55 protein-coding genes (2 of these 55 only partly in view) are annotated in these 55,610 nt (G+C 72.4%); 30 read left to right on the top strand and 25 right to left on the bottom strand.

Going from position 1 to position 55,610, the window contains the following annotated elements; genetic code table 11:
- Positions 1 to 628, bottom strand: partial view of a pentapeptide repeat-containing protein gene (locus tag KIK05_RS29215; protein WP_214414079.1) — the 5' portion only. 425 nt of this gene lie to the left of the window's left edge; 628 of the gene's 1,053 nt are visible here — the first part of the coding sequence; the start codon lies at positions 626 to 628; the stop codon falls past the left edge of the window.
- 328 nt (positions 629 to 956) lie between these two features.
- Between KIK05_RS29215 and KIK05_RS29210 the strand changes: the two genes are divergently transcribed.
- On the top strand, positions 957 to 3,305 hold the full coding sequence (locus tag KIK05_RS29210; RefSeq protein ID WP_214414078.1) for an ATP-binding protein: 2,349 nt from the start codon (positions 957 to 959) through the stop codon (positions 3,303 to 3,305).
- A gap of 118 nt (positions 3,306 to 3,423) precedes the next feature.
- Here KIK05_RS29210 and crcB read toward each other — a convergent pair whose 3' ends face one another.
- From crcB to KIK05_RS29190, 4 genes are all read right to left on the bottom strand, one after another.
- On the bottom strand, positions 3,424 to 3,786 hold the full coding sequence (gene crcB / locus KIK05_RS29205; protein WP_214414168.1) for a fluoride efflux transporter CrcB: 363 nt from the start codon (positions 3,784 to 3,786) through the stop codon (positions 3,424 to 3,426).
- 2 nt (positions 3,787 to 3,788) lie between these two features.
- Positions 3,789 to 4,145, bottom strand: a complete 357-nt coding sequence (locus tag KIK05_RS29200; RefSeq protein WP_214414077.1) for a DUF190 domain-containing protein — start codon at positions 4,143 to 4,145, stop codon at positions 3,789 to 3,791.
- Positions 4,142 to 4,630: a fluoride efflux transporter FluC gene (locus KIK05_RS29195; RefSeq protein ID WP_214414076.1), complete on the bottom strand. Its 489-nt coding sequence runs from the start codon at positions 4,628 to 4,630 to the stop codon at positions 4,142 to 4,144. The genes KIK05_RS29200 and KIK05_RS29195 overlap by 4 nt, the downstream gene beginning before the upstream one ends.
- 349 nt (positions 4,631 to 4,979) lie before the next feature.
- Complete coding sequence (locus KIK05_RS29190; RefSeq protein WP_214414075.1) at positions 4,980 to 5,219, bottom strand: hypothetical protein; 240 nt, start codon at positions 5,217 to 5,219, stop codon at positions 4,980 to 4,982.
- 202 nt (positions 5,220 to 5,421) lie between these two features.
- On the opposite strand from KIK05_RS29190, the gene KIK05_RS29185 reads away from it, so the two are divergent.
- The 8 genes from KIK05_RS29185 to KIK05_RS29150 all read left to right on the top strand — a co-directional run bounded on the left by KIK05_RS29185 (position 5,422) and on the right by KIK05_RS29150 (position 12,444).
- Positions 5,422 to 5,601, top strand: coding sequence for a ribbon-helix-helix domain-containing protein (locus KIK05_RS29185; protein WP_214414074.1), 180 nt, complete (start codon positions 5,422 to 5,424; stop codon positions 5,599 to 5,601).
- 1 nt (position 5,602) lies between these two features.
- Complete coding sequence (locus tag KIK05_RS29180; protein ID WP_214414073.1) at positions 5,603 to 5,947, top strand: VOC family protein; 345 nt, start codon at positions 5,603 to 5,605, stop codon at positions 5,945 to 5,947.
- A 40-nt stretch (positions 5,948 to 5,987) separates the two neighbouring features.
- Entirely contained in the window at positions 5,988 to 7,604 is a 1,617-nt protein-coding gene (locus KIK05_RS29175; protein ID WP_214414072.1) for a DHA2 family efflux MFS transporter permease subunit, read from the top strand.
- A gap of 235 nt (positions 7,605 to 7,839) precedes the next feature.
- Positions 7,840 to 8,481, top strand: coding sequence for an ArsR/SmtB family transcription factor (locus KIK05_RS29170; RefSeq protein WP_214414071.1), 642 nt, complete (start codon positions 7,840 to 7,842; stop codon positions 8,479 to 8,481).
- A 1-nt stretch (position 8,482) separates the two neighbouring features.
- Complete coding sequence (locus tag KIK05_RS29165; RefSeq protein ID WP_214414070.1) at positions 8,483 to 9,220, top strand: SRPBCC family protein; 738 nt, start codon at positions 8,483 to 8,485, stop codon at positions 9,218 to 9,220.
- Positions 9,221 to 9,256: 36 nt separating this feature from the next.
- The gene (locus tag KIK05_RS29160; protein WP_214414069.1) at positions 9,257 to 10,840 is read left to right on the top strand and encodes an MFS transporter; all 1,584 of its coding nucleotides are present in this window, start codon (positions 9,257 to 9,259) and stop codon (positions 10,838 to 10,840) included.
- Between the two features lie 144 nt (positions 10,841 to 10,984).
- On the top strand, positions 10,985 to 11,536 hold the full coding sequence (locus tag KIK05_RS29155) for a cysteine hydrolase family protein (protein WP_214414068.1): 552 nt from the start codon (positions 10,985 to 10,987) through the stop codon (positions 11,534 to 11,536).
- On the top strand, positions 11,533 to 12,444 hold the full coding sequence (locus KIK05_RS29150) for a GlxA family transcriptional regulator (protein ID WP_214414067.1): 912 nt from the start codon (positions 11,533 to 11,535) through the stop codon (positions 12,442 to 12,444). Before KIK05_RS29155 ends, KIK05_RS29150 begins: the two co-directional genes overlap by 4 nt.
- A 67-nt stretch (positions 12,445 to 12,511) precedes the next feature.
- Here KIK05_RS29150 and KIK05_RS29145 read toward each other — a convergent pair whose 3' ends face one another.
- Positions 12,512 to 13,387: an alpha/beta fold hydrolase gene (locus tag KIK05_RS29145; protein ID WP_214414066.1), complete on the bottom strand. Its 876-nt coding sequence runs from the start codon at positions 13,385 to 13,387 to the stop codon at positions 12,512 to 12,514.
- A 184-nt stretch (positions 13,388 to 13,571) separates the two neighbouring features.
- Between KIK05_RS29145 and KIK05_RS29140 the strand changes: the two genes are divergently transcribed.
- Positions 13,572 to 14,027: a pyridoxamine 5'-phosphate oxidase family protein gene (locus tag KIK05_RS29140; protein ID WP_214414065.1), complete on the top strand. Its 456-nt coding sequence runs from the start codon at positions 13,572 to 13,574 to the stop codon at positions 14,025 to 14,027.
- Positions 14,028 to 14,099: 72 nt separating this feature from the next.
- Here KIK05_RS29140 and sigJ read toward each other — a convergent pair whose 3' ends face one another.
- Both sigJ and KIK05_RS29130 read right to left on the bottom strand, forming a co-directional pair.
- Positions 14,100 to 15,032, bottom strand: a complete 933-nt coding sequence (gene sigJ, locus KIK05_RS29135) for an RNA polymerase sigma factor SigJ (protein WP_214414064.1) — start codon at positions 15,030 to 15,032, stop codon at positions 14,100 to 14,102.
- A 138-nt stretch (positions 15,033 to 15,170) separates the two neighbouring features.
- A complete protein-coding gene (locus KIK05_RS29130; RefSeq protein WP_214414063.1) occupies positions 15,171 to 15,749 on the bottom strand; it encodes a TOPRIM nucleotidyl transferase/hydrolase domain-containing protein in 579 nt (192 codons plus the stop codon).
- A 244-nt stretch (positions 15,750 to 15,993) separates the two neighbouring features.
- On the opposite strand from KIK05_RS29130, the gene KIK05_RS48345 reads away from it, so the two are divergent.
- From KIK05_RS48345 to KIK05_RS29105, 5 genes are all read left to right on the top strand, one after another.
- A complete protein-coding gene (locus tag KIK05_RS48345) occupies positions 15,994 to 16,869 on the top strand; it encodes a glycosyltransferase family 2 protein (RefSeq protein WP_214414062.1) in 876 nt (291 codons plus the stop codon).
- A 120-nt stretch (positions 16,870 to 16,989) separates the two neighbouring features.
- Entirely contained in the window at positions 16,990 to 17,412 is a 423-nt protein-coding gene (panD, locus tag KIK05_RS29120; RefSeq protein WP_214414061.1) for an aspartate 1-decarboxylase, read from the top strand.
- A gap of 147 nt (positions 17,413 to 17,559) precedes the next feature.
- Entirely contained in the window at positions 17,560 to 18,141 is a 582-nt protein-coding gene (locus tag KIK05_RS29115; RefSeq protein WP_308250166.1) for an RNA polymerase sigma factor, read from the top strand.
- A 49-nt stretch (positions 18,142 to 18,190) separates the two neighbouring features.
- The gene (locus tag KIK05_RS29110) at positions 18,191 to 18,670 is read left to right on the top strand and encodes a peroxiredoxin family protein (protein ID WP_214414060.1); all 480 of its coding nucleotides are present in this window, start codon (positions 18,191 to 18,193) and stop codon (positions 18,668 to 18,670) included.
- Positions 18,671 to 18,815: 145 nt separating this feature from the next.
- The gene (locus tag KIK05_RS29105; RefSeq protein ID WP_214414059.1) at positions 18,816 to 19,523 is read left to right on the top strand and encodes an RraA family protein; all 708 of its coding nucleotides are present in this window, start codon (positions 18,816 to 18,818) and stop codon (positions 19,521 to 19,523) included.
- Between the two features lie 91 nt (positions 19,524 to 19,614).
- Here the strand turns inward: KIK05_RS29105 and KIK05_RS29100 are convergent, their stop codons facing one another.
- The 3 genes from KIK05_RS29100 to KIK05_RS29090 all read right to left on the bottom strand — a co-directional run bounded on the left by KIK05_RS29100 (position 19,615) and on the right by KIK05_RS29090 (position 22,484).
- Positions 19,615 to 20,364 (bottom strand): SRPBCC family protein, encoded by a 750-nt coding sequence (locus tag KIK05_RS29100; RefSeq protein WP_214414058.1) that lies wholly within the window; start codon positions 20,362 to 20,364, stop codon positions 19,615 to 19,617.
- Between the two features lies 1 nt (position 20,365).
- Positions 20,366 to 20,989: an ArsR/SmtB family transcription factor gene (locus tag KIK05_RS29095; protein ID WP_214414057.1), complete on the bottom strand. Its 624-nt coding sequence runs from the start codon at positions 20,987 to 20,989 to the stop codon at positions 20,366 to 20,368.
- 130 nt (positions 20,990 to 21,119) lie between these two features.
- The gene (locus KIK05_RS29090; RefSeq protein ID WP_214414056.1) at positions 21,120 to 22,484 is read right to left on the bottom strand and encodes an L-serine ammonia-lyase; all 1,365 of its coding nucleotides are present in this window, start codon (positions 22,482 to 22,484) and stop codon (positions 21,120 to 21,122) included.
- A 229-nt stretch (positions 22,485 to 22,713) separates the two neighbouring features.
- On the opposite strand from KIK05_RS29090, the gene KIK05_RS29085 reads away from it, so the two are divergent.
- The 4 genes from KIK05_RS29085 (at position 22,714) to KIK05_RS29070 (ending at position 27,102) form a co-directional block, all read left to right on the top strand.
- Positions 22,714 to 23,886, top strand: a complete 1,173-nt coding sequence (locus KIK05_RS29085; protein WP_214414055.1) for a S8 family peptidase — start codon at positions 22,714 to 22,716, stop codon at positions 23,884 to 23,886.
- A gap of 20 nt (positions 23,887 to 23,906) precedes the next feature.
- On the top strand, positions 23,907 to 24,800 hold the full coding sequence (locus tag KIK05_RS29080; protein WP_214414054.1) for an alkaline phosphatase family protein: 894 nt from the start codon (positions 23,907 to 23,909) through the stop codon (positions 24,798 to 24,800).
- A 65-nt stretch (positions 24,801 to 24,865) separates the two neighbouring features.
- Positions 24,866 to 26,107 carry an MFS transporter gene (locus KIK05_RS29075; protein WP_214414053.1) on the top strand — a complete coding sequence of 414 codons (1,242 nt, stop codon included), beginning with the start codon at positions 24,866 to 24,868 and terminating at the stop codon, positions 26,105 to 26,107.
- A complete protein-coding gene (locus tag KIK05_RS29070; RefSeq protein WP_214414052.1) occupies positions 26,104 to 27,102 on the top strand; it encodes a TolB family protein in 999 nt (332 codons plus the stop codon). The genes KIK05_RS29075 and KIK05_RS29070 overlap by 4 nt, the downstream gene beginning before the upstream one ends.
- On the opposite strand, the gene KIK05_RS29065 is transcribed toward KIK05_RS29070, so the two are convergent.
- Positions 27,082 to 28,065, bottom strand: coding sequence for a helix-turn-helix transcriptional regulator (locus KIK05_RS29065; RefSeq protein WP_214414051.1), 984 nt, complete (start codon positions 28,063 to 28,065; stop codon positions 27,082 to 27,084). The two genes, KIK05_RS29070 and KIK05_RS29065, sit on opposite strands and share 21 nt — an antisense overlap.
- Before the next feature lie 168 nt (positions 28,066 to 28,233).
- Positions 28,234 to 28,497 carry a hypothetical protein gene (locus KIK05_RS29060; protein ID WP_214414050.1) on the bottom strand — a complete coding sequence of 88 codons (264 nt, stop codon included), beginning with the start codon at positions 28,495 to 28,497 and terminating at the stop codon, positions 28,234 to 28,236.
- Between the two features lie 507 nt (positions 28,498 to 29,004).
- Here KIK05_RS29060 and KIK05_RS29055 point away from each other — a divergent pair.
- Positions 29,005 to 30,213 (top strand): WD40 repeat domain-containing protein, encoded by a 1,209-nt coding sequence (locus KIK05_RS29055; protein ID WP_214414049.1) that lies wholly within the window; start codon positions 29,005 to 29,007, stop codon positions 30,211 to 30,213.
- Positions 30,214 to 30,277: 64 nt separating this feature from the next.
- Here the strand turns inward: KIK05_RS29055 and KIK05_RS29050 are convergent, their stop codons facing one another.
- Complete coding sequence (locus tag KIK05_RS29050) at positions 30,278 to 30,694, bottom strand: hypothetical protein (RefSeq protein ID WP_214414048.1); 417 nt, start codon at positions 30,692 to 30,694, stop codon at positions 30,278 to 30,280.
- Between the two features lie 209 nt (positions 30,695 to 30,903).
- Here KIK05_RS29050 and KIK05_RS29045 point away from each other — a divergent pair, with 209 nt between their 5' ends.
- Both KIK05_RS29045 and KIK05_RS29040 read left to right on the top strand, forming a co-directional pair.
- Complete coding sequence (locus KIK05_RS29045) at positions 30,904 to 32,100, top strand: MFS transporter (protein ID WP_308250165.1); 1,197 nt, start codon at positions 30,904 to 30,906, stop codon at positions 32,098 to 32,100.
- A gap of 53 nt (positions 32,101 to 32,153) precedes the next feature.
- Positions 32,154 to 32,633, top strand: coding sequence for a nucleoside deaminase (locus tag KIK05_RS29040; RefSeq protein WP_214414165.1), 480 nt, complete (start codon positions 32,154 to 32,156; stop codon positions 32,631 to 32,633).
- Between the two features lie 79 nt (positions 32,634 to 32,712).
- Here the strand turns inward: KIK05_RS29040 and KIK05_RS29035 are convergent, their stop codons facing one another.
- Positions 32,713 to 33,552 (bottom strand): alpha/beta fold hydrolase, encoded by an 840-nt coding sequence (locus tag KIK05_RS29035; protein WP_214414047.1) that lies wholly within the window; start codon positions 33,550 to 33,552, stop codon positions 32,713 to 32,715.
- A gap of 109 nt (positions 33,553 to 33,661) precedes the next feature.
- On the opposite strand from KIK05_RS29035, the gene KIK05_RS29030 reads away from it, so the two are divergent.
- On the top strand, positions 33,662 to 35,002 hold the full coding sequence (locus KIK05_RS29030; RefSeq protein WP_214414046.1) for an aminotransferase-like domain-containing protein: 1,341 nt from the start codon (positions 33,662 to 33,664) through the stop codon (positions 35,000 to 35,002).
- Between the two features lie 85 nt (positions 35,003 to 35,087).
- Entirely contained in the window at positions 35,088 to 35,804 is a 717-nt protein-coding gene (locus KIK05_RS29025; protein ID WP_214414045.1) for a VIT1/CCC1 transporter family protein, read from the top strand.
- A gap of 22 nt (positions 35,805 to 35,826) precedes the next feature.
- On the opposite strand, the gene KIK05_RS29020 is transcribed toward KIK05_RS29025, so the two are convergent.
- Positions 35,827 to 36,552 carry a TetR/AcrR family transcriptional regulator gene (locus KIK05_RS29020; protein WP_214414044.1) on the bottom strand — a complete coding sequence of 242 codons (726 nt, stop codon included), beginning with the start codon at positions 36,550 to 36,552 and terminating at the stop codon, positions 35,827 to 35,829.
- Between the two features lie 95 nt (positions 36,553 to 36,647).
- Here KIK05_RS29020 and KIK05_RS29015 point away from each other — a divergent pair, with 95 nt between their 5' ends.
- Positions 36,648 to 38,324 (top strand): FAD-dependent monooxygenase, encoded by a 1,677-nt coding sequence (locus KIK05_RS29015; protein ID WP_214414043.1) that lies wholly within the window; start codon positions 36,648 to 36,650, stop codon positions 38,322 to 38,324.
- A 57-nt stretch (positions 38,325 to 38,381) separates the two neighbouring features.
- On the opposite strand, the gene KIK05_RS29010 is transcribed toward KIK05_RS29015, so the two are convergent.
- Positions 38,382 to 39,287: a helix-turn-helix domain-containing protein gene (locus KIK05_RS29010; protein WP_214414042.1), complete on the bottom strand. Its 906-nt coding sequence runs from the start codon at positions 39,285 to 39,287 to the stop codon at positions 38,382 to 38,384.
- Positions 39,284 to 40,048, bottom strand: a complete 765-nt coding sequence (locus KIK05_RS29005) for a phytanoyl-CoA dioxygenase family protein (protein WP_214414041.1) — start codon at positions 40,046 to 40,048, stop codon at positions 39,284 to 39,286. Before KIK05_RS29005 ends, KIK05_RS29010 begins: the two co-directional genes overlap by 4 nt.
- Positions 40,049 to 40,282: 234 nt before the next feature.
- Between KIK05_RS29005 and KIK05_RS29000 the strand changes: the two genes are divergently transcribed.
- A complete protein-coding gene (locus tag KIK05_RS29000; RefSeq protein ID WP_250563637.1) occupies positions 40,283 to 40,774 on the top strand; it encodes a cold shock domain-containing protein in 492 nt (163 codons plus the stop codon).
- Here KIK05_RS29000 and KIK05_RS28995 read toward each other — a convergent pair.
- From KIK05_RS28995 to KIK05_RS28980, 4 genes are all read right to left on the bottom strand, one after another.
- Entirely contained in the window at positions 40,668 to 43,661 is a 2,994-nt protein-coding gene (locus KIK05_RS28995; RefSeq protein ID WP_214414040.1) for an alpha-mannosidase, read from the bottom strand. The genes KIK05_RS29000 and KIK05_RS28995 overlap by 107 nt on opposite strands.
- Positions 43,662 to 43,757: 96 nt before the next feature.
- The gene (locus tag KIK05_RS28990) at positions 43,758 to 44,672 is read right to left on the bottom strand and encodes a carbohydrate ABC transporter permease (RefSeq protein ID WP_214414039.1); all 915 of its coding nucleotides are present in this window, start codon (positions 44,670 to 44,672) and stop codon (positions 43,758 to 43,760) included.
- 1 nt (position 44,673) lies between these two features.
- Complete coding sequence (locus KIK05_RS28985; RefSeq protein ID WP_214414038.1) at positions 44,674 to 45,549, bottom strand: carbohydrate ABC transporter permease; 876 nt, start codon at positions 45,547 to 45,549, stop codon at positions 44,674 to 44,676.
- A gap of 32 nt (positions 45,550 to 45,581) precedes the next feature.
- Complete coding sequence (locus KIK05_RS28980) at positions 45,582 to 46,880, bottom strand: ABC transporter substrate-binding protein (RefSeq protein ID WP_214414037.1); 1,299 nt, start codon at positions 46,878 to 46,880, stop codon at positions 45,582 to 45,584.
- 162 nt (positions 46,881 to 47,042) lie between these two features.
- Between KIK05_RS28980 and KIK05_RS28975 the strand changes: the two genes are divergently transcribed.
- Together KIK05_RS28975 and KIK05_RS28970 are read left to right on the top strand one after the other, a co-directional pair.
- Positions 47,043 to 48,086: a LacI family DNA-binding transcriptional regulator gene (locus KIK05_RS28975; protein WP_214414036.1), complete on the top strand. Its 1,044-nt coding sequence runs from the start codon at positions 47,043 to 47,045 to the stop codon at positions 48,084 to 48,086.
- Between the two features lie 184 nt (positions 48,087 to 48,270).
- Positions 48,271 to 49,872 carry an alpha-amylase family glycosyl hydrolase gene (locus KIK05_RS28970; protein ID WP_214414035.1) on the top strand — a complete coding sequence of 534 codons (1,602 nt, stop codon included), beginning with the start codon at positions 48,271 to 48,273 and terminating at the stop codon, positions 49,870 to 49,872.
- A 101-nt stretch (positions 49,873 to 49,973) separates the two neighbouring features.
- Here KIK05_RS28970 and KIK05_RS28965 read toward each other — a convergent pair whose 3' ends face one another.
- Positions 49,974 to 51,701, bottom strand: coding sequence for a cholesterol oxidase substrate-binding domain-containing protein (locus tag KIK05_RS28965; RefSeq protein ID WP_214414034.1), 1,728 nt, complete (start codon positions 51,699 to 51,701; stop codon positions 49,974 to 49,976).
- A gap of 94 nt (positions 51,702 to 51,795) precedes the next feature.
- Entirely contained in the window at positions 51,796 to 52,365 is a 570-nt protein-coding gene (locus tag KIK05_RS49080) for a CGNR zinc finger domain-containing protein (RefSeq protein WP_214414033.1), read from the bottom strand.
- Between the two features lie 100 nt (positions 52,366 to 52,465).
- On the opposite strand from KIK05_RS49080, the gene KIK05_RS28955 reads away from it, so the two are divergent.
- Positions 52,466 to 53,686, top strand: coding sequence for an MFS transporter (locus KIK05_RS28955; RefSeq protein WP_214414032.1), 1,221 nt, complete (start codon positions 52,466 to 52,468; stop codon positions 53,684 to 53,686).
- Positions 53,687 to 53,735: 49 nt separating this feature from the next.
- On the top strand, positions 53,736 to 54,635 hold the full coding sequence (locus KIK05_RS28950) for a glycoside hydrolase family protein (RefSeq protein WP_308250164.1): 900 nt from the start codon (positions 53,736 to 53,738) through the stop codon (positions 54,633 to 54,635).
- Between the two features lie 22 nt (positions 54,636 to 54,657).
- On the opposite strand, the gene KIK05_RS28945 is transcribed toward KIK05_RS28950, so the two are convergent.
- Positions 54,658 to 55,610, bottom strand: the 3' portion of a protein-coding gene (locus KIK05_RS28945; protein ID WP_214414031.1) for a sulfotransferase family protein. It continues 37 nt past the right edge of the window; the window shows 953 of its 990 coding nt (coding positions 38–990); its start codon lies off the right edge, out of view; its stop codon occupies positions 54,658 to 54,660.

Genomic DNA, 55,610 nt, shown 5'->3' with positions numbered 1-55,610 from the left:
CCGCATAAGCCAGGTCGGTCCCGTTCAGATAGGCCCCGCGCAGGTTCGCCCGGGTCAGGTCGGCGATGCCGAGGTTCAGGCCGCTCAGCTCCGCGCCGGGCGCACGGATACGGGCCAGGTCGCAGCCGCAGACCCAGTGGTGTCCGAGCTCGGTGTTCGGCGCGTCGTAGACGCTGCCGAGCACGGTGAGGGCCAGCTGCACGTCGGTGGCCGGCCGGGCCTCCGGCATCGATTCGTGCTCGCGCACGTATGCGGCCATGACGTCGACGGTCGTCACACGATCTCTCTGAGAGTCCTGCGCCAGGCGCCGCAGCGTTCGGATCGCGTCGAGGCGGACCTCGATCCGCCCGGAACCGAGCCGCCCCACGACCTGGGTGTACGTGTCGCCGCTCTCCCCTTCCTGCGAGGTCTCGACGGACCTGGCGTCGGCGTAGATCAGGCCGCCGGCGGCCAGCAGCGCTCCGAGGACGATGCCCCAGGTGCCCATCCGCCGAAGAGGCGTCCCTCGTCCGGTGACGGGCGGGTCGAACGATCCCTCAGGCGGGCGGGCCTGGTTCGGGGTGAGCGGACGCAGGCCGGGGAGGCACCGGATCAGGGCCCGCCGCAGACGCGCTCGCCGTGAGGTCACAGCATCCATTCGACCTGAAGGTGAGTGCCGGATGTAAGCCTTTCGACGGAACTGTCACTTCGGTGAGTCGCCGGACGCCTGGGCCCGCGAAAGGAGCGGCGGCCGTGACCCAACTCGCGGGCAGCGCCCGGCCACCCGGCGGATCACCACGTCAGGAGCAAGCGGCGGTCAAGGTACGGGCGCCGGTGCGCCAGGCGACACCCAAGACTTGCCGCGGGTCCTTGACCGTGCTCGTCCGGCATGACGACCACGGCTTACCCTGGGGGCGACGACGGGGATGCGGGGGACGCGGCCTGGGCCGGTACCGGCCGCGTCGCGGAAGGCGCCGATGACAGGGGTGACCGCCGGCACCTTCGGGGAGTGGTCCAAGGGCGGGCTGCCGGCCGAGGTGACGAGTTTCGTGGGGCGTCGGCACGAAGTGGCCGAGGTCAAACAGCTGCTGTCGGCCTCCAGGGCGGTCACGCTGACCGGCGTGGGCGGTGTCGGCAAGACACGCCTGGCGGTGCGGGCCGGCCAGGAGGTGCGCCGGGCGTTCCGCGACGGGGTGTGGCTGGTGGAGCTGGCCGAGCTGGAGGGCCCCGCCATGCTCGCCCAAGCCGTGGCCGAGGCACTGAAGATCCGCGACCACACCGGTGACACTCCGATGCTGGTGCTGACCGGCCACCTGCGTGACAAGCAGGCCCTGCTGATCCTGGACAACTGCGAGCACCTGATCGCCGAGTGCGCGGTGCTGGCCGACACGCTGCTGCGGGCCGCGCCGGATCTGCGGGTGCTGGCCACCAGCCGGCAGGCACTGGGCATCGCCGGCGAGCAGGTGCTGGCGGTGGCGCCACTGCCGTTGCCGGGCCGGGAGGAGCCACCGCCGCTGGAGACGCTGGTGCAGCAGGACGCGGTGCGGCTGTTCACCGAGCGCGCTCGCGCGGTCCTGCCGGCCTTCACCGTCTCGGAGGACAACCGCGAGGTCGTCACCCGGATCCTGCGCCTGCTGGACGGGCTGCCGCTCGGGATCGAGCTGGCGGCCGTGCGGCTGCGGGCGCTGTCGGCCGAGCAGCTGCTCGACCGGCTCGACGACGGTTTCCGCCTGCTGACCGGCGGGTCGAGAGCGGCGCTGCCCCGGCATCAGACGCTGCGGGCGCTGATCGACTGGAGCTACGCGCTGTGTTCGGGCGGAGAACGCCTGCTGTGGGAACGGGCCTCGGTGTTCGCGGGGGGTTTCGACCTGGAGGCGGCGGAGGCGGTGTGCGGCGGGGACGGTCTGGCCGTGCGGGACGTCGTCGACCAGGTGATCGGCTTGGTGGACAAGTCCGTGCTGATCAGGGAAGACCATCAGGGAGGCGTCCGCTACCGGATGCTGGAGACGCTGCGGCAGTACGGCCGTGAACGGCTCGCCGACTCCGGCTGCGAGGCCGGCCTGCAGCGACGGCACCGCACGTATTACCGCGACCTGGCCGAGCGGGCCAGGGCGGAGCTGTTCGGTCCTGGCCAGGTGGCGTGGTTCACCCGGCTCCAGCGCGAGCACGCCAACCTGCGCGCCGCCCTGGACAGCTGGCTGAGCACGCCGGGCGAGACCCACGCGGGCCTGAGCATGGCCGGCGATCTGGTGTACCACTGGATCACCAGTTACTACCTGGCCGAGGGTCGCGGCTGGCTGGAGCGGGCGCTGGCGGCGGACACCGAGCCCAGCGGGGTACGCGCCCGGGCCCTGTGGGCGTGCGGCTGGCTGGCGATCATTCAGGCCGACGTCACGGCCGCCACCGCCCTGCTGGAGGAGGGCCGGCGGCTCGGCGAGCGGTTGGGTGACGAGTCGGTCCTGGCCTATGTGGCGCTGTTCTCCGGAATGGTCGCCATGTACGAGGGGCGGACGGAGGCCGCGATCGAGCTGTACGAAGACGCCGTCGCCGGCCACCGGCAGAGCGGTGACCTGGTCGGGACGGCGTTGACGCTCATCCGGCTGACGTTCGCCTATTCGTTCCTGGGGAACTCCTCGCGCGCCATGGCCGTGGGTGAGGAGTGCCTGGCCACCTGCGAGGCCTACGGGGAGGGCTGGGCGAAGGCGTACACGTTGATGGCGCTGGGCGTGCAGGTGTGGCGGCAGGGGGACCTGGAGCGGGCGACGGAGCTGGAGAAGCAGTCCTTGACCTTCACCCGGGCGCTCGGCGACCTGCTGGGAGCGGGCATCACCATCGAGGTGCTGGCCTGGATCGCCGCCGGTCAGGGGCTGCATCAGCGGGCCGCTCGGCTGCTGGGCGTGCTGGAGACGACGTGGAGCTCGGTCGGGGCCCCGCTGTCGGGTTTCGGGCACCTGGCCCGCTACCACGACGAGTGCGAGAAGGCCATGCGCGAGGCGCTGGGCGAGGCGGCGTTCGAGACGGCGGTACGGCAAGGGGCGCGAATGCCGCAGGAGGAGGCGCTGGCCTACGCACTGCAGGAGGAGAGGCCCAGGCAGGCGGTCAAGGAGGCGGCGGCGCCGTTGACGCGCCGGGAGAAGGAGATCGCCGAGCTGGTCGCGCAGGGCAAGACGAACAAGGAGATCGCGGCCTCGCTGGTGATCGCGCAGCGGACGGCGGAAGGGCACATCGAGCACATCCTGACCAAGCTCGGGTTCACCTCCCGCGTGCAGATCGCGATGTGGGTGGGCGAGCGGGCGCGTGCCGACGGGCGCGAAGAGCCCCGGTGACCCTTGGCTTCTCACCCCGCCGGCGCTTCACCGCGGTGCCAGGCCGCCGACCCGCCCTACCGGCGGACGGCGGTGCGCGATCTCGGCACCGTCCCCGGCGGTCCGCGGGCCGGACGGGTCAGGCGGTGACGGCCTGGGCCACCAGGAGTCCCGCCAGTCCGGCGCCGAGCCCGGCCACCAGGCTCGCGACGACGTTGGCCAGGGCGTAGAAGCGGCTGCCGTCCTGGACCAGGCGCAACGTCTCGTAGCTGAAGGTGGAGTAGGTGGTCAGCGCGCCGCAGAAACCGGTGCCGAGCACCGCCGACCACTGCGTGCCGGCGGGCAGGCCCGTCAGCACGCCGAGCGCGAACGACCCGGCCAGGTTGACCGTCAAGGTGCCCCAGGGGAACACCGAGTCGTGCCGGGACTGCACCAGGCGGCCGGTCAGGTAGCGCAGCGGCGCGCCGATCGCCGCGCCCAGGGCCACCAGCAGCACCATCATCATCATGGGGTGTCCGCCGGCCCGGCCGCGCGGCCCACGTAGCGGATCACCTCGACCTCGTCCAGGATGACCAGCCCTTCGCCGATCAGCTCGTCCAGCTGAGGCAGGAAGGCGCGGATCCTGTCCTCGGTGTCGACGACGATGACGACCACCGGCAGATCCTGCGACAGTGACAGGATCCGGGTGGTGTGGATGCGGCTGGAGGCGCCGTAGCCCTCGACGCCGCGCAGCACCGAGGCCCCGGCCAGACCGGCCGCGTGCGCCCGGCGCACGATCTCGTGGTACAGGGGGCGGTGATGCCACTGGTCGCTCTCGCCGACGAAGACGCTCAGCCGCAACGCGGGCCCGTGCAGTTTCACCGCCGCCTCCGTCCCTCGCGCCGGCGCCGGGCCAGCACCTGATCGGTCGCCACCGTGCCCACCCACACGGCCGTCAGGGCGGCGACCAGGGTGGCGGCCAGGTAGGCCAGGGCCACGCCGGGCGCGCCCGCACGCATCGCGGTGTGGATCTCGATGATGTGGGTGGAGAAGGTGGTGTAACCGCCCAGCACCCCTACCCCCCAGAACGGGCGTATCAGCCGCCGGCCCGCCCACACCTGGTCGAGCAGGGTCATGAGCACGCCGATCAGCAGGCACCCGGACACGTTGGTCAGGAACGTCGACCATGGGAAGCCGGCCGGGGCGTGCGGCAGCGCGACCGAGATCCCGTAACGGGCCAGCGCCCCGCAGACACCTCCGGCGGCGATCGCCCCCAGCACCGGCAGCGGGCTGGGCCGCGTCTCGGCCCGGTCGACGGGAGCACGGACATCGACGTCAGAGTCGACCGGCCTCAGCGGCTCCGGCACACGATCCTCCTACCAGGATGGCGACATCACATCTGGTAGGGACCGTTGGCGACACATCGTCGCGGTTTCCCCCGCCTCGCGGGGGCGGCGGGCCCCACCGCCGCGGGCCTCGCCGTTCGGCCGAGAACCCATTGCCCACTTTAGCGGCTGTCGCGCGGAGCGGCATCCTCCCCATGGGGAGTGCCCCAGGGCCTCGAGAGCCGGTCGCGACCGCAGGACCGGCCTCGACGTCGCCGCTCCGGCCCGCGGCCGGCCGCGACGACGCCAAGCTCACCCGGGGCGCGATCGAGTACGGCGTCCATCTCCTGCGCGCCCGCTCAGCGCGCGGAACACCTGACCGCGCCCGGGGCTACTTCCTCAGCCAGAGCATGTAGTACGGGCTGTCCCAGCGGCAGTCGTACTCCTTGTACCCGTCCATGACGAGCTTCGTGGTCCCCGCGGAGACGCAGTTCTGCAGCGTCCGGTAGGCCTTGTACGGGGCCCACCCCGAAGCCGTGGCGCTGGCCGGGGTGGCGGCGCCGAGGGCACCGGCGGCGAGGGCGCCGGCCATGGCGAGCGTCACTCCGAACCGTGCGGCCTTGTGTCGCAAGACATCGTCCTTCCTCGATGGACGGCGCGAACGCCGCCGTGTGGATGATCACCACGCTAGCGCTAGTTGATCTCCAAAGAGGGGCATTTGTCGATCTTGCCGGAAAGGTCGAGGCGGACGGCATCGGCGGCGTTCGCGACGGGTCCGTGGATGCGGTGGCACGTCTAGGTTGTTAGCGAGCTAGCATGCTAGCATCAGCCGCATGAGTGGTGCCGAGGTCAAGCAGTTCAACGTGTACCTGCCGGTAGAGCTGATCAGGCAGGTCAAGCATCACGCCATCGAGACGGGCATGTCCCTGTCGGCGTTGGTCGCCGAGGCGTTGCGCGCCTACCTCGACGACGCCCAGGAGCAGCGACAGCACTCTTCAGAAAAGGAGTCATGACATGGCGACCGAAGGAATCGAGGCGGTGTTCCTGGAGACCCGCAACTGGGGGAAGGCCGCGAAGTTCTTCCAGGCGCTGGGGTTCGAACTGGAGATCTCCGCCGGTGACGGCTCCGGCGTGTTCCGCAACGGCGAGGGGCCTTACCTCGTCGTCGCCGAGGTCCCCGAGGATCGAGAGCCCGGCGTGCAGGTCGCGCTGAGGGTGCCCGACGCGGACCGGTTCCACGCCGATCCCGCCGTCGAGGTGGTCACGCCGTTCGAGGAGACCCACTACGGGACTCGGGAGATGACCGTCCGGGACCCCGACGGACGGCTGTGGAGCCTCCAGGCCCCCGCCAAGGGCTGACACCCGCCTCGCGGAGGCGGGGCAAGACGGAGGGATACCGATGAACAGATGGCGCGGCGACCCCTGGGCCGTACTGCTGACGCTCAGCCTGGGGTTCTTCATGACACTGCTGGACCTGACGGCCGTCAATGTCGCCGTTCCCAGCATGATCGGCACCCTGCGCGCGTCGCTGGACGAGGTGCTGTGGGTGATCAATGTCTACATCCTCGTCCTCGCCGCGCTGCTGATCACGTCCGGGCGGCTGGGCGATGTGCGCGGGCCACGCGCCATGTTCGCCGGGGGCGTCGCGCTGTTCACGGTGGCGTCCGTGCTGTGCGGCCTGTCGCAGGATCCGGCCCAGCTCATCGCCGCCCGAGCCGTGCAGGGGCTCGGCGCGGCGGCGCTGACGCCGCAGACGATGACGATCATCATCGGCACGTTCCCCGCCCGGCGCCGGGGGACGGCGCTCGGCGTCTGGGGAGCGGTCGCGGGCGTGGCCACGATCGCCGGGCCCACCCTCGGCGGGCTCCTGGTCAGCACGGCCGGCTGGCGCTGGATCTTCTTCGTCAACGTCCCGATCGGCGCGATCGTGCTCGTGATGGCCTTCACGCTCGTGCCCGACATCAGGTACGGCACCCGCCGCAAGCTCGACACCACGGGCGTCGTACTGGTCACGGCGACGCTGGTGTGCCTGACCTTCGCGCTCACCGAGGGCGAGCGGTACGACTGGAACGCCGGGATCTGGGCTCTGCTGGGCGGCGCCGTGCTGCTGCTGGTGATGTTCCTGACCCACGAGGCCGGACGGCAGCACGGCGAACCGCTGCTGCCCTTCGTGCTGTTCCGCGACCGGAACTACGCGGTCATGAGCTTCGTGTCCGCGACCGTCCAGGTCGGGATGATCGGCCTGTTCCTGCCCGTGATGATCTATCTGCAGTCGGTGCTGGGCTTCAGCGCGCTGGAAGCCGGGCTGGTGATGGCGCCGGCGATGGTGATATCGGCGATCCTGTCGCCGGTCGCGGGCCGGGCGGCGGATCGGCTCGGCGGCACGTACATCCTGATGGGCGGCCTGACCCTGTTCGCGGCCGGCATGGCCTGGCTCGCCCTGGTCGTCGATGTCGGCCGCGCATGGTGGGAGTTCCAGCCGGCCCTGATCGTGGCCGGGGCCGGTATCGGCTGCGTGTTCGGCCCGATGGTCACGGTCGCGATGTACAACGTGGCACCGGCGATGGCCGGAGCCGCCTCCGGCGTGCTGAACACGATCCGGCAGATCGGCACGGTCGTCGGCAGCGCCGCGGTCGGCGCCGTGCTGCAGAACCGCCTGGCCGCCTCGCTTCACGACGAGGCGGCCAGGCGGGCGGCCGACCTTCCGGCCGCCGTCCGCGGCCCGTTCGTGGCCGGCTTCGACGAGGCCGCCAATGGCGGCCTGGACGTCGGGGCCGGGCAGGCCGCCGCGGCGTTCCGGCCGCCGCCGGGGACGCAGGCGAGCCTCGCCCACCACATCCAGCAGGTGGCGGCGTCCACGTTCGAGCACGGGGTCGTCCACGCGATGCGGCCGACCCTGGCGCTTCCCATCGCCGTGATCGCGGTCGGCGCCGTCGCGTGCCTGCCGGTGCGGCGCCGGGGGGCCGGCACCCCGCGCGACGCCCCGGATGTCGCCGGCGTCGGCACCTCGGCCTAGCAGGTGCGAGGCTCCCGGTGCCACCGGATGATCGCCTGAGGTACGAGTCGCCGGTGTGAGCCACGACGTCGCCCGTGCCGGCCGCTGCGGCCGAGGGCCGTATCAGGCCTGAGTATCCGGACGCGTCCAGGTCAGGGCCGCCCTTCGGGGCGGCCCTGACCTTTCTCGTTCCGGCCGAGCCACCGAAAAGTCGAATCGTCTTGACAATAAAAGTGTTCGGTGAAAGTGTTGAGGCATGTTCGAAGTGGCGGTGATCGAGGACCCGGCGGCGGCCGAGGTCTCGCTGGACCCGGTGCGGGCCCGGCTGCTGGCCGAGCTGGCCCGGCCCTCTTCGGCCGCGACGCTGGCGGCCAGGATGGGCCTGCCCCGGCAGAAGGTGAACTACCACCTCAGGGCCCTGGAGCGGCATGGGCTCGTCGAGCTCGTCGAGGAGCGCCGCAAGGGCAACGTCAACGAGCGGGTGATGCGCGCGACGGCCGCGTCGTACGTCATCTCCCCGCTCGCGCTGGCCCCTGTGGCGCCCGACCCGTCCCGCTCGCCCGACCGGGTGTCGGCGCGCTGGCTGCTCGCCCTCGCGTCCCGGCTGGTGCGCGACGTCGGCGAGCTGGTCAACGCCGCGGCCAAGGCCCGCAGGAAGGCGGCGACGTTCGCCGTCGACGGCCGGGTGCGCTTCGCCACCGCCGCCGACCGCGCCGCCTTCGCCCAAGCTCTCGCCGACGCGCTGACGGCGCTGGTCGGCGAGTACCACGACGAGACCGCGGAGGGCGGGCGCGAGCACCGGGTGATCGTCGCCCTGCACCCCTGCGCGGCCGACCGGACCGACGACACGACAAGGGCCGGCGCCGACGCCGCCGGCACCGAGACCAAGGAGTTCTGACATGGCGCACGAGTTCGAACTGCGCAAGCAGGTCACGCTGGAGGCCACCCCCGAGCAGGTCTGGGAGGCCATCGCGACCGGTCCCGGCCTGGACTCCTGGTTCATGGGGCGCAACGAGATCGAGCCCGGCGTGGGCGGCACCACCCGCCAATACTTCGGGGACTTCCCGGTGGAGGCCACCGTCACCGCGTGGGAGCCGGCCGAGCGGTTCGCCTTCCGCGGCGCCGAGGGCCCCGACGGCACGTTCATGGCCTTCGAGTTCCTCGTCGAGGGGCGCGACCAGGGCAGCACCGTGCTGCGGCTGGTGCAGAGCGGCGTCCTCGGCGACGACTGGGAGGCGGAGTACGACGCGCTGCGGCGCGGCTGGGACCTGTACCTGCACACCCTCGGCCAGTACCTCGCCCACTTCCCCGGCCGGCACGCCAAGGTCGTCTTCGCCGCCCGGCCGGACGCCGGCGGCGGCGAGCCGGCGTGGGACGTCCTCTCGCGCGGGCTCGGCCTGACCGGCCCCGTCGAGCGCGGCGACCGGGTCCGGCTCACCCCCGAAGGCCTCGACCCGATCGACGGTGTCGCCGACTACGTCGCCCCCGGCTTCCTCGGGGTGCGCACCGGCGACGCGCTGTACCGCTTCATCCTCGGGATGGGCGACACCCTGGTCGCCGGGCACCACATCTTCGCCGGCGCCGCCCCCGAGGACACCGAGCAGGCCTGGCAGACCTGGCTCGCCAAGCTCGCCTGACGCGACCCGCCCACGGACACACGAAGGAAACCTGCGATGAACGCCTTTCCCGAAAACGCCCCGCGGGCCGGACGCCGCGAATGGATCGGGCTGGCCGTGCTGGCCCTGCCCACGCTGCTGACCTCGCTCGACATCAGCGTGCTCTACCTGGCGCTCCCCCACCTCAGCGCCGGCCTGCACGCCGACAGCACCCAGCAGCTGTGGATCCTCGACATCTACTCGTTCATGCTGGCCGGCTTCCTGGTCACCATGGGGACCCTCGGCGACCGCATCGGACGGCGCAAGCTCCTGCTCGTCGGCGCGGCGACGTTCGGCGTCGCGTCGGTGCTCGCCGCCTACTCCAACAGCCCGCAGATGCTCATCGCCGCCCGCGCGCTGCTCGGCGTCGCCGGCGCCACGCTGATGCCCTCGACCATGGCCCTGATCCGCAACATGTTCAAGGACCCCAAGCAGATGGGCACGGCCATCGGGGTGTGGTTCGCCTGCTTCATGGGCGGCGCGACGGTCGGCCCGCTGGTGGGCGGCCTGCTGCTGGAGCGCTTCTGGTGGGGGTCGGCGTTCCTGCTGGGCGTCCCGGTCATGGTGCTGCTGCTGGCCGTCGGCCCGCGGCTGCTGCCGGAGTACCGCGACCCCGGCGCGGGCCGGCTCGACCTGGTCAGCGTCGCCCTCTCCCTGGCCGCCATCCTGCCGGCCATCTACGGCCTGAAGGAGATGGCCCGCGGCGGCCTCCACGCGCTGCCCGTCGCCGCCCTGGCCGTGGGAATCGCCGTCGGCGTGGTGTTCGCGCTGCGCCAGCGCAGGCTGACCAGCCCGCTGCTCGACCTGCGGCTGTTCGCCGGCCGGTCCTTCAGCGCCGGGATGGGCATCGGGCTCCTCGCCGGGATCGTCATGGCGGGCACCACCCTGCTGTCCAGCCTGTACCTGCAGACCGTGCAGGGGCTGTCGCCGATGAACGCCGGGCTGTGGCTGCTGCCGCAGAACGTCGCGATGGTCGCCGGGTCGATGTCCGCCCCGGCCCTGGCCCGCAAGGTCCGTCCCGTGTACGTCATCGCGGCCGGCCTGGTGATCGCCGGCGTGGGCCTGGTGCTGCACACCCAGGTCGCCGCCGTCGGCGGGCTGCCGCTCCTGGTCGCCGGCCTGGTGCTCACGTCCTTCGGCATCGCGTTCCCGATGTCGCTCACCATGAACCTCGTCATGGCCTCGGTCGCGCCGGAGAAGGCCGGGTCGGCCGCCTCCATCTCCGAGACCAGCGGAGAGTTCGGCGTCGCCCTGGGTGTGGCCGCGCTCGGCAGCCTCGGCACCTTCGTCTACCGCACCCGGCTCGCCGGCGACCTGCCCGCCGGCGTGCCGGGCGAGGCCGCACGGACCGCGGGGCAGAGCATCACCGCCGCCCTCGCCGAGGCGCAGCACCTCACCGGCCAGGTCGGCGCCGACCTCGTCGAAGGCGCCCGCGCCGCCTTCACCAGTGGCCTGAACGTCGTCGCCGCCGTCGGTGCCACGATCTTCATCGGCCTCGCGGTCATGTCGCTGGTCGTCCTCCGCGACCGGACGCCGCGGCCCGCGTCGGACGAGCAGCCCGTGCCGTCCGGCACGGAGGCCGTCCTGGCGATCGCCGACTGACCTCCTCCCCCGCATACCGGAGCCGGGGTGGCCGCGGAAGACCCGCCGCCACCCCGGCTCCCTCCATGTCCTGACCGGATCGTTCCGGTGCCGGGCCGGATCAGGTCTGACGTCGCGGTGTCTCGCCTGGTCATACTGGGTGGCGTGAAGAGAGCGCTGATCGTGATCGATGTCCAGGAATCCTTCCGAGCCCGTCCCCTCTGGGACGAGATCCACAACCCGAAGATCGCCGAGCCGGTGAACCGGCTGGTCCGCCTGGCGCGGGACAACGGTGACCTGGTGGTGTGGGTGCTGCACACCGAGCCCGGCAGCGGTGACGTGTTCGACCCGGCCCTCGGGCACGTCCGGCTGCTGGACGAGCTGGAGCGGCCCGAGCCGGGCGAGCCGACGGTGTACAAGACCTCCCACAACGCCTTCACCACCACCAACCTGCAGCAGTTGCTGACCGAGGCGGGGGTGCGCGAGCTGCTGGTATGCGGCATCCGCACCGAGCAGTGTGTGGAGACCACCACCAGGGTCGGCAGCGACCTCGGCTACCGCGTCGTCTTCGTCACCGACGCCACCACGACGAACCCGATCGGCACGCTCAGCGCGGAGGCGATCATCGAGCGCACCGAGGCCGTGCTCCGCGACCGGTTCGCCCGGATCGCCACGGTGGCCGAGCTGGAGGCGGAACAGGGAGCATCCGAGGGGTGACCCACGTCCTGTTCGTCCTGCTGCCCGGGGTCCACCTGCTCGACCTGGCCGGACCGGCGCAGGTCTTCAGCACCGCCGCCGGCCTCGGGCAGACCTACCGGCTCGGCTACTTCGCCGAGCGCGAGCAGGTGCCGACCGCCCAGGGCGTGACGCTCAACGCGCAGCTCACCTGGCCCGAGCTCGGTCCCGATGACCTCGTGCTGGTGCCCGGCTGGCGGGCGCCGGTGCTGCGCGGCGGCCCGGAGCTGAGCCCGGCGTCGCTGGAGCTGCTGCGCGCGCACCACGCCGCCGGGGGCACCGTCGCCAGCGTGTGCGCCGGCGCGGACGCGCTGGGGCAGGCGGGACTGCTGGACGGCCGCCGGTGCACCACCCACCACGAGCTGCAGGACGAGCTCGCGCGACGCCATCCCCGGGCGACGGTGGTACGGGACGTGCTGTTCACCACCGACGACCGGGTGGTCACCTCGGCCGGCATCGCCAGCGGCATCGACCTGGCGCTGCACCTGCTGGCCGTCCGGCACGGCCCGGCCCTGGCCGCCCAGGTGGCGCGCGGCATGGTCGTCTACGCCCGCCGCAACGGCGACGAGCCGCAGGCCAGCGCCATGCTGCGGCACCGCTCCCACCTCGACGACACCGTGCACCGCGTCCAGGACCTCATCGACGCGCGGTTCGCCGAGCCGCTGCCACTGGCGTACCTGGCCGGGCGCGCCGGCGTCAGCGAGCGCACGCTGACGCGCCTGTTCAGCCGGGCCACCGGCGGGCTGACCCCCCTGCGCTACCAGCAGACGCTGCGGGTGGAGCGCGCCGAGCACCTGATCGGCCACGGCGCGATGGTGGAGGCCGCGGCGCGGGAGGTGGGCTTCGAGGACGCCCGGATGCTGCGCCGCCTGCGCTCCCGCGCGTGGTGACCTCGACCGGCGGGGCCTCGCCGAGCGGCCCGGCGGCCGAGGCGGGCGACGAGCCTCGCCCGTGCGATCAGCTGATCAACTTGCGGATCGCCGCCGCGACGGCATCGGGCTGCGCCTCCGGCAGGAAGTGCCCGCCCGGCAGCACCTCGGTGCGGACGTCGGAGGCCCAGCCCCGCCACACGGCCGCCGGGTCGAACGGCAGCACCATGTCACCGGGGTCTTGCCAGATCGCCAGCGTCGGCACCTTGATCTGCCGGCCGGCCCGCCGATCGTCGCCGTCGTGGGCGGCGTCGACGAAGGCACTGGCGCGGTAGTCCTGGCAGACGGCGTGGATCGCCTCCGGGCGGCGGGCCGCGGCCAGATACGCCTCGCGCACCTCCGCCTCGAAGGTGCCCGGGCCGGCCCACGTGTCGAGGAAGTGCCCGAAGAAGGTGTCGGGGTCAGCGCCGATCATGCGCTCGGGCAGGTCGCCGGGCTGCGCCAGGAAGTACAGGTGGAACCCGAAGACGCCTCCCACCCCCGTCAACGACTCCCACATGTCCACGGTGGGAATGACGTCGATCACGCCGAGGCGGTCGACGGCCTCCGGATGGTCCAGCGCGGCGCGGAAGGCGACCAGGGCTCCGCGGTCATGGCCGACCAGGCTGAAACGCTCGTAGCCGAGCCGGCGCATCAACGCCACCATGGTCGCGGCGGTGACGCGCTTGGCGTACCGCTCGTGGCCGCCGTCCGGCCCGGCGCTGGCCCCGTAGCCGGGCAGGTCCGGGCATATGACGTGGAAGCGGTCCGTCAGGGCGGGGGCGACGTGCCGCCACGCGAGATGGGTCTGCGGGAACCCGTGCAGCAACAGCAACGGTGCCCCCTCACCTCCCGAGGCCACATGGACGTCAAGGCCATCTATCCGGACAACCTGCTCATCGAAACCAGGGATCTTCGCGGTCATCCCGCCAGGCTGTCATACGCCCCCGACAATTTCGGAAGCCGCCGCCGGCTCCTTGTCCGTGGCGCTTTTCCGTGGTGGTTTCCGTGGCCGGCACGGAGGCGGCCCGCACCCCGGCCGCGAGAGGCTGTCCGCAGTGATCAGGCCCGCCCCGGGCCGATCGTGACCGACGACCACAGGAGTGACCATGACCGGCACCGACCCCCGCTCCCGCGCCCAGCGTCGTCACGACACCGAGCACCGGCTCACCCACGACGTCGACCTCTGGGTGGCCAGCGCCTCGGCGGACGGCACGCCGTACCTGGTGCCGCTGTCGTTCGACTGGGACGGCGAGGCGCTGCTGGTGTCCACCCCGGCCGACAGCCCGACCGGCAGGAACCTGGCCGCCACCCGGACCGTGCGGCTGGGGCTCGGCCTCACCCGGGACGTCACCATGATCGAGGGGGACGTCGAGGTCCTCGAGATCGGCGCGCTGCCACGGGAACAGGGCGACCGGTTCGCCGAGCGCACCGGCTTCGACCCGCGCGCGCTGACCACGCCGTACCGCTGGTTCCGCGTCACCCCGCGCCGCGTCCAGGCGTGGCGCGAGGTGAACGAACTGCCGGACCGCGAGCTGATGGCCGACGGCCGCTGGCTGGTCTGACGCTCCGGCCGAATGCAGCACGGAGCCGCCCCGGGCATCTCGCCCACGGCGGCTCTTCCGGCGGCACGGCCGTCAGCCCGTCCACGGCCGGAGTTTGTCGGGGTTGCGCACGGCCCACAGGTGCTTGATCCGATCGCCCGCGACGTCGACCGCCATCACCAGCACGGTGACACCGTCCTGCTGGGCCACCAGACCGGGCTGGCCGTTGACCGTACGCTCCAGGATCACAAGGTCGGGCGCCAGGTCGATGATCCCGACCATGTAACGCGCGATCTGCTCGCCGCCTTCGATGGGGTGGAGCACGGCGCTGACCAGGCCGCCGCCGTCGGCGATCCCGGTGGCGTCGGGGGCGAGCAGGCCGATGAGAGCCTCGATGTCCTTGGCCTCCCATGCCTGCCTGAAGTCCCTGACGACGCTCGCCCGCCGGACCGCCGGAGCCGCGGCGGCCTGCGAGGCGCGGACGCGGCGGCGGGCCGAGGTGGCCAGCTGGCGGCAGGCCGCCGGCGTACGGCCGACGATCTCGGCGACTTCGGCGAAGGGGTAGCGGAAGACGTCGTGCAGGACGAACGCGACCCGCTCGGCCGGGGTCATCGAGTCCAGCACGACCAGAAAGGCCATGGTGATCGACTCGTCGAGGGTGACCCGGTCGGCCGGGTCGGCCGTGATCTCGTCCGGCCCGCCACCGACCCACTCTCTACGATCGGGCAGCGGCTCGGGGATCCACTCCCCCACGTAGTGCTCCCGCCGGGCCCGCGCCGAGCCGAGCAGGTCCAGGCAGACGCGACTGGCGACCTTCGTCAGCCAGGCGGCGGGAGACTCGATGGCCTCCTGCTGCCGCGGCGACATGGCGTACCAGCGGGTGTACGTCTCCTGGACGGCGTCCTCGGCCTCGGCCAGCGAGCCGAGGAGCCGGTAGGCGAGATTGATCAGCTGACGCCGCTCGCTCACGATCACGCTCAGCTCCGGATCGAGCCGGCCGTCCCCGGGCCCGGATGGGGTGGTCATGGTGCCCCCGACCTTCCTTTGGTGCATCTGCTCTCACCAGAACGACGAGACAGCTCGGCGGAATGTGAGGCCGGCATCTTCGTCCGTCGTCACCACTGGTCCCGCCTGCGGATCCGCCTCAGCCGGCGACGACGGGGATCACCGTCTGCGACTGCCCAGCAGGTGGGCCAGCAGCATGTCCAGCGGCCGGGGCACACGATCGAGGTCGAGCGCCGCGACGAGCAGGCCGGAGTAGCGGAGCTTGCGGCCGCCGCCCGATCCCATGAACCGGCGGAGCTGGTCGTGGGTGGTGCCCCCGCGCCATGCGGGCTGCTTCTGCAGGGTGCGGAACGAGCCGAGCTCACCCTCGGAGTCGACGACGCGCTCGACCGTGTCGGTACCGAGGGCGCGGATCAGCTCGTCCTCCAGGTCGGCGACGCACACGAAGAACCCGAGCGCCTCCAGATCGCCTCTGCCGAGATCGGACCCGAGGCCTGCGCGCTCGAGCCCCCTCCGGAAGTGGCCTTCCTCGCCGGCGTCGCACAGACCGGTGAGCCGGAGATCGCGACCGGCGGGGCCGTACCTGCCGATGTACGTCCCGATGTTCGTGGCGCCGCCCATCGCCACAAGGGAGATGCCTTCGGCCGCCAGGTTCCGGCCACGGCGCTCGGCCAGCGCCTCGAGGGCCGCCTTGTCGCTGGCCCCCTCGACCAGGACCACGGTGTGCGTGTCGTTCACGAGCCCAGCCTCGCACCGGAACCGGAGAGGTTCATCCCGTTTTACGCGCTGACGGTGGTACCCCGGCCATGGCGTGGAGGACGGCGGCCGCCGCTCGGATGCGAGTGTCGCGGTCCTTTCCCTGAGCCTCCACGCCCGCGCTGGCTAGAGTGGCCCGGTTACGACCGGGAGAACGGCGCCTGACGAGGCGATGCCCGGCAGGTGACACCGCTCCCGCCCGCCGACCGCCCGACCCGGAGACATGATGACCCCGACCGTGGACGTGGTGGTCCTCACCATGAACGATCGGCCCGCCCCGTTCCGCGAGGCGATGGCGTCCCTGCTCGCCCAGCGGGACGTCCGGCTACGCGTGGTCATCGTGGGCAACGGCGTCGAACCGGACCACGTGCCCGAGGGCGTGCGCACGGTGACGCTGCCCTTCAACACCGGCATCCCCCAGGGCCGCAACGTCGGCGCGGACGCCCTCGCCGGGCCCGACGCCGGCGAGTTCCTGTTCTTCCTCGACAACGACGCCGTACTCCCCTCCCCCGACACCCTCGCCCGCCTCGTCGCCCAGGCCCGCCGTCACCCCGAGGCCGCCTACGTCCAGCCGCGCATCGCCGACCCCGACACCGGCATCACCATGCGCCGCTGGGTGCCGCGCCTGCGCGCCGGCGACCCCGACCGGCCCGGCACCATCACCGTCATGGCCGAGGGCGTCGTCCTGGTCCGCCGCGCCGACTACCAGGCCGCCGGCGGCTGGCCCGGCCACTTCTTCCTCTTCCACGAGGGCATCGATCTGAGCTGGAAACTGTGGGACCTGGGCCGCACCGGCTGGTACGCGCCCGGCATCGTCATCCATCACCCGGCCACCTCACCCACCCGGCACGCCCAGTACTACCGGCTGGTCGCCCGCAACCGCGTCTGGCTCGCCTACCGGCGCCTGCCCGCCCCGTTGATCCCCATCTACCTGGCCACCTGGACGCTGGTCAGCGTCGCCCGCATCCGGCGCCGTGACCACCTCGCCGTCTGGGGCGCCGGTCTGCGCGAAGGCCTCGCCGGAGGGCACGGGGAGCGGCGGCCGATGTCCTGGGCGACGGTACTGCGGCTGACCGCCGCCGGCCGCCCGCCGATCATCTGAGCGGCCCCGGCCTCTCGCCGCCGCCCCGTCGCAGGGGGAAGGCGCGCGATCACGTACCATCGGAGCCGCCGGACCGGAGCCGACGCGCCCGGTACCACGCCGACGACCAGTGAGGAATCCATGTTCCGTACGCTGATGAAGTCCAAGATCCACCGCGCCACCGTCACCCATGCGGACCTGCACTACGTGGGATCCGTGACGATAGCCGGCGACCTGATGGCCGCGGCCGATCTGGTGGCGGGCGAGAAGGTGGACATCGTCGACATCGACAACGGCAACCGCCTGTCCACCTACGTCATCGAGGGGCCGGCCGGCTCCGGCGTCATCGGAATCAACGGCGCGGCCGCCAGGCTGGTCAGCGTCGGGGACCTGGTCATCATCATCGCCTACGCCCTGGTGGCCGAGGAGGAGCTCGGCCGGCTGCGTCCCCGGGTCGTCTTCGTCGACCGGGACAACAAGATCGTTAGGACCGGCGATGATCCGGCGGAGGCACCCGAGGGGACCGATCTCGTCCGTGGTGACCTCGCGGACCTGGGACAGTGAGAATCTGATCGCGGTGAATCCTTTCGCGGTGCCGGGCCCTCTTATGAGGTGAAGGCACACTGGGGAAGGAGACGCGCATGGGTCACGTCGTGATGCCGGCGGTGCGGCAGCCGCACTTCAGGACCTCGTTCCGCCGAGCTCGAGGGCGTGGACGTGGCTGACCGCTCCTGGGCGAGCACGCAGCTCATCAAGGCCGCGCAGGCCGGTGACCAGGAGTCGATCACCGCGGTGCTCTACGGCGCCCACTCGCACGTGCGGCGCTTCGCGGAGCATCTCTGCGCGTCCCCGCAGGATGCCGAGGACGCCGCGCAGGAAGCGCTGATCATCCTCTACCGGAAGATCGGCTCCCTGCGCGCCACCGGGGCGCTGGCCTCATGGATGTTCCGGATCGTGCGGAACGAGTGCCTGCGCCGCGCGCGAGTGCTGTTCGAGCACCACGAGGAGGCCGAGACCGGCCTGGCGACGTCGGCCGAGGACGAGGCCATCCGGCGCCTGGAAGCCGAACTCGTCGCGCGGGCGATCCAGGAGTTGCCGGACGTCCAGCGCAGAGTGTTGATCATGCGGGACGTCCTGGGGCATCCGGGGCGGAGCGTCGCCGAGACGCTCGGCCTGAGCAACGCCGCGATGAAGTCCCAGCTCCACCGGGCCCGCAACAGGCTCCGGCTGAGCCTGGACGGCATGACCGGCCCCGCCGACGACCCGCGTCGCCCCGGACCCGCCGCCGCCTGACCTGTGTGACCCGGAACCCCACCACCCGAGTTCGAAGGGAAGCTTCGCCATGCTCCAGACCGGATCGCCCGCGCCCGACGTGGTACTCGAGGACACCGACGGCCGAGCCGTCCGCCTGTCCGACTACCAGGGCGAACATGCCGTTCTGATCTATTTCATGCGGTCGACGTCGTGCCCGGTCTGCAACAGGCACGTCCAGGACCTCGTCCGGCGCCGTGACGAGTTCGAGGCCGGCGGCGTCCAGGTGCTCGTCGCGGTTCCCGAGGACCGCCAGGAAGCGGCCGCGTGGAAGGCCAGGCGCGGGATCCCGCTCCCCGTCCTCGTGGGCCGCCGGGGCACCCCGCACGAGATGATCGGCCTGAGCAGGAAGGTCTTCGGCTCGATGCAGCAGTCGGGCAGCGTCCTCATCGATTCGCGGGGCGTCGTCCGCCACGCCCACGGCGCGACCATGCCCACCGGCGGCTACGACAAGAAGGGGATCATCGCGGCCGTCCAGGGTCTCGGCAGGCCGGGCCGATCGGTTCGGTGAAGCCCCGGGCCTGCGTGAGGGGCCGGGCCGCACTCGCGGCCGGAGGGGCGGCCGTGATCCGGTCGCCGACCGCCCCGGCAAGATTGCCGCCCGTTCCCGGAGGTGGCAGCCTCGGGGGCGGACGACAACTGTGAGGAGGAGCGGTATGGATCACGGGGAGCTCGGGAAGCGGTTCGCGGCGCTGACCACCGCCCATCTGGCCGACGCCTGCATCCGCGCCGGCGTCCCGGTGCGGTGCGCGCCGGCGCTGCTGCACGCCGTGGTGCCCGGCGACCGCCTGGCCGGACGCGCCTGTCCCGCCCGGCACGCCGGCAGCGTCGACGTCTTCCTGGAGGCCTTCGAAGGGGCCGCGCCCGGCGATGTGCTGGTCGTCGACAACGGCGGCCGGCTCGACGAGGCGTGCGTCGGCGACCTGGTCGTCCTGGAGGCGCGGGCGGCGGGGCTGGCGGGCGTCGTGGTGTGGGGGCTGCACCGCGACACCGCCGACATCCGGGCCATCGGGCTGCCGGTCTTCAGCCTCGGGGCGATCCCGACCGGTCCCCTGCGTCTGGACCCTCAGGCGGACGACGCGCTCGACTCCGCGAGCGTGGGACCGTGGTCGGTCAGCCGCGACGACCTGGTGCTGGGGGACGACGACGGGGTGCTGTTCGTCCCGGCCGGCCGCGCCGGGGAGCTCTTCACGCTGGCGGAGAGGATCCGCGACACCGAGCGGCGTCAGGCCGAGCGGATCCGTACCGGCACCACCCTGCGCGACCAGGTCGGGTTCGCCGCCTACCTGGAGCAGCGCCGGCAGAGGCCTTCCCTGACCTTCCGGGAGCATCTGCGCACGGTCGGCGGCGCCATCGAGGAGTGACCGGGAGGACGCCGGCCGCCGAGCCGGCCGGCGTCCTCCCGGGGATCCCCCTCGTGCGGAGGGACGCCCGGGATCGGCGGCGCCGTGACGGTCAGGCGAAGGCGGTGGCGAGCCAGGACTTCCAGGCCTGCTCGATGGCCTCGCCGTCGGGGTCGGGCAGGAAGCTGTGCTGCTCGACGACGATGGTGTCGCGGTAGCCGTGCATGAACGTCAGCAGCGCGTCACCGGTGCACACGCTCGGGATGCTGGGGTAGGCGGTGCCCTCGACCACGCCCCGCGCCTCCGGCAGCCCGGGGACGGCCAGCCGTACGGGCGTGCCGGGGGTGACCTCGCCGGTCACGCCGAGAGCGCTCTTGAACGTCTCCCACACCCGCTCGTGGTCGGGCACCTGCGGGCCGGGGATCAGGGTGTTGAACGTCGAGGTGCGCCCGGGGAAGTGCTTGAGGTAGGCGGCGAGCTTCTGGAGGTACATGCCGTCGCCCTTCTTCAGGGCGTCGTACTGGGCCTCCCAGTCGTCGCCGAGGAAGCCGCTGTGCACCAGCCGCAGCACCGCGCTGCCGCCGTCGCGTCCCTCGATGAGGTAGTCGAAGGCCATGAACGTGCCGTCGGGGCCGGGGTCGCTCTGGTAGGAGAACCGCTTGCCCGGCTCCCAGGACGTCACGGTGGCGGTCTCGGTGTGGCCCATCATGCTGTGGCGCAGCGCGCCGCCCGCGCCGGGCTCGACCTCGTTGCGTCCCATGAACCAGGAGTCGATGCCGGGGCCGGTGGAGATGGCCTCCCAGATCTGCTCGGGCGTGGCGTCGAGCGCGATCTCCTCGCGCACCTCGAATTCGTGCCGCATATCACAACTCCTTCGTCGCGATCTCGGTCGCGCTGGTCTCGATGGGCTTGGTGACGCTGGGATGGACGGCGACGACGATGCGGTGCGGACGCCCGCCCTCGGCCTTCTCGTCATGGTATTTGCCGACCAGCGCCGTGACCGTGTTCGCGAGCTCCTCGGCGAAGGCCGCGCGGTCGGCGGCCGAGGCGAACCGGATCTCACCGTCGATCGCGAAGGTCGCCACCGGCTTGCGGGCCTTGGCCGCGCCGGTGATCAGGGCGCCCACGTCGCGTACGAGCCGGGCGGCCACGGCGAGCAGCCAGCGGGCCGACAACTGGTCGGGGGAGCGCGACGGATCGGGCTGCACCGCCGCGAGCGCGACGGGCGAGATGACGTACGACGCCGCCGTCGCCCGCATGACGCGCTCGGTGACGTTGCCCTTGCGGCGCTCCTCCACCAGCTCGACCAGGCCGTACCGCTCCAGGGCCTTGAGGTGGTAGTTCACCTTCTGCCGGGGCAGCCCGACCTTGGCGGCCAGCATCGTGGCCGATCCGGGCTCCGAAAGTTCCGACAGCAGCCGGGCCCGTATCGGGTCCAGCGAGACCTCGGCCGCCGCCGGGTCCTCGATCACCGCCACATCCAGCATGGCGCAAGACTCTCAGCGACAATATTCTTCGTCAAGGCGAGAGGAATCGTCGGCACGGCGTGCCCGGCCGGGCCCGTTCAGACCGTCCCGCCCGAGATGGGCCGTCGAGCCCGCACCGCCCGGGGAGCGGTCAGCATTCGACGACGTTCACGGCCAGGCCGCCCCTGCCGGTCTCCTTGTACTTGTCGAGCATGTCCCGGCCGGTGTCGCGCATCGTGGCGATGGCCTGGTCGAGCGAGACGACGTGGCGGCCGTCGCCGTGCAGGGCGATGCGGGCGGCCGTGACGGCCTTCACCGCGGCGACCGCGTTGCGTTCGATGCACGGGATCTGCACCAGGCCGCCGATCGGATCGCAGGTCAGGCCGAGGTTGTGCTCGATGCCGATCTCGGCGGCGCTCTCGACCTGGTCCGGTGTGCCGCCGAGGACCTCGGCCAGCCCGGCGGCGGCCATGGCGCAGGCCGAGCCGACCTCGCCCTGGCAGCCCACTTCGGCGCCGGAGATGGAGGCGTTCAGCTTGAACAGGACGCCGACGGCTCCGGCGGTCAGCAGGAACCGGACCACGCCGAGTGGTCCGGCGCCGGGGACGAAACTGTTGTAGCCGTGCAGCACGGCGGGGATGATCCCGGCGGCGCCGTTGGTGGGGGCGGTGACGATGCGGCCGCCCGCGGCGTTCTCCTCGTTGACGGCCAGGGCGTACAGCGACACCCAGTCCATGGGGCTGGACGGCCCGAGGCCGCTCTCGCTGCGCAGCCTGCCGTACATGTAACGGGCGCGGCGCCGCACTCGTAGCCTGCCGGGCAGCACGCCTTCGTGGGTGAGGCCGCGCCGGACACAGTGGCGCATGACCTGCCACAGGCCGATGAGGCCGTCGCGGATCTGGGTCTCCCCTCGCCCCAGGGCCTTCTCGTTCTCCATCATCACCGCCGAGACGGGCAGGCCCGTCTCGCGGCAGTGGGCGAGCAGCTGCGCGGCGGTGGTGAAGGGGTACGGCAGGGCGGGCGGGGTCGGTTCGCGTCCCACGGTGTCCTCGTCGAGGACGAAGCCGCCGCCGATGGAGTAGTAGACCTTCGAGCGCAGTTCCCGTCCGTCGTGGCCGGAGGCGGTGAAGCGCATGCCGTTCGGGTGGCGCGGGAGGCGGGACGTGCCGTCGAAGACCAGGTCTTCGCCGACGACGAACGGGATCGTCCTCCGGCCGCACAGGTCGACGGTTCCGGAGGCGCGCATCTTCGCCAGCCGGGCCTCGACGGTGTCGATCTCGACCGTTTCGGGGTGTTCGCCGGTGAGGCCGAGCAGGACGGCCTTGTCGCTGTCGTGGCCTCTGCCGGTGAGGCCGAGCGATCCGTGCAGGGTGACCTGGACCCCGGCGACCCGTTCCAGCAGGCCGTCGGTGGCGAGGTCGCGGACGAAGGTGCCGGCGGCGGTCATGGGCCCGGCGGTGTGGGAACTGGAGGGGCCGATGCTCACTTTGAACAGGTCGAAGACGCTGATGGTCACGGATGCTCCGGTGGTTCATGGACAGGATGACGGGTCCTACGTGTAGCCACGACCGGCCGGTGGTGGTGGCGTCGCCGCGCTAGTGGCGCAACCTGGCCATCCCCCTGCGGCGCGGGCCGGAGGCCCGCAGGCGGTGTCGCCTGGTCGCCAATGGCGGCGGTGTGACTCGGCCCGGGCGCGGCGGCGGTTAGCTCTAGGCACTCCATCCCCCCGATCAGCTGGAGCGCCCATGTCACATTCCCTGCCGGCCGTGCTCGCGGCCGGCGCACTGGCGGCCCTGTCCTCGCTCGTCCCCCTCACGGGGGCTTCCGCGGAGCCCGTGACCGGCCACGTCGTCGAGGTGCGGGACCCGATTCCCGGCCGCTACATCGTGGTGCTGAAGGACGGCACGACGATGACCCGTCCCTCTGATCTCGCCGCTCGCTACGGCGGCAGGGTCCGTCACGCCTACACCTCGGCCCTGAAGGGGTACGCGGCGGAGATGACGGCCGCCGAGGCGGGCCGGCTCGCCGCCGATCCGCGGGTCGCGTTCGTCGAGCAGGACAGCGAGGTGGCGGCCAGTGGTACGCAGCCGGATCCACCCTCGTGGGGCCTGGACCGGGTGGACCAGCGGGACCTGCCGCTGGACCACAGCTACGGCTATCCCTCGACGGCGCCCACCGTGACCGCCTACATCCTCGACACGGGGATCAGGACGTCCCACCGGCAGTTCGGCGGGCGTGCCTCGGTCGGGGCCGACGAGGTCGGTGACGGCCGCGACGGGCAGGACTGCGCGGGCCACGGCACCCACGTGTCCGGCACCGTGGGCGGCACGGACTACGGCGTGGCCAAGCAGGTCAAGCTGGTCGCGGTGCGGGTGCTGGACTGCAGCGGGCACGGGTCGGCCTCCACCGTCATCGCGGGCGTCGACTGGATCACCGCGCACGCCGTCAAGCCCGCCGTGGTCAACATGAGCCTGAACGGCACGGCGAGCAACTCCGAGGACGCCGCGATCAACAAGTCGATCTCCTCCGGCGTCACGTACGTGGTGTCCTCCGGCAACGGCAACACCGATGCCTGCAAGAACTCCCCCGGCCGTATCTCGGCGGCCATCGTGGTCGACAACGCCGACTCCCGGGACCGGCGGGCGTCCGACTCCAACTACGGCTCCTGCACCGATCTGTTCGCGCCCGGTGTCGGGATCACCTCGGCGTGGAACAGCGGCGACACCGCCACCAAGACCATCGGCGGCACCTCCATGGCCGCTCCCCACGTGACCGGCGCCGCCGCCCTGTACCTGGCCGGGCACCCGGGCGCCACACCCGCCGAGGTGCAGAACGCCCTGACCGCGGCCGCGACCACCGGGAAGATCACCAACGCCGGTTCCGGCTCCCCCAACCGCCTGCTGTTCGTCTCTCCCTGACCCCATCGGAGGCTGCCATCATGCGCTTCGACCGTCTCACGCTCGCGGCCTCGGCCGGCGCGATCCTCGTCGCCGTCCCCGCGGCGGCCACCCCCGCCGCCGCGGCCCCGGCCGTGCCCAGGTTCGACCACGTGGTCGTGGTGATGTTCGAGAACACCGACTACTCGACCGTCAAGGGCAGCTCCAACGCGCCCTACCTGAACTCGCTGGCCTCGCAGGGGGCGCTGTTCACCGGTTCCTTCGCCCTGACCCACCCCAGCCAGCCCAACTACGTCGGGCTGTTCTCCGGCTCCACGCAGGGGATCGACGGCGACAAGTGCCGCAGCGGCGACCTGACGAGGGGGAATCTCGGGCAGCAGCTCCTGGACGCCGGGCTGTCCTTCAAGGGGTACTCCGAGAACCTGCCCAGCGCGGGCTCCACCACCTGCAGCAGCGGCAGGTACGCCCGTAAGCACGCCCCGTGGACGAACTTCCCCACCGTCAAGGGCGCCGCGTACAACGTCCCCTTCACCCAGTTCCCGAGTGACTTCGGCAAGCTGCCCACGATCGCCTTCGTCACGCCGAACATGTGCAACGACATGCACGACTGCTCCCTGAAGACCGGCGACGGCTGGCTGAAGAGCAACCTGGACTCCTACGTCCAGTGGGCCAAGACCCACAACAGCCTGCTGATCGCGACGTTCGACGAGGACGACCGGTCCAGCTCGGTCAACCAGATCTACACCGTCTTCGCCGGCGCGAACGTCAAGGCCGGCTACCAGTCCGGTACCCAGATCAACCACTACACCGTGCTGCGCACGCTGGAGGACATGTACGGCCTGAGCCCGCTGGGCGGCGCCGCGAACAAGTCGGCCGTGACCGATGTCTGGGCACGGCCGGGTGCCGCCGAGGACGAGACCCCCACCACCGGCTGACGAGGCCGGGGCGGTGACCGGGACCACCGGGGGCCCGGTCACCGCCCGCATCGCAGGAGGAACACGTGTACCTGTCCACCACCGGCCTGGGCCGCCAGCGGGTGAGCGCTCGCGGCGTCGCGGCCAACGTAGTGGCGCTCGGCCTGGTCAGCCTGGCGACCGACGTCTCCGCCGAGATGGTCACCGCCGTGCTGCCGTTGTACTTCGTCCTGACCCTGCAGTTCAGCCCGCTCGCCTATGGCCTGATGGACGGCCTGTACGCCGGCGCCACGGCGTCGCTGCGCCTGGTGGGCGGCTACCTCGCCGACCGCACCGACCGGCGCAAGGCGGTGGCGATGGCCGGGTACGGCCTGTCGGCGCTGGCCAGGCTCGGCCTGCCCGCGGCGGGCGGCTCGGGCGCGGCCATCGCCGCCGTCCTGGTGGCCGACCGCGCGGGCAAGGGGCTGCGGACGGCGCCGCGCGACGCGCTGATCAGTCTGTCGACGCCGGAGCCGCTGCTCGGCAGGGCGTTCGGGGTGCACCGGGCCCTGGACGGCGCCGGAGCGTTCGCCGGGCCGCTGGTGGCGCTGGCGGTGCTGGGGCTGGCGGGCGGCGCGTCGGCGGAGGGGTTCGACGCGTTGTTCGTCACGAGTTTCTGCGTGGCGGCCGTCGGCCTGCTGATCCTGGCGGTGGCGGTGGACGATCGCCGCGGGCCGCGCCCGCCGTCCGGGGTGGTCTCGGTGCGGGACGTCGCCCGCCTGGTGCGGGTCCCGGCGGTGCGGGGGCTGCTGGCCGCGGCGTGCCTGCTCGGCCTGGCGACCATCGGGGACGGCTTCGTGTACCTGATGCTGATGCGGTCCCAGAGTGTCGGGGGTGGCTGGTTCCCGATGCTGGCGGTGGGCACCAACCTGGTCTACCTGCTGCTGGCGGCCCCGCTGGGGGTGCTGGCCGACCGGCGTGGGCGTCTGCCGGTGGTGCTGGGCGGGTACGGCGCCCTGCTGCTGGTGTATCTGCTGCTGTCCGGTCCGCTCGCCGGGCCGGTCGCGGTCGTCGTCACGATCGTGTTGTACGGGGCGTTCTACGCGGCGACCGACGGGGTGCTGACGGCGCTCGCGGCCGCGGTGCTGCCCGCGGCGACGCGCACCAGCGCGCTCGCCCTGGTGCAGTCGGGGCAGGCGCTGGCCTACCTGGGTTCGTCGGTGGCGTTCGGCCTGGCCTGGTCGGTCTTCGGGCCGGCGGTGGCCACCCGGCTGGCCGCCGCCGTGGTCGCCGTGGCGATGGTGACGGCGCCGTTCGTCCTGCGCGGGGCCTCCGGGAGGGGCCGGTGAGCGCCCGGACGAAGATGGTGGCGGCGGCGCTCGCCGCCGTGGTGCTCGCGGCCGCGGCCGGGTACGCGGTGCTGCGGGCGCGTGCCGGCCGGGCGCGCACCGTGGCGGGTACCGCGGCGGTGACCCTCGCGCCGGGCCCGCGGTTGCTGGCGGTGAGCACCGCGCCCGCCACGCGGGGCCATCTGGTGGCCCTTCCTCCGGCGGGCGGCCCTCTGGAGGTGTCCCCGCTGACCTGCACCCGTTTCCACGCGGCCGGCGGCACCGGTCTGTGCCTGCGGCCGGACGGCGACCTGCCGACGTACGAGCTGGTGGTGCTGGACGCGGCGCTGACGCAGCGGCGGGCGATCCCGCTGGTGGGGGTGCCCAACCGGGCCAGGGTCTCGCCCAGCGGGCGCTGGGTGGCCTGGACGGTGTTCGTGGCCGGGGACTCCTACAACGGGGGCCGGTTCTCCACCCGGGTGGGCCTGCTCGACACGCGTACCCAGCGTCTGGTGCCGACGCTGGAGGACTGGAAGGTCACCCTCCGGGACCGGCCGTACCGGGCGGCGGACCTGAACTTCTGGGGGGTGACGTTCGCCGCCGGCGACCGGGTGTTCTACGCCACCATGTCCACCTCCGGGCATCGCTATCTGGTGCGGGGCGACCTGGCGGCCGGGACTCTGCGGGTGCTGCGCGACGGTGTGGAGTGCCCGTCGCTGTCGCCGGACGGCGGGCGGCTGGCGTTCAAGTCGGCGGTGGGCGGCGATCCGGGCCGGGGGTGGCGGCCGGCGGTGCTGGATCTGGCGACGATGCGCGAGACCGTGCTGGCGGAGAGGCGTAGTGTCGACGACCAGCCGGCCTGGCTCGACGACCGCACGGTCGCCTACGCGCTGCCGCGCGCTGGGGGTGGTTCCGATGTGTGGCGGGTGCCGGCCGACGGCTCGGGGCGGCCGGAGTTGCTGCTCGCGCAGGCCGCCTCGCCGGTGGCGCTGAGGTCAGATCCAGCCTCTCCGTGAGGCGTGCAGGGCGAGCTGGAACCGGGTCACGGCGCCGGCGTTGCAGGTGAGCTGTTCGAGGTGGCGTGACAGGGTGCGGCGGCTGATGCCGAGCAGCTGGGCGATCTGGGCGTCGGTGATGCCGGTGGCGAGCAGTTCCAGGATGCGGCGCTGCAGGCCGTTGAGCGCGGGTGGCCGCCGGTCGCCGAGGTGCATGGGGAACGCCGTGCGCCAGGAGGTCTCGAACAGCCCGATCAGCGCCGACAGCAGGCTGGAGGGGTAGACGATCAGCATGGAATCGTTGATCTCCGCCTCCACGAACGACATGGACACGAAGGCCACGCGCCGGTCGAAGACCGTCAGTTTCACCGGCACCGTCGGCAGGACCCGGGCCTGCTCCCCCGCGGCGATGCAGGGCTTGATGTTGCAGGCGTAGTAGTCGGCGTTCTGGACGGCCGACCTGGAGTACACGACGCGGTATTCCACGTGGCGGGCGAGGCTGTCGATCTCCTCCTCGTTGGGCCGGCCCTGGGTGTGGTAGGGCGGGGAGTCGAAGCGGAGCACCTCGGACTCCGCGGCGCCCTCGATCTGGTGGATGCGTTCGATGATCTCCGGTCCGGTGACGACTTCCACCAGGTCTTCGGTGGGCTGGGGGTGCACGGTGCGGCGGTAGGCGTCGTAGGCGTTGGCGGCGGCGGTCCTGGCGCGCAGCAGGGAGGCCGACTGTTCGTGTGTGAGGGATTCCAGCGCGATGGAGGGTTCGGCGGGTTTGACGACGGCGTCGCCGGACGAGGCGCCGGTGACGAGCCCGAGCCGGGTCAGGCGGATGACGGCCGTCTCCACTTCGCCGGGTTCCCAGCGCAGCGCCCCCGCCAGTTCGCGGGCGTGGACGGGGCCGGTCCGGAGCAGGGTGGCGTACGCCGACGCCTCCCGGTCGCCGAGCCCCAGCTGTACGAGATGTCCGATAAGTTCCTCATCGACCATGGCGCCCGTCACCTGCCTTCACGGCATCTGGAATGGAGCACCGCAGATCATAGGCTGAACGCCGCCACCGAGGACAGGGCACCGTTCACGGCCGTTCCGCTCAGCGAGGCCGGGGGAGCGGCGGGCGCGGTGACGCGCCCGCCTTTCCCGTCACGACCCCTGGTCGTTTCACAGGATCACGGCGAAGACGACATAGGCGATCACGATGATCAGCCCCACGGTGAAAAGCCCGGCGAGGAATCCGCCGCCACCGCCCTGCTGACTGTAGGAGCCGTGGTAATGGGTGGGCCGGTGCACGGGGTTCACGTGCGGCCGGTGCGCGCCGGCGTTGTGCTGCCGCATGTGCCGCTGGTGCGTTTCCACGTGCCGCTGGTGCGCCTGCTGGTTCAGCTGATTCTGCATCATCTGGTTGAATATCTGGTTCTGGTCCACGATAAGCCCCTTCCGCGTTCTGCCGGTGGTACGGTCAACGGTCGCGCGCGGGCGGGGTGTCCGGCCATCCGCCCGGACGCATTTCTCATCGATCCCGGCAAAGCGCTGGTCCGGGCGTATGCTGAAATCCGTCCGAGGTGTCCGACGGCGCCGGACACCTCACCCGGTAAGCCCTCGGAGACCCGCGTGGACGAGACCACCGATCCGCGAATGAAGTTCGCCCGCCGGTTACGTGCCCTGCAAGAGGCGACAGGCCTTTCCATACGGCGTCTGGAGGTCGAAAGCGAACGGACCCCTCGCCGGCGAAGAGAGGAGAGACTGCGCCTCAAGCGCAGCACGATCGCCGGAATGACAAGCCAAGTTCGTCCGGTTCGGCCGGAATTGGCGAATTTCGAGGTATTTGTCGATACTTGTCTCCGCATAGCGGGAGAAAAGGGAATTTCGCTGCCGCCCGAACTCGGTGATCGCCGGGCCTGGGACGAGGCCTATCGCGAACTCCGCGATCAGGTGGACCGTTTTCCCCACCGTGCCGCCGCCCGTTCCCTGCCCGAACGCTCCCCCGCGGTCCGCGCCTCCCTGGCCGACCCCGGCGACGTACCGGAGGTGAAGCCTTCCCTTCCGCGAAGGCGGGTCCTCCTGGCGACGTCCGCGACGCTGGCCGTGGCGGCGGCCGGGGTGATCATCCCCGTCTGGTTACGCGGGTCCGGCTCCCGGACGGCCGGAGCCGGGCCCGGCCGCTCGGCCCCCCACGCGTCCGGCGGCGCGTCCTACAGCCCCGTCGGCAGACTCCTCAGCCCGCCGATCGCCCAGGACGACCCGGTCTGGTCGGTGGCGGCCGGCGCGGTGAGAGGGGAGCTCCTGGCGCTCGTCGGCCGGGCCGACGGCACCGTCCAGGTGTGGAACCCCGTCACCGGCAGGCCCGTCAGCCGTCCTCTCGGCGGCCACGACAAGCCCGTCTTCTCCATCGCGCTCAGCGCTCCCATGGCGGTGTCCGGCAGCGTCGACGGCACGCTGCGGGTCTGGGACCTCACCGCCGGCCCGCCCACGAGCACCCGCCTGGGCCACGGCGAGCCCAGCGGGGGGATCAACGGCGTCGCGCTGGCCACCGTGCGCGGCAGGACCGCGGCCGTGTCCGCCTCGGACGACCGCACCGTGCGCGTCTGGGACCCGGCCGCTCCCAAGCTGGGCGGCAGGGTCCTCGGCGGGAGACTCGACTCCGAGGTCAAGAGCATCGCCACCGGCACCGTGAAGGGCACGGCGATCGCCGTGTCCGGCAGCGCGGACGGCACCGTCCGCCTCTGGGACCTGGAGGGCGGACGCGCGCCCCGGATCCTCGGCGCTCACGAGACCACCGTCGGGACCGTCGCGATCGGCGCCGTGCGCGACAGGACTCTCGCGGTGTCGGGCAGCGAGGACGGCGTCGTCCGGATCTGGGACCTGACCGCGGCCGAGCCTGCGGGCAGGACGCTCGGCGACCGCGTCCGCGTCGCCGTCAAGACCATCGCCATCGGCGGGGTGAACGGCAGGACCGTGGCCGTCGCCGGCAGCGACGACGGCATGATCCGCCTCTGGGACCTGGCCACCGGGAGTCCGTACGGCGACGGCCTCACGGGCCCGGACACCGGGGCGGAGGCCATCGCCATCGGCCAGGTGCCGGGCAGGGCCGTCGTCGTCTCCGGCCACTGGGACGGCACCATCTGGACCTGGAGCCTGTGATCCCGGCCGCGTGCACGGCGGACGGGGGCGGAGGACTCCCCTCCGCCCCCGTCCCGGTCCCCCGTCAGCAGCCGTCGAAGTAGGTCTGGCCCACGATCGACTGGCGGACCCGGTTGCGGGCGAGCTCCGCCGAGCTGGACACGTTCGACGTCGCGGTCACCGTGAAGTACACCTTCGAGAACGAGCTGGGCGAGTAGCTCGTCTGGGCCGGCGCGTAGGACACCACCACGATGGTGGAGCCGTTGCCGCCGACGACGGCGTTGGGCGGGGTGTACTCCGTCCGGAAGCCGTTGCGGGTCAGGGCCGAGCTCGAGAACTGGCGGGCGTCCTGGTAGCACATGCTCTTGACGAACCAGCCGGAGTGCCAGACCAGCGGGGCCTGGGCCGACGCCGTGGCGGCGGCGGGCACGAGCGCCGCGCAGGCGACGGCCGACGCCGCCAGGAGGAGGCGGAGCCGAGGGGGGACCGAGAGCTTCTTCACCGTGGTGTTCCTTCCGCTGGCAGGTCGAAGCGATCTGCATTCGACGATCGGGACCGCGGGCGATGTCCGGCAACGGGGCCGGACGCATCGGCCGGCGCCACCGGTGTCCGTCCTGGTGGGAGGACGATGTCCGGTCCTGTCCCGATGTCCGGTGCCGCCGGACATCGGGCCGCCGCCCGCGCCGGGATCTTCCTGATAGGTTCTGAGGAGTGACTTCGCGCGTGGTGGGACGGGCCCGCGTGGCCGTGGCGGTGACGTTCGCGGTGCACGGGGCGGTCACGGGGAGCTTCGCCACGCGTATCCCGTGGCTGCAGGAGCATCTCCAGGCGGGGCCCGGTCAGCTGGGGCTCGCGCTCCTGGCACCGGCGGTGGGCTCGTTGGTCGCCATGCCGACGGCCGGGCGCATCGTCCACCGGCTCGGCGGGCGCACGGCGACCAGGCTGCTGATCGCGCTGATGTGCTCGGCGCTCGCCCTCCCCGCCCTCGCGCCCGGCCTCGCCGTCCTGTGGATCACCCTGTTCGCCTACGGCGCGGTGGCCGGCATGGCCGACGTCGCCATGAACGCCCAGGGGGTGGTCATCGAGCAGCACCTCGGGCGGTCGATCATGTCGGGCCTGCACGGCATGTGGAGCGTCGGAGGGCTGGTGGGCGGAGCCATCGGCGTCGCCGCCGCGCAGGCCGCCGTCGACGCCCGCGTCCATCTGGCCGCCGCGGCGGCGGCGCTGCTCGCGGTGAGCGCCGCGGCGGGTCCGCTGCTGCTCGACGTGCGGGCCGCCGACGACGAGGCGGCCCCCGCGAGGTTCGTGCTGCCGACCCGGCGCGTGCTCCTCCTCGGCCTGATCGGCTTTTGCGCGGTATTCGGGGAGTCGGCGAGCCAGGACTGGTGCGCCGTCTACCTCAAGCAGATCACCGGGACCTCCGCCGGGGTGGCGGCGGCGAGCTACACGGCGTTCGCCTTCATGATGGCGGCCGGGCGGCTGTGCGGTGACATGGTGGTCCGGCGGCTCGGCCCGGTGCTGACGGTGCGCCTCAGCGGGGGTCTCGCGGCGCTGGGCGCGGTCCTCGTCGTGGTGGCCCGCACTCCCCTTCCGGCGATCGGCGGCTTCATGCTGATCGGGCTGGGGGTCGCGGTGGTGGTGCCGCTGGCGTTCGCGGCGGCCGGCAACGCGGGCCGTACCCCGAGCGAGGGGGTGGCGGGCGCCGCCACCGTCGCCTACACCTCGGGCTTCGCCGCGCCGAGCGCGATCGGCGGCATCGCGGCGGCCACCAGCCTGCCGGTGTCGTTCGTGGTGGTCAGCGTCCTGATGGTGGCGATCCTGGCCGGCGCCCGCGCCCTGGCCCCCCGTCCGGCCGCGCCCCACCTCCACCCCGCCCCCGCGGCCCCTCGCTCGGGCGCGGGCGACTGACGCGGCCCCGCTACCATCGGGGTCGCTGAAGATCTGTGAGCGTGGAGGCGAACATGGTGGACGACGGCGAGCTGCGCTACCTGCGGCGGTGCGTGGAGCTGGCGGCGACGGCCCTGGAGGTGGGCGACGAGCCGTTCGGCTCGGTGCTCGTCGCCGCGGACGGCACCGTCCTGTTCGAGGACCACAACCACGTGGCCTCCGGTGACCGGACGCGGCACCCGGAGTTCGAGATCGCGCGCTGGGCGGCGGCGAACATGAAACCCGGGGAGCGGGCCGCGGCGACGGTGTACACCTCCGGCGAGCACTGCCCGATGTGCGCGGCCGCGCACGGCTGGGTGGGGCTCGGCCGCATCGTGTACGTCAGCTCCTCCGAGCAGCTGGGGTCCTGGCTGTCGGAGCTGGGCGTCCCCGCGCCTCCCGTGCGGACCCTGCCGATCCGGGACGTCGTGCCGGACGCGGTGGTCGAGGGCCCGATCCCCGGCCTGGCCGACGAGGTGCGTGAGCTGCACCGCCGCTTCCACGGGGCCTCCTGACACGCTCGCATCCTCCACCGGCCGCGAAAGCCCGGCCCGGCGCCGTCGACCACCCGGCGATGATCACGTACATGGCCCGCTAGGAGACGGCCGTCCTCGGGTGGACGACGGCGAGGAGGCCGTGCAGGGCCCGGTTGAACTCCTCGGGCCGTTCGAGGTTGGGCATGTGGGCGGCGCCCTCGATGACGGCGAACCGCGCGCCCGGGATGCGGTGGTACATGAACTCCGCGTCGGCGACCGGCGTGAACTCGTCGTCGGCGCCGGCCACGATCAGCGCGGGCACCGCGATGCCGGCGAGCGTGCCGGTGTGGTCGCGCCGCTCGGCGCGGCCGAGCAGGGCCGCGGCGGCTCCTTCCGGGGAGGTGCGCCGCATCATGCCGAGCACGTGCTCCGCCACGGCGGGCCGGGCCTCGATGTTGGCAGGGGCGACCATCTTCGCCAGCACCTCCTCGGCGTAGGGCCCCATGCCCTCCCTCAGCAGCCTGGCGGCCATGGCGGCCCGTACCCGTTTGCCCTCGGCGGTCTCGGCCTGGGCGAAGGTGTCGGCGAGCAACAGGCCGCGTACCCGCGCGGGGAACAGGTGGTGGAACTCCATCACGATCTGCCCGCCCATCGAGAGGCCGCCGATCACCGCCTCCGCGATCCCCAGGTGGTCCAGGAGGGCGGCGGTGTCGCGGGCGAACACCTCCAGGGGGGTCACGCCGGGGACGACGGTGCTCTCGCCGTATCCCCGCAGGTCGGCGGCCACCACGCGCCAGCCGTGCGCCGCGAACTCCTCCACCTGGGGCGCCCACATCGTGCGGTCGAACGGGTGGCCGTGCACGAGCACCAGCGCGGGACCCTCGCCCCGGTCGTCGTACCCGACGGTGATGCCGTTGACCTCGGCCTTGCTCACCACGTCCACACCCTTCCCGATCATCGCGGGCGGCCGTACGCCGCCGATCGCGATGCTAGGCCTGGCAAGCTTCTCAGTGCAATAAAATCATTGCTCTCGGTGCAATATTGTCTTTGTTGAGAGTGGGGCGCACGTGGAGGACTACCGTCTGGTCGCCGACGCCGTCGCGGCCGACATCGCCGCCGGACGGCTGCGTCCGGGAGACCGGCTGCCGACGCAGCGGGCCTTCGCCCGGCGGCACGGCATCGCCAACTCCACGGCCTCGCGGGTCTACGGCGAGCTGGCGCGGCGGGGGCTGGTGGTCGGGGAGGTGGGCCGCGGCACGTTCGTCCGGGCCGCCGCGCCGTCCCCCGGCTCCGCGCTGGTCGATCCCGGCAGCGCCCGGATCGACCTCGAGCTGAACTACCCGGTCCTCCCCGAGCAGCCCGCGCTGCTCGCCGGCGGCCTCACCACCCTGCTGCGCCCGGACGTCCTCGGCGCCGCGCTGCGCCCGGTGGCCCCGTCGGGCACGCCCCGGGCGAGGGAGGCGGCGGCGCGGCTGCTGGCCCGGGGCGGCTGGTCCCCGGACCCCGCTCGCGTCCTCTTCGCGGGGAACGGCCGGCAGGCGGTCGCCGGGGCGGTGGCCGCGCTGGTCCCTCCGGGCGGACGGCTCGGGGTCGAGGCGCTGACGTATCCGATGATCAAGGTGATCGCCGGGCGGCTCGGGATCACGCTCGTCCCCCTCGCCGTCGACGAGGCGGGGCTGCGTCCCGACGCGCTCGCCGCCGCGCACCGGGGCACGCCGCTGCGGGCCGTCTACCTGCAGCCCACCCTGCAGAACCCCCTCGGGGTGACCATGCCGGCCGGACGGCGGGCCGAACTGGCCGCCGCGCTGCGCGAGCTGGACCTGCACGCGGTCGAGGACCGGATCTGGGCCTTCCTGCACGAGGGGGACGATCCCCCGCTCGCGGCGCTGGCCCCCGAGCGCACGGTCATGATCGACAGCCTGTCCAAGCGGCTGGCTCCCGGCCTGACCGCGGGCTTCGCGCTCGTGCCGCCGTCCCACGCGGAGGCCGTCGCGGCGGCGCTGCGGTCGGGAGGGTGGACGTGCGCCGGGTTCGCCCTGGAGGCCGCCACCCGGTGGATTGCGGACGGCACGGTGGCGGCGCTGGAGGAGGCCAAGCGCGCCGACGCGGCGGCCCGCCAGGAACTGGCCGCCCGCCACCTCGCCGGTTTCGCCACCCGCGCCGACCGCCACTCGTACTACCGCTGGTGGGAGCTGCCGGAGCCCTGGCGGGCGGAGACGTTCGTGGCGGCGGCCGCCCGGCGCGGCGTGGCCGTGACGCCCGCGGCGTCGTTCGCCGTCGCCGGGGGCAGCGCGCCGGCCGCGGTGCGCATCGGCCTGGCCTCCCCGCCGCCGCCGGTGCTGTCCCAGGCGCTGGAGACGCTGGCCGCCGTCGCCCGCGGCACCCCGGAGGACGCCGCCGCGGATTGACGCCGCCTCGCGGTTTGTCGGTGGCCTAAGGTACTTTTGGTGGTTTGTACGGCTATGGCATGACTTCGTCGAAGGAATCCCCCGCATGACCTCCGTTTCCATGCACGCCGCCGAGGTGCATCACCACCACAGGGACGTGACCGGCGGCTGGCTGCGCCCCGCCGTGTTCGGCGTCATGGACGGGCTGGTGTCCAACGCCTCGCTCATCGCGGGAGTGGTCGGCAGCGGCGCGAGCGCGCAGGCCGTGACCATCGCCGGGCTGGCCGGGCTGGCGGCCGGAGCGTTCTCCATGGCCACCGGCGAGTACACCTCCGTCCGTTCCCAGACCGAGATGACCCTCGCCGAGATCGACGTCGAGCGGCGGGAGATCGCCAAGAACCCCGAGGCCGAGGAGCGCGAACTGGCGCTGCTGTACGAGTCGCGCGGCCTCACCCCGGAGCTGGCCCGCGAGGTGGCCCGCCAGCTGCACAAGCAGGACGAGGTCGCCTGGCGCGTCCACGCCCGCGAGGAGCTCGGCGTGGACCCCGACGACCTGCCCTCGCCGTGGGTGGCCGCCGGATCGTCGTTCCTGGCCTTCGCGGTCGGCGCGCTGATCCCGGTGCTGCCCTTCCTGTTCGGTTTCGGCTCGGTGGTGGCGGCGATCGTGCTCACGGCGCTGGCGCTGTTCGGCACCGGGGCGCTGGTCGCGCGGCTCACCACCCGGCCCTTCCTGCTGGGCGGCGCGCGGCAGCTGCTGCTCGGCTCGGCCGCCGCGGCGGTCACCTACGGCATCGGCCATCTGGTCGGCGCCGCCGTCTCCTGAGCCCGCCGGTCCTCGCCGATCGTCACCCTTCGCCGCCCGGCCTGTCCACCGACCGGGCGGCCACGCCGTCCAGCAGGCAGGCCAGCCCGAACTCGAAGTGCTCCTCGAAGCCCAGGTCGCGGGCTTCGATCACCCGGCGGCCGAACTCGGGGTACTCCCCGCTGGTGACGACCTCGCGGATGTAGGGGCCGACGCTCGCCCGCCACTGCTCCTCGCTCATGCCGGTGCGGCGCTGGGCCTCCTGCTCGGCCAGTTCCGCGGCCACCGCGCCCTGCACGTAGTTGGTGAGCAGGCCGACCACGGCGGAGGCCAGCGTGATGTCGCCGGTGAGCCCACGGGCCGCCAGGAGGGCCTCGTCCATCCTCCGCAGGGCGTTCGGCCCGAGCGCGGGACGGGCCGTCAGCACCCGCGCCAGCCAGGGATGACGTAGCAGCACGGCACGCAGCCGCCGGGTGACCGCGGCGAGGTCGGCGCGCCAGTCACCGGATGGCGGCCCGGTCGGCTCCTCTCCCTGCACGGCGTCGACCATCAGGTCGATCAGGTCGTCGCGCCCGGACACGTGCCGGTACAGCGACGTCGTCCCCGAGCCCAGCTCGGCGGCCAGGGTGCGCATCGACAACGCCTCCAGCCCTCCTGCGTCCGCCATGCGCGTGGCCACCTCGACGATGCGCCCGACGGTGAGCGCCTGGCGGCGGCCGGCCTTCGGCATACGGGTCCACACGGGCCCCTGAAGCTGATCCTTGGTCATCTCGGCCGTCCGTCCTCTCACGCTGTTGCGAACAGTGTAGCCGTATGCGTACAGTGTTGCCGCATTCGGGAACAGTGTGCCCATTAAGGAGAGAGATGAACGACATCCACGTCCCCGTGCTGGTGGCCGGCGGCGGCACGGTCGGCCTGGCGGCCGCGGTGTTCCTGGCCCACCACGGCGTGCGCCCGCTCGTCGTGGAGTGGCAGGACGCCCCCTCGATCCACCCCCGCGCCACCGGCGTCGGTCAGCGCACGGTGGAGCTGCTGCGCGAGGTCGGCCTGGAGGACGCCGTGAACGCCGTGGCCCTCGACATGACCGCCGGCGCCCTCGGGAAGATCAGCGGGCCCACGCTGGCGACCGTCCAGTGGCCCCCGCCGGACGCCGTCACGGGACGCCGCACACCCATCGCCGCCGACACCCGCGCCACCGTCGGCCCCGCCAGGCTCCGCGGCCTGTGCCCGCAGAACCGGCTGGACCCCGTGCTGCTGCGGGCGGCCCGGGAGCGCGGCGCGACCGTGTGCCACGGCACCGAGCTGGTGTCCTTCGAGCAGGACGCCGACGGGGTGACCGCCGTGATCGAGGGGCCCGAGGGGCGGCGCACCGTGCGCGCGGACTACCTCGTCGCCGCCGACGGCGTGCGCAGCGGCGTCCGCGCCGCCCTCGGCATCGACACCACGGGGCCGGGCGCGCTCGGGGACCCGATGATGAACATCCTCTTCCGCGCCGACCTGGACGACCTGACCCACGGGCACCACTTCGTCGCCTGCGACATCACCGGCCCCAGCTCGCCCGGCATGCTCGTCACCGTCGACGGGCGGCACGAGTGGATCTTCCACGTGCCCTACGAGCAGGGAGGCGAGGACGGTTTCACGCCCGAGCGCTGCCGGGAGCTCATCCGCGCCGCGCTCGGCGACCCCGAGCGCGACGTCGAGGTCCTCAGCAGGCTGCCCTGGCGGGTCCGCGCCCAGGTCGCCGAGCGCTTCTCCACGGGAAGGGTGTTCCTCGCCGGGGACGCCGCGCACGCCAACCCCCCGCTCGGCGCGTTCGGCATGAACACCGGCGTCGCCGACGCGCACAACCTGGCCTGGAAGCTGGCCTGGGTCCTGCGCGGGCAGGCCGGCCCCGGGCTCCTGGCCACCTACGAGGCCGAACGGCGGCCGGTCGCCGAGCTCACCGTCCGCCAGGCCCTGCTGCGCCTTGAGAACCCGCGGCTGCACTGGGACCCGGGCATGGCTCAGGAGCGGGCGAAGGCGGGCGTGGTCAACGCCCCCGTCGTGCACCTCGGCTACCGCTACGACTCAACCGCCGTCGTCGGCGCCCGGCCCGAACTTCCCTCGACGGAGGACGTGGCCCTCGATCTCGACGGCTCCCCCGGCTCACGTCTCCCGCACCTGTGGGTGGAGCACGAGGGCCGGCGCGTCTCCACGCTCGACCTGGTCGGATCGCGGTTCACGCTGCTGACCGGCCCGGCGGGCGCGGCCTGGCTCGAGGTCGCCGGCGAGGTGGCCACGCGGCTGGGCGCCGGCCTGCACGCCTTCCGCGTCGGCGCGGACGGCGACGTCGCCGACCCCGAGGGCCTCTGGCCGGCGGCGTCCGGCACGGGCGACGCCGGAGCACTGCTGGTGCGCCCCGACGGGTTCGTCGCCTGGCGCTCGGCCGCCCCGGCCGGGGACGACGGCGAGGCGCTGGCGGCCGCCCTGCTGCGCGTGCTGCACCGGCCGGCCACGGACGGGGCCGGGGCACCCGGCGCGCGCACGGCGGTCTCCGCGTAGCCGCATGCCACCGGCCACCCCACCGGGCCGGTCAGTGTGACCGCGGCGGGGAGCGCCTCACATGTGCAGGGTCCCGCTGCGGGCGCGGTGCTCAAGCGGTGGATACCCGTGCAGGCGGCGGAAGGCCGTGCTGAAAGCGCGGACGTCGTGATAGCCGCACGCCCGGGCCACCTCCGTCACCGTGGGGGCCGCGTCGAGCAGCAGGGCGGCGGCCAGCTCGAGCCGCATCCTGCGCAGGGTCGCCATCAGGGAGGCGCCCGTCTGCTCTCGGAACAGCCGCTCGGCGTGCCGTTCGGACAGGTGGACGGCGGCGGCCACATCCCTGACCCTGACCGGCCGGTACAGGTTGTCGGCCAGGTGCCGCCGCATCGCCGCCACCACCCGGGACGGGCCGTCCCGGGGAGGCGGGTCGACCCGCAGATCGTCCTCGTTCGCGAACGCCCTGGCGGTGTCCACCACCAGCGCGGCGCCGAGCCCGGCCAGGCCGGCGTCGTACCCGGACCGCACCGGGCCGGCGTACGCGGCGAGTGCCGTGACGACCTCGGGCAGCGAGCCGGTACGGCGCGACACCACGGGTCCGGCGGTGTCGGTGAGGCCGGACCACCAGCCACGCTCGTCCGGGCCCGGCGCCTCCTGGCCCCTCCGGAGCGTGAAGCCCCAGTGGGCGATGCCGAGCGGGTCCGCCGGGCTCGACTCGATCTCGTGCACGTCACCCGGCCTGGTCAGGAACACGTCACCGGTGCCGACGTCATGGTGTTCCCCACCGACGCTGAACCGGCCCGTACCGGTGTAGGCCAGGCAGACCTCGTAGAAGGAGTGCCGGTGCCAGTAGTTGCGCCAGGCGAGCTTGGTGTAGAACCCCCAGCTGACGAAGTCGGCCCTGAACCCTCCGACCTGGCAGGTCTCCAGCAGGCCGGCCAGCTCGGGCAGCCGGCCGGCACCGGCGACGTCCGCCAGGCTCAAGCCGTGCTCCTGCCTGTCGGGTCCACTCCCGCCAGCATCATGCCCTGCCCCAGGGACCAGTCGTGCGCCTGGATCGCCGGCGGGTCGGCGGGGTCACGGAACTGCACCAGCCAGGTGGTCCTCGCCTCGTCGCTGACGTTCACCCCCGAGCCGTGGACGGTCAGGTACGAGAAGAACAGCACGTCCCCCGCCTCCGCGGGCAGTGGCACCGCGGCCTCGAAGGGCACGTCGGTGAGGTGATGGCCTCCCTCGGGGTCGTGCTCCCGCGGCCCCTGCAGGTGGCTGCCCGGGACGACCCGGACACAGCCCTTGTGCTCGGGCGCGTCGTCCAGGTGGAAGATCGCGGCACCGACCCGGTGGTGGGTGTGGGGGAAGAACGGGTGGTCCTGGTGCAGCGGGAACGGCGAGCCGTTCTCCGGCGGCTTCACGAACAACTTGGTGTGGTGCAGCTGGACGTTCGGCACCCCCAGCACGGCCGCGGCGACGGAGGTGAACCGCTCGTCCACCAGCAGCCGGGAGAACGCCGCCGCGTGGAACTGCGCGTCGTGCAGGTGCCGCAGCCGGGTCGGCGCGCCGGCCGCGAGCCCGGCGGCCGCACCCCAGGTCGGGTCCTCGTCCCGGTCCAGCCGCCGGAGCAGGTCATGGGCGGCACGGCGGTACGCCGCCGCCTCGTCCTTGGTCAGCAGGCCCTTCAGCAGTACGTACCCGTGCTCGGCGTAATGGCCGGCGAGGGTTCCCAGATCGATCGTGGTCTCGGTCATCATGTCCTCCTGTCGTGATTCACATCGACATTAGGAAGCCGGTGGCCGGCACGACAGGCTCACGGCGGACGGCGATGTTCGTGAAACAGACAAGCGATCGCCCACCGGCGGGCAGGCCGGAAATCGAACCGATATACATTTGATTACTCGCGTCCCTGATGTGAAGCCGGCGTGCGGGCCGCGGGGACCGGTGCCACCGCGTTGGCCAGGAGTGCGATCGAGAGGATCACGGCGATGAGTGTCGAACCGGTCGAAGTGGCCACTGGAACGGTGGTGGAGTGGTACGAGGAAGAGGGGTGGGGATTCATCAGGTCCGCCGACGTTTCCGGTGACGTTTTCGCCCGCTTTTCATCGATTACCGGGGTCGAAGGGTATAGATGTCTCGTACCGGGGCAACGTGTTCGGTTCACCTGGGAGCAATTCCCTCAGGACGGTTTCGCTTTCCGGGTGATTCACGTGTTCGTCGGCGGCGAATCCGTGCCGGGCACACCGCCTTTCGCCGACGAGAGCGGCAGAGATGCCTACGTGAGCCGTCTGCACATCCAGCTGGACGATCGATCGGACCGACCTCAGCCAGGACGCCCGGCCGGGACCTCCCAGCCGGACGCCCTGCGTGATGTCAGGCCGACACTCCGGAGAACCGCAGCGTCCGGAGTTGGAACGGACGTAGCCGCAGCTCCAGCGAGGCGTCCTCGAGAGGGCGTTCGAGGAGGTCGCACGCCGTGACGGTCTCGAAGGAGAACGACGGCGTCAGCCGGGCCCGAACCCGGCCGCCGAGCGATTCGTACAACCGGACGACGACGTCGCCGCTCGCGTCGTCGGCCAGCTTCACGGCCGTGATGACGACGGCTTCGTCGTCGACGCCGACCAGCGGCGCGACCGGGCCGTCGCCGGGGACCGTACGCTCGGGCAGGTTGATCGCGTAGCCCTCGCGCACCGCGTCGCCGACGGTGGCGCCGACGACGAGAGCGTGACCGAACCGGTGCGCCCCCTGATCGGTCTGCGGGTCGGGGAACCGCGGCGCCCGGAGCAGGGACGCGCGGACCGTCGTGGTGGTCCCGCCGTCGGACTCGCGCACGGTCCGGGTGACATCGTGACCGTAGGTGGAGTCGGTGACCAGGGCGACGCCCCAGCCCGGCTCTTGGAAGTGGACGAACCGATGGTTGCACGCCTCGAACTTGGCCGCCTCCCAGCTGGTGTTGGTGTGCGTGGGACGGTACAGGTGGCCGTACTGGGTCTCGGCGGCGTAGCGCTCGGCATGGACGTCCAGCGGGAAGGCCAGCTTCAGGAACTTCTCGGTCTCGTGCCAGTCGACCTCGGTGTGGATCTGGAGGCGCGCGGCGCCCGGCGGCAGCACCAGGGTCTGCCGGACCTCCGACGAGCCGAAGGACCGGCGGACCGTCACCCCGTCCGGCGCGGGTGAGATCTCGTCGGCGTGGGTGAGGTCGGTGACGGTGTTCCGGTAGAACTGGTCGACGTCCCAGGCGTCCCACATGTTCGGGAAGTCGGGATGGAGCTGCAGCAGGTTCGCCGCCGCCCCCGGCGCGATCGCCTCCCGGTCGGCGGCGTGGTCGTAGATCGACGTGACGAGCCCGCGATCGTCGACCGTGACCCGGATCAGGTCGTTGTCGAGGATGTAACCGCCATCGGCCGGCCTCACCACGGTCGCGCTCGCGGGCCGCGCGGCGACGTCCGCGCCGCCGGCGGCGATCCCCCGGCGCGCGTGCGGGGCGGCGTTGAAGGTCACCGTACGGGACCCCTCGCCGGCGAGCGCCCGCTGCGCCGCGCCGATGATCGCCTCCAGCTCCGCGGCCACCGCCGCGTAGGTCTGCTCCGCCTCGCGGTGCACCCAGGCGATCGACGAGCCCGGCAGGATGTCGTGGAACTGGTGGAGGAGCACCGTCTTCCAGAGCCGGTCGAGATCCTGGTAGGGGTAGGGGAAGCCGGTTCGCACGGCCGCGGTCGCCGCCCACAGCTCGGCCTCGTGGAGCAGGTGCTCCGAGCGCCGGTTGCCCTGCTTGGTCCTCGCCTGGCTGGTCAGCGTCGCGCGGTGCAACTCCAGGTAGAGCTCGCCCACCCACACCGGCGCGTTCGGGTACTCGGCCTGGGCGCGGGCGAAGAAGGCGGCGGGCGTGTCCCATTCGACCCGCGCGGAGCCCTCGAGGTCGCGCATCCTGGCCGCCTTGGCGACCATCTCCCTGGTCGTCCCGCCGCCGCCGTCCCCCCAGCCGGTGGGCGCCAGCGAGCGGCTCGCGACCCCCTTGTCCTTGAAGTTCCTCGCCGCGTGCGCGATCTCACTGCCCTTCATCGAGCAGTTGTAGGTGTCGACGGGCGGGAAGTGGGTGAAGATCCGTGTGCCGTCGATGCCCTCCCACCAGAAGGTGTGGTGCGGGAAGGTGTTGATCTGGCTCCAGGAGATCTTCTGGGTGAGCAGCCACCTGCTCCCGGCCGCCTTGATGATCTGCGGCAGCCCGGCGGCGAAGCCGAAGGTGTCCGGAAGCCACGCCTCCTCGTTCTCGACGCCGAACTCGTCCAGGAAGAACCGCTTGCCGTGGACGAACTGGCGGGCCATCGCCTCGGAGCCGGGCATGTTCGTGTCGGACTCGACCCACATGCCGCCCGCCGGGACGAACCGTCCCTCCTCCACCGCCTTCTTGACCCGCTCGTACACCTCGGGGCGGTGCTCCTTGATCCACGCGTACTGCTGCGCCTGCGACATCGCGTACACGAAGTCCGGCTCCTGCTCCAGCAGCGCCGTCATGTTGGCGGTGGTCCGCGCGACCTTCCGGACGGTCTCGCGCAGCGGCCACAGCCAGGCGGAGTCGATGTGGGCGTGCCCCACCGCCGACAGCCGATGCGCCGACGGCTCGGCCGGCACCGCGAGCACCCCGGCGAGCCGCTCCCGGGCGGCGGCCGCCGTACCGTTGACGTCCTGCAGGTCGATCGCGTCCAGGGCGTCCTCGATCGCGCGGGCGATCCGCCAGCGCCGCGCCCCCTCGACCGGCAGCTCGGCCATCAGCTCACCGAGCACCTCCAGGTCCATGACCAGGTTCCAGACCTCCTCGTCGAAGACGGCCAGGTCCATGCGGGCCAGGGTGTACTGCGGCCGGTCGCCGGCGGTGTGCTTGTCGCCGAGGTCGGTCGGGAGGAACGGGTGGTAGTCGAGGATCACGGGGTTGGACGCCGCCTCGACGTGCAGCAGGACCCGCTCGCCGCCGGCGGCGGGCGCGGCGACGCGCACCCACGAGTTGCAGGGGTTCAGTCCCTTGACCGGCGAGCCGTCGGGCAGGTACACCAGACCCTCGCACTGGAACCCCGGCATGTTCTTGTCGAACCCCAGGTCGAGGATCGCCTCGACGGTACGGCCGGCCCACGCGGACGGCACGGTGCCCGAGACGGTGAACCAGCTGGTCCCCCACGGCCTGCCCCAGCGGTCGCCCACGGCGATCGGTGACCGCGGCGCGGCGATCCCCTCCGCCACGGGGACCGGCTCGTCGGGGGCGACCCACACCTCGACGTCGAGCGGCACCGACTCCGGGTGGACGGCCGGGCGGATCCGCTCGTCGAGCACCCGCTTGAGCCGGGATTCGATCAGCTTGCGGTCATCATGCATGGCAATCCTCATATCGTGCTTCATCCGCGGTGACCAGGTCGGTGGTCCCGCGGGAGTCCAGGTGGCCGGCCGCGGTCCTGTGCGGCGCCGGCGTCGTCACCCCTTCACGCCGCCCTCCTGAACGCCGCGGAAGAAGTACCGCTGGAGCGCGACGAACAGGACGAGGATCGGGATCAGGGAGATCATCAGGCCGGCGGCGATGGTGCGGGGGTTCCCGGCGAAGTGGCCGTCCAGGTAGGCCAGGCCCACGGTGAGCGTGAGGTCGCCGGGATCCTGCAGCACCAGGAGCGGCCAGAGGAAGTCGTCCCACGCGCCGATGAACGTCATGACGGCGATGATGGCCATCGTGCCCTTCACGGCGGGCAGGCCGATGTGGAGCAGGCGCTGCCACGCGGTGGCGCCGTCGAGGATCGCCGCGTCGTCCATTTCCTGCGGGATCGCCTGGAAGGCGTTGCGCATGAGCAGGATGTTGACGGTGCCGGCCAGGCCCGGCAGGGCGACGCCGAGCAGGGTGTTGGTGAGGCCCAGACTGTTGACGGTCTGGAACTGAGAGATGATCATGGCTTCGCCGGGCAGCAGGAGCGTGGCCATGAGCAGGCCGAGGACGAGCCTGGCCCCTTTGAACCGCAGGCGCGCCAGGGCGAACCCGGCGAGGGTGGCGAACACCACGTTGCCCGCCACACCCATGACCGCCACCAGGAGCGAGTTGGCGGCGAAGTCCAGCACCGGGACCTGCCGCATCACCTCCAGGTAGTTCTCCAGCGTCGGGTGCTCCGGCAGAAGGCGCGGCGTGGCGCCGTACACGTCCTCGGCCTGGCCCTTCAGCGAGGTCGACAGCTGCCACAGCATCGGGCCGACGGACACCACGAGCATGAAGATCAGGGCGAGGTAGCGCGCCACCACCCCGCCCGGTGTGGGCGCGTCGAAGACCGGCGAGCGACGGCGGCGCCTCGGCCTGGCGTGGAGGGCTCGCCCGTCCGGCCGGTTCACGCGATCGGTGGCGGTCACCATGTCAGGCCTCGCTCCTCTTGTTCAGGTAGGCCAGCAGCAGCAGCGGCCCGATGGTGAGCGCGAACAGGAACACGCTCAACGCCGAGGCGTAGCCGATCCGGCCGTCCGCGCCCAGCACGGCCTGCTGGATGAGCATCACGACCGTCACGTTCTGGCCGCCGACGCCGCCCTGGGGCCCGCCCAGGATGTAGATCTCGGTGAAGATCCGCATCGACGCGATGACGATGAGCACCGCGACCAGCACCATCCGGCCGCGGATGCTGGGGACGGTGATCGACCAGAACCGCCGCAGCCGCCCGGCGCCGTCCACCGCGGCCGCCTCGTGCAGCTCCCGCCGTACGTTGCCCAGGGCCGACAGGTAGAGCAGCATGTAGAAGCCCAGGCCCCGCCACACCGTCAGGGCGGTGACGCTGAGGATCAGCAGCCAGCGGTCGGTGAGGAAGGGGATCGCCTGCTTGATCAGGCCCATCTGCTGGGCGAGCTGGTTGACCGGTCCCCGGTCGTCCAGCAGCCACTGCCAGATCAGCGCCACCGCCACCACCGAGGCGATGACCGGGAAGTAGAAGACGGTCCGGAAGAAACCGATGAACGGCAGCCTGCTGTGGACCAGCAGCGACAGCAGCAGCGGCAGGAACGTCAGCAGCGGGACGAAGAGCACCACGAAGATCGCGGTGTTCAGCAGGGCGTCCCGCAGCCGTTCGTCCTCGAAGATGAGCGAGAAGTTCCTGAGGCCGACGAAGTACCCACCGCTGATCATCCGCACATTGGTGAAGGACAGCACGACGGTGTTGACCGCCGGCCACAGGCTGAACACCGCCAGCAGGATCAGCGGTACGGCGAGCATCAGCCAGGGCGTGTACCACCGGTGGGCGTTCATGAGGTCCCCGCAATCTTCCCGGTCGCCCGCACCTACTGCTCCAGCATCGAGTTGGCCTTCTCGACGCCCTTGTCCAGCGCCTGCCGCGAGGTCTGCTTACCGGTCATGGCCAGCGTGATCTGCTGCTTCAGATAGTCGTTCATCTCAGGGCTCCACTGCGGCGGGGTCGCCAGCTTGGCCTTCTGCAGGGCCCGGAAGGCGTAGACGGAGGCGTCCCCCTGCGGTGTGCCGTCGCTCTTGCTGTAGGACGGGTCCTTCGCCGCCGCGGCCGTGCCCGGCAGGAAGCCCGGGGCCAGCTTGATGAAGGCGATCTGGTTGTCGTTGCCGGTGGCGAACTTCGCGAAGGCCAGCGCGAGCGGAAGGTTCTTGCTCTTGGCGGAGACCGACAGGCCCTGCGTGTACAGCGGCGGGGTGAAGAAGTTCTCCGACGGTATGACCTTGTCCTTCAGCGAGGGGACGTCCTTGTTGAAGTTGGTGATGGCGTCCCCGCCGGCGGTGGTCATCGCCACCACCCTCTTCTTGAACAGCTCGGCGTTGCCCTGGTAGTCGCTGGTGAGGATCCCGGGCGGGAAGAGGCCGTCCTTGTACGCCTGCCGGTACTTGTCGAGCAGGGCGGCGGCCTCGGGGGTGTTGAACGCGAACTTCTTGCCGTCCGGCGTCATCCACGGGGTCCCTGTGGAGGTGATGTCCGACGCGCCCGGGAAGGTGCTGAGCAGGAAGTCCTTGCCGCCGGACTTGTCATGCATGGTCTTGGCGGCGGCGAACAGCTCTTCGCGGCTCTTCGGCAGGTTGTTCGGGTCCAGGCCGTCCCTGGCCAGCATGTCCTTGTTCCAGTAGAGGACGTCCGTGCCGGTGTACCAGGGGAAGGCGAAGCTGGAGGCGCCGCCGTTGACATCGGGGTACTTGTAGGCGTCGACGATGCTCGGGAGCCATTCCGACTCCAGCGTCGGCACGTTCGCGGTCAGGTCCAGCAGGTTGCCGGTCTTGGCCAGCGGGTAGGCGAGGTCCACCGGGAGGTTGACCACGTCGGGCAGGCTGTCGCCGGCGACCTGCGCGTTCAGCTTGGTGTCGTAGCCCTCGCCGGGCTGGTCGATCCAGTTGACGGTGGTCCCCGGATGCCGGGCCTGGAAGTCGGCCACCAGCTTGGTGAAGTACGGGGTGAACTTGTCGTTCTTCAGCGCCCAGGTCTGGAACGTGATCGCACCCTTGAGCTGGGCGTTCGCATCGACCTTCTCCTGTGGCGCGGCGGTGGACCTGCCGCCGCCGACGCCGCAGGCTGCGAGCGTGGTGACCGCCAGGACGGCCGCGGCGAGCGAAGCCGGGATTCGCATGAGCTTGTTCTCCTGATCATTCTGGCGATGGGGGGGTGACGGGGAACCCGCGGGTGCCGCATGGTGGGTACCAGAACATGTCGAGGGCGCTCACTAAAGCGCTCTAGTGAAAAAGCACTATGATTTGGCGCCACGCCGCTGTCAAGAGAGGTACACCCACACGTGACCAGACCGACGATCGCCGACATCGCCAAACGGGCGGGCGTTTCCCCCGGGGCCGTGTCGTTCGCGCTGAACGGGCGCCCCGGCCTGAGCGACGCGACCCGGGAGCGCATCCTCAAGATCGTTGAGGAGATGAACTGGCGTCCTCACAGCGCCGCGCGAGCCCTCGGCGGCGCACGCGCCGACGCGGTCGGTCTGGTCCTGGCCCGCCCCGCCCGCACGATCGGAGCGGAGCCCTTCTTCGGGCAGCTGATGGCGGGCCTCCAGGCCGGGCTGTCGATCACGTCCACGGCCCTCCACGTGATGGTCGTCGAGGACACCGCCGCCGAGATCGAGATTCACCGGCGCTGGGTGGCCGAACATCGAGTGGACGGATTCGTGGTCGTCGACCTGCAGATACACGATCCACGCATCGCCGCCCTGGAGGAGCTCGGCGTTCCGGCGGTCGTCCTCGGCGGGCCGGGGCGGCACGGCGGCCTGCCGAGCGTATGGGCCGACGACCGCGAGGCGATGCTCTCGCTGGTCGACTACCTGGCCGCGCTCGGCCACCGGCGCATCGCCCACCTGGCGGGGCTGCCGACCTTCCAGCACACCCGCCGGCGCATGAGAGCGCTGAAGGACGCCGCCAAGAGGCTCGGCCTGGTCCAGGCGATCTCGGTGCCGACGGACTTCTCCGACGCGCAGGGGGCGGCGGCCACCAGGACGCTGCTGTCGCGGCAGGAGCGCCCCACCGCGATCGTCTACGACAGCGACGTGATGGCGGTCGCCGGGCTCGGGGTCGCGGCCGAGATGGGCGTCCCGGTGCCGCGCGAGCTGTCGATCGCCTCGTTCGACGACTCGGTGCTGACCAGGATCGTCCATCCGTCGATCACGTCGTTGTCCCGGGACACGTTCGCGCTCGGCGAGCAGGTGGCGCGCGTCCTGCTGGCCGCGATCGAGGCCCCCGGCTCGGTGCGCGACATCCAGGCCGTCACGCCGCGGCTCACCGTCAGGGAGAGCACGGCCCCGCCCGGTGATGTTGACGCCTCTATTAAAGCGGTTTAGTGTCCGGCAGTGGGTGGCCGCTCCTCCCTCCCCTGGACCGAGGCACCAGGTGTCATCCACGTCCGCCGACGTCGCCCGCGCGATGGGCGGGTAGCGGACCGGCCGGCGGCGCCTCCCCGCCCGACGACTCCCGCGCGCCGTACCGCTGTACGGCCCCACCGGCACCGACCACTGGAGTAGCACCATGCGCGACCGGGCCGTACCCGGCTGGCTGAGCGACGCCGTCATCTACCAGATCTATCCGCAGTCCTTCGCCGACTCCGACGGGGACGGCATCGGCGACCTGCCCGGCGTGCTGGCCCGGCTCGATCACCTGAGCTGGCTGGGCGTCAACGTGATCTGGTTCAACCCGCTGTTCGCCTCACCCTTCGGGGACGCCGGGTATGACGTGTCCGACTATTTCACGATCGCGCCCCGCTACGGGACCGAGCAGGACCTCATCGCGCTCGTGAAGGCGGCGCGCGAGCGCGGCATCAGGGTCATGCTCGACCTCGTCCCCGGGCACACCTCCGATCGGCACGCCTGGTTCCGCGCCTCGGCCGACGATCCCGGCGACGACCGCTACATCTGGTCGGAGACGCGGCCGTCGGAGGAGTGGGTGCCGTCGACCGGTGCCCGGCAGGGGTTCTACCTTCCGAACTTCTATCCGGTCCAGCCGGCGCTGAACTTCGGATACGCGCGGATGAACCCGGACGAGCCATGGCGCCGGCCCGTCGACGCCCCCGGCCCGGCCGCCAACCGCGCCGCCCTGCGCGAGATCATCGCCTACTGGCTCGATCTCGGCGTGTCCGGGTTCCGCGTCGACATGGCCTTCTCCCTCGTCAAGGACGACCCGGAGCGCCGCGAGACCGCCCGGCTGTGGAACGACGTGCGTGCCTGGCTCGACACCGAGTACCCCGACTGCGCCCTGCTCGCCGAGTGGGGGGACCCGAAGACGTCCGTGCCGGCCGGCTTCCACGCCGACTTCTTCCTGCACGCCGTGGGCCCGGTATGGCGATCGCTGTGGGGCAATGCCGAAGGCAGCCATCGCCCGGAATGGGGCACCGACCCGTGCTTCTTCGCCCCCGACGGGCGCGGGTCGCCCAAGCGGTTCCTGGCCGCCTGGGACGAGGCGCGGGACGCGATCGGCGGCGCGGGACACGTCGCGCTGCCCACCGCCAACCACGACTTCTCGCGGCTGGTGTGCGGCAGCCGTACCGCGAGCATGGTCGCGCCGGCCTTCGCCTTCCTGCTCACGTGGCCGTCGCTGCCGACCATCTACTACGGCGACGAGATCGGCATGCGCTACGTGCCGGGCCTGCCCGACAAGGAGGGCAGCCAGTGCGGCCCGGAGGCCAGGCAGGGCTCCCGGACACCGATGCAGTGGGACGCCTCCCCCAACGCGGGCTTCTCCACCGCCCCGGCCGGCGCGCTGTACCTGCCGATCGACCCCGACCCGGACCGCCCCACCGTCGAAGCCCAGCGCGCCGCTCCGGGCTCGCTCCTCCACCAGGTCAGAGCGCTGATCACGGCTCGCCGTACGACGCCCGCGCTGGGCACGTCCGGGACGCTGCGCGTCGTCCACGACGGATATCCGCTGATCTACGTCCGCGGCGGCACCCATCTGGTCGTCATCAACCCGCGGCAGGCCACCGCGACGGCCCCCCTGCCACAGGACCTCGGCATGTCAGAGGCTCACTGCCTGGTCGGGGGTGACGGCGTCAAGCTGGGGCCCGGCGGCGAGGTCTCCGCGGACGGCTTCTCCTACGGCGTCTACCGGATTCCACAGGCATGCCCCGCGACATGACCTCGAACGACCGGAGGGCCACCCCGATCGTCGGCGTCCGGCGGTGACCGGCCCGGCCGCGCGCGCACGGCCGGGCCGGCCCCCGGCCGCGGGTATCCGGCCTACGGCGCCAGTTCGTCCAGGAAGGTGCTCGCGAAGACGCCGTGCGGGTCCAGGGCGTTCAGGGTGGACCAGGCGGTGTCCCAGTTGTCCGATGAGGGGTAGCCGGTCCGGTAGAGCTGAGGAATGGTGGCGCCGAGCATGGCGTCGTCCGTCCAGGGGCCCCGCGCGCTGTGGGCGAAGCGCTTGGACCACTCGGGCCGGACGGCGGCGTAGGAGCCGGAGTAGTGGCTCAGCAGCCACTGCTCCATCTCCCGGTAGAAGTCGTCCTGATATCGCGTGCCCGGGATGCTGATGAGGTCGACCCAGACCGCCACGTCCCACTCCGGGTGGTCGGGGCGCGGCCGCAGCGGCGAGAGCTGGGCGGGCCGGGCGCCCGCCACCAGCGAGTCGGCGGGGTCGTCCAGTCCGGTGACGCGGATCTCGACCGGCCCGTTCATCGGATAGCGGCCCGCTGCCCGGTACTCCTCCAGCTTGCCCTTGTAGAACGCGTGGAACTCGCTGACCACACGCTGGATGTCGGCCCGCCGGGTGTGGATGGCGTAACAGCAGGTGGTGATCCGCAGCGTGCTCGACTTCACGTACGACAGCAGGTTGACCGCGCGGCCCCAGATGTCCCAGCTCGCGGTCGCGATCAGCCCGGCGCCGACCAGGCTGATCTGGGTCTGGAGGAACGACGGGGTGAGCGAGGCGTTCCCGCCGATGATCTGGGCGAGCAGGTCGGAGACCTGTTTGGGGACGATGTCGTTGAAGGGGTAGTTGTAGGGCTGGGTGACCTCGCGCGACAGCGGCGGCCTGGTGGGCTGGACCGTCCAGAGCCTCAGCCAGGGGTTGTCGGTGAAGGGGAACCAGATGCAGACCACCCTGCCGCAGGCGTTTACGTAGCTCGCGAACGACTGCGGGCCGGCGGTGGCCGGTGGCGCGTACAGGGTGTCGGCGCTGACGTTGAACCAGCTCTGGCAGCGCAGCCGCCGTTCGGGGCCGACGCGCAGCGTCACCTCGGTCACGAACGCCCGGCCGAGGTTCACCAGCAGGGCCTGGATCGCCGGGTCGGAGCGGGAGTAGGTGCGCAGCGTGTAGGCGCCCAGCGAGGAGTCCCACACGACCGCCGTCAGGGAGACGATCAGGTTGCTGAGCGACCCGTAGGTGTGCCCGGCCGCCGGCGTCTCCCCCACCGCCGGGACGCCCGTGCCTCGGCCGCCGACCGCCAGCACCCCGCCCACCGTCACCTCGCCGAGCGCCGGGGCGGCGTTCAGGCCGTACCCGGCGGCCGACAGGGCGGCCATGAGGCCGTCGACGGTGAGGCCGGGCTGGACGGTGACCGAGGCGGGTGAGCCGGGGTCGACCCGTACGGCCGTGAGGTGCTCGGTGGTGTCGACCACGATCACCTGGGCGGGGGTGTCCTCGGCGACGGTCAGCGGCGACCAGCCGAGGCGGGCTCCGCGGGGGCGCAGCCGCCATCCGGCGGCGCGGGCCCAGTTGGCCAGCGTCACCACCTCGGCCGGCGTGCGCGGCGCCGCGGTCCACAGGTTCTCGACCACCACCTCGCCCGACCAGTTGCGGTAGGCCTGCTGGTAGATCGAGATGCCGGCGGGCGGGCCGGGCGGTGCGGGGATCGTGGCGTCGGCCGAGGCGGCCGGGACGCGGAACGCCGGCGTCCAGGACACCGCGCCGAGGGCGGCCGCGCCCAGTGCGGCGCCGAGAAAGGCTCTGCGGGATTGTTCGGCCATGGTGACGTCCTCCAGGGGTCCGCCGATGGCCTTTTATACGTCTCGTCAATTACCCGGTCAAGCACTTGCTTGGTTTTGCCTACGACACCGTAGGTCAGGCCTCCTGACCGGAGCCGCGCCTGCGGCGGCGGTGGGCGGCGACACGTTCACGGGAGGCGCAGGCGGGCGAGCAGTAGCGGCGGGCACTGCCGGGGCCGGTGCCCAGGTAGAGGGTCGAGCAGGACGGCGACGCGCACTCGCCCCACGTCACACGGCCGTGCTCGCTGATGATCTGGGCGAGTGCCAGGGCGCTGGAGGCGAGGAACCAGTCGGCCCAGCCGGCGTCCTCGCCCCGGTCGGCGTGCAGGTGCCAGGGGTGGCCGCCGTGCCGCGAAAGATAGGGACGCGTGCCGCACTCGGCCAGCAGCGCGTTCAGGGCCTCGGCGGCCCTGTCGGTGTCGGTCTCGGTCAGGACGCCGGTGACGCGCTCGATCGCGGCCCGCAGGCCCTCGGCGTCGGCCTGTGAGAACGCCCGCTCGGTGAGGTCGTGCGCGCTCTCGCCGTGCCGGGCGAGCAGATGGGCGAGGGCGTCGCGGGACAGCCCCGGGGAGCGGCGGAGCGCGTTGGCGAGGTCGAGGAGCCGCTGGGCGGGCCGGAACGCCTGTCTGATCACCGCATCGCCCACGTCGGACCCCTTCGCTCGGATCGCAGCCCCCCGCGTCGGCGGAGCGGCGAGACCAGTGTAACGTCTTGTTGCAATTAGCCGTTACATGCCGGAGGTGTGCATGCGTAAGCCCGGCGGGCTGGGGATCTACCTCGCCACCGCGTTCCTGGCCAGGCTGGCCGACGAGGGCGTGAGCGTGGCGGTGGTGATGCTGGCGCTGACCCGCACCGGCGGCGCGGCACAGGGCGCCTTCGTCATGACGGCGTGGATGGCGCCGCACGTGCTCGCCGCGCCCCTGACCGGGGCGCTCGTCGCCCGGATGCGGCGCCCGCGGCTGTTCTACGCCGGCGTGCTGGCCGTGTTCGCCGCGGCCGTCGCCGCGCTGGCTCTGCTCGTCGGCCGCGTCCCCCTCCCGGTGACGCTGCTCGCCGCCCTGGCGGGCGGCGCCTGCGGGCCGGTCGTCACCGGCGGCATGTCCAGTCTGGTGGCACGGCTGGCCCCCGCGGGCCCGGGACGGGACCGGGCGTACGCGCTGGACGCGGCGGTCTACAACGCCGCCTCGGTGGCGGGCCCGGCGGTGGTCGGCGTCATGGCCGGCCTGGCCTCCCCCGACGCGGCGACGGTCCTGCTCGCCGGTACGGCCGCGTGCGCGGCCGCGCTGGTCACCATGCTGCCGTACCAGGACGCGGCCGCCGGCGACGACACGTCCCCCGCGACGGTTCGCGCCGGGCTCGTGGCGGGCCTCGCGGCCCTGTGGCGGGTGCGCGAGCTGCGGGCGATCACCTCCGCCACGACCCTGGCCTTCGTCGGCGTGGGCGCCCTGACCACCACGACGGTGCTCCTGGCGGCGAGCCTGGGCAGCCCGGGAACGGGGAGCGTGCTGATCACGACCTTCGCCGTGGGAGCGCTCGCCGGTTCCCTGGTCATGGCCCGGTGGCCGCGTCCGGTGCCCGCCCAGCGGCTGGCGGGCGCCGGCCTGACGGGGACCGGCCTCGCCCTGGCCGCCGCGGCGCTCGTCCCCTCGGCGGCCGCCTGCGTGCCCCTGTTCGCGCTGGCCGGCCTGTTCGACGGGCCACTGCTGAGCGCCACGCTCCGCATCCGCGCCGACCACGCCCCGGCCGCGGCCCGCGCCCAGGTCTTCACGCTCGGCGCGGGGCTGAAGGTCTCGGCGGCGGCCTGCGGCGCCGCCCTCGTGGGCGTGGGGGCGGCGCTGCCGCCGGCCCTCCTCCTGCTCGGAATCGCCGCCCTCCAGCTCGCCGCCGCATTCCTCTACCAGATCGTCCGTTTTCGGGGGGATCAGGGGCGGCGGCGGGAGATGTCAGGGGTCGGATCACGCTCCTGACCGGCCCGTCCTCACCCAACCGCCCCACGGCGTCGTCTATCGTTTCGACGTGCCCGACAACACATTTCAGATCGCCACAGCATCACCCCGGCCCGAGCAGTCCGTCCTGGTCGTGGCACCCCCCCACGACGCACCGGGCTACTGGGCGGGCGCGCCCAGCTCGGTGGCCGCCGACGGCGCCGTCTACCTCGCCTACCGGCTGCGCCGCCCGATCGGGCAGGGGCGCGGCTACGCCGTCGTCGTGGCGCGCTCCCTCGACGGCGAGCGCTTCGAGCCCGTCTACACCCTCCGCCAGGACGAGGTGGACACCGAGTCACTGGAGCGGCCCGCGCTGGTGCGCACCCCCGAGGGCATGTGGCGGCTCTACATCAGCTGCGCCACCCACAACACCAAGCACTGGCGGGTCGAGATGCTCGAAGCCGACGACCCGTCCCGGTTCGACGCCACCCTGCGCAAGGTCGTGCTGCCCGGCGACCCCAAGACCGGGGTCAAGGATCCCGTGATCGTCCACGACGGCGGCATGTGGCACCTGTGGGCGTCCTGCCACCCCCTGGAGGAGGTGGGCGAGGAGGACCAGATGGTCTCCGACTACGCCACCAGCGCCGACGGCGTCGAGTGGACCTGGCACGGCACCGCGCTGAGCGGGCGTCCCGGCTGCTGGGACTCGCGCGGCACGCGCGTGACCTCGGTGATCCGCGCCGGCGACACCGTCGTGGCCGCCTACGACGGCCGGGCGAGCGCCGGGGAGAACTACGAGGAACGCACCGGGCTCGCCACCGGCGCCGACTTCTCGGTGCTCACCCCCACGGGCACCGAGCCGGTGGGCTCGTCCCCGTACGGCGGGCTGCGCTACCTCGACATCCTGCGGCTCCCCGACGGGCGTCACCGCCTGTACTACGAGCTGACCAGGCGCGACGGCGCCCACGAGCTGCGCACGGAGCTGCGCTGAGCCGGGCGGGACGGCGGGGCGTTCAGTGCGGGCGGGGGCGGCCGTTGCGGGCCTGCCTCTGGCCCGCCGGGCGGTCCCCCATCAGCCCGCCCGACCTCTCGCGCGGGCGCAGCCAGTCGCCGAACTCCTCCCCCGTCACCCGCTCCAGCAGCGCGACGTCGTCCTCGAAGAGCGGGATCAGGGCCTGGCGCTCCTCCCAGCTCAGCGGACGGCGCGGGCGGGCGCGGTCCTGCAGCGCGCCCTCCAGGGGCTCGGTCAGCCGCGACCCCAGCGCCCCCGGCAGGTGGCGTCCCACCGTCGCGCCGGCCCTGAGCACCCGGGACAGGGCCCGGTGCCGCAGGGTGGGCTCGGGATGGGCGGTGACGTTCTCGCGGGGCAGCTCACGAAGGACGCCCTGCTCCACGCCGAGGAACGCGCAGATGCGGTCGAGCGTCCGGACGGGGGCGTCCACCAGCTCGCGGTAGCGGAAGAACAGCACGTTCTCCCTCGGGAACAGCGTGAACAGGTGCTCCAGCTGCTCGCCGTAGCGCCCGAGCGAGACGTAGTGCCAGAACGCCGACCATCCGGCCGCGATGCGGCGCTCCTCCTCGGCGCAGGCGCGCACCACGTCGCCCACCGGCTCCAGCCCGGCCGACCACAGGTGCGTCCAGTTGGAGTGGGCCCTCTCCACCGGGTCGCGCAGGATGACGATCAGCCGGGCGTCCGGGACGAGGGCCCGGATGCGGCGCTGCGCCTGCCGGTCGTACAGGTAGAACGGCGTCGACTCGCCCTTGAGGGCGCCGGCGGGAGCCCTGTCGAACAGCGCTTCGTAGTCCGGCCGCCGCCAGATGTGCTCCTTGTACGTCTGGGCGTCCCCGGGGCCGCCGCGCGCCGGAGGGGGGCCGTCTGTGAGGAAGAACTTCGGCTCCTTCACCCGTGACATGTAGAGGCCGGGGTGCCGCGCGAGCGCGGCGTGCAGCGCCGTGGTGCCCGCCT

Source organism: Sphaerisporangium fuscum, from assembly GCF_018531465.1.
In the GTDB taxonomy this organism is placed as follows: domain Bacteria; phylum Actinomycetota; class Actinomycetes; order Streptosporangiales; family Streptosporangiaceae; genus Sphaerisporangium; species Sphaerisporangium fuscum.
Note: the sequence above shows the minus strand (reverse complement) of the source record. Positions and strands in the feature narration are given on the sequence as shown.

Excerpts from the sequence above, each read along its gene's own strand:
- KIK05_RS29210 (WP_214414078.1), top strand. The coding sequence starts at position 957 with ATGACAGGGGTGACCGCCGGCACCTTCGGGGAGTGGTCCAAGGGCGGG.
- crcB (WP_214414168.1), bottom strand. The coding sequence starts at position 3,786 with ATGATGGTGCTGCTGGTGGCCCTGGGCGCGGCGATCGGCGCGCCGCTG.
- KIK05_RS29185 (WP_214414074.1), top strand. The coding sequence starts at position 5,422 with ATGAGTGGTGCCGAGGTCAAGCAGTTCAACGTGTACCTGCCGGTAGAG.
- KIK05_RS29180 (WP_214414073.1), top strand. The coding sequence starts at position 5,603 with ATGGCGACCGAAGGAATCGAGGCGGTGTTCCTGGAGACCCGCAACTGG.
- KIK05_RS29175 (WP_214414072.1), top strand. The coding sequence starts at position 5,988 with ATGAACAGATGGCGCGGCGACCCCTGGGCCGTACTGCTGACGCTCAGC.
- KIK05_RS29170 (WP_214414071.1), top strand. The coding sequence starts at position 7,840 with ATGTTCGAAGTGGCGGTGATCGAGGACCCGGCGGCGGCCGAGGTCTCG.
- KIK05_RS29165 (WP_214414070.1), top strand. The coding sequence starts at position 8,483 with ATGGCGCACGAGTTCGAACTGCGCAAGCAGGTCACGCTGGAGGCCACC.
- KIK05_RS29160 (WP_214414069.1), top strand. The coding sequence starts at position 9,257 with ATGAACGCCTTTCCCGAAAACGCCCCGCGGGCCGGACGCCGCGAATGG.
- KIK05_RS29145 (WP_214414066.1), bottom strand. The coding sequence starts at position 13,387 with ATGACCGCGAAGATCCCTGGTTTCGATGAGCAGGTTGTCCGGATAGAT.
- KIK05_RS29140 (WP_214414065.1), top strand. The coding sequence starts at position 13,572 with ATGACCGGCACCGACCCCCGCTCCCGCGCCCAGCGTCGTCACGACACC.
- sigJ (WP_214414064.1), bottom strand. The coding sequence starts at position 15,032 with ATGACCACCCCATCCGGGCCCGGGGACGGCCGGCTCGATCCGGAGCTG.
- KIK05_RS48345 (WP_214414062.1), top strand. The coding sequence starts at position 15,994 with ATGACCCCGACCGTGGACGTGGTGGTCCTCACCATGAACGATCGGCCC.
- panD (WP_214414061.1), top strand. The coding sequence starts at position 16,990 with ATGTTCCGTACGCTGATGAAGTCCAAGATCCACCGCGCCACCGTCACC.
- KIK05_RS29110 (WP_214414060.1), top strand. The coding sequence starts at position 18,191 with ATGCTCCAGACCGGATCGCCCGCGCCCGACGTGGTACTCGAGGACACC.
- KIK05_RS29105 (WP_214414059.1), top strand. The coding sequence starts at position 18,816 with ATGGATCACGGGGAGCTCGGGAAGCGGTTCGCGGCGCTGACCACCGCC.
- KIK05_RS29100 (WP_214414058.1), bottom strand. The coding sequence starts at position 20,364 with ATGCGGCACGAATTCGAGGTGCGCGAGGAGATCGCGCTCGACGCCACG.
- KIK05_RS29095 (WP_214414057.1), bottom strand. The coding sequence starts at position 20,989 with ATGCTGGATGTGGCGGTGATCGAGGACCCGGCGGCGGCCGAGGTCTCG.
- KIK05_RS29085 (WP_214414055.1), top strand. The coding sequence starts at position 22,714 with ATGTCACATTCCCTGCCGGCCGTGCTCGCGGCCGGCGCACTGGCGGCC.
- KIK05_RS29080 (WP_214414054.1), top strand. The coding sequence starts at position 23,907 with ATGCGCTTCGACCGTCTCACGCTCGCGGCCTCGGCCGGCGCGATCCTC.
- KIK05_RS29065 (WP_214414051.1), bottom strand. The coding sequence starts at position 28,065 with ATGGTCGATGAGGAACTTATCGGACATCTCGTACAGCTGGGGCTCGGC.
- KIK05_RS29040 (WP_214414165.1), top strand. The coding sequence starts at position 32,154 with ATGGTGGACGACGGCGAGCTGCGCTACCTGCGGCGGTGCGTGGAGCTG.
- KIK05_RS29035 (WP_214414047.1), bottom strand. The coding sequence starts at position 33,552 with ATGATCGGGAAGGGTGTGGACGTGGTGAGCAAGGCCGAGGTCAACGGC.
- KIK05_RS29025 (WP_214414045.1), top strand. The coding sequence starts at position 35,088 with ATGACCTCCGTTTCCATGCACGCCGCCGAGGTGCATCACCACCACAGG.
- KIK05_RS29020 (WP_214414044.1), bottom strand. The coding sequence starts at position 36,552 with ATGACCAAGGATCAGCTTCAGGGGCCCGTGTGGACCCGTATGCCGAAG.
- KIK05_RS29015 (WP_214414043.1), top strand. The coding sequence starts at position 36,648 with ATGAACGACATCCACGTCCCCGTGCTGGTGGCCGGCGGCGGCACGGTC.
- KIK05_RS29005 (WP_214414041.1), bottom strand. The coding sequence starts at position 40,048 with ATGACCGAGACCACGATCGATCTGGGAACCCTCGCCGGCCATTACGCC.
- KIK05_RS29000 (WP_250563637.1), top strand. The coding sequence starts at position 40,283 with ATGAGTGTCGAACCGGTCGAAGTGGCCACTGGAACGGTGGTGGAGTGG.
- KIK05_RS28995 (WP_214414040.1), bottom strand. The coding sequence starts at position 43,661 with ATGCATGATGACCGCAAGCTGATCGAATCCCGGCTCAAGCGGGTGCTC.
- KIK05_RS28990 (WP_214414039.1), bottom strand. The coding sequence starts at position 44,672 with ATGGTGACCGCCACCGATCGCGTGAACCGGCCGGACGGGCGAGCCCTC.
- KIK05_RS28985 (WP_214414038.1), bottom strand. The coding sequence starts at position 45,549 with ATGAACGCCCACCGGTGGTACACGCCCTGGCTGATGCTCGCCGTACCG.
- KIK05_RS28980 (WP_214414037.1), bottom strand. The coding sequence starts at position 46,880 with ATGCGAATCCCGGCTTCGCTCGCCGCGGCCGTCCTGGCGGTCACCACG.
- KIK05_RS28970 (WP_214414035.1), top strand. The coding sequence starts at position 48,271 with ATGCGCGACCGGGCCGTACCCGGCTGGCTGAGCGACGCCGTCATCTAC.
- KIK05_RS28965 (WP_214414034.1), bottom strand. The coding sequence starts at position 51,701 with ATGGCCGAACAATCCCGCAGAGCCTTTCTCGGCGCCGCACTGGGCGCG.
- KIK05_RS28955 (WP_214414032.1), top strand. The coding sequence starts at position 52,466 with ATGCGTAAGCCCGGCGGGCTGGGGATCTACCTCGCCACCGCGTTCCTG.